Origin of the sequence: Streptomyces sp. WG5, assembly GCF_049974565.1 — a bacterium.
Taxonomy (GTDB): domain Bacteria; phylum Actinomycetota; class Actinomycetes; order Streptomycetales; family Streptomycetaceae; genus Streptomyces.
Genome location: NZ_JBNGGC010000018.1, coordinates 57,059 through 114,198 on the forward strand (window position 1 = coordinate 57,059; position 57,140 = coordinate 114,198).

The 57,140-nt window shown below is 71.3% G+C and carries 46 protein-coding genes, 1 pseudogene and 1 riboswitch (2 of these 48 running past the window's edge); of the genes and pseudogenes, 17 read left to right on the plus strand and 30 right to left on the minus strand.

All coding sequences use genetic code 11. The features are described 5' to 3' along the window. The 7 genes in view from nuoK (ACP4IX_RS20445) to ACP4IX_RS20475 are tightly spaced (at most 2 nt apart) and all read right to left on the minus strand, a layout consistent with a single transcriptional unit that may run on beyond the window. Positions 1-366 carry the 5' portion of an NADH-quinone oxidoreductase subunit NuoK gene (gene nuoK, locus ACP4IX_RS20445; protein ID WP_426522338.1) on the minus strand. It extends 27 nt beyond the left edge of the window, so 366 of the gene's 393 nt are visible here — the first part of the coding sequence; the start codon lies at positions 364-366; its stop codon lies off the left edge, out of view. Then, the gene (locus ACP4IX_RS20450; protein ID WP_426556285.1) at positions 366-1,175 is read right to left on the minus strand and encodes an NADH-quinone oxidoreductase subunit J family protein; all 810 of its coding nucleotides are present in this window, start codon (positions 1,173-1,175) and stop codon (positions 366-368) included. Before ACP4IX_RS20450 ends, nuoK (ACP4IX_RS20445) begins: the two co-directional genes overlap by 1 nt. Then, a complete protein-coding gene (locus ACP4IX_RS20455; RefSeq protein WP_426556286.1) occupies positions 1,172-1,882 on the minus strand; it encodes a 4Fe-4S binding protein in 711 nt (236 codons plus the stop codon). The genes ACP4IX_RS20450 and ACP4IX_RS20455 overlap by 4 nt, the downstream gene beginning before the upstream one ends. Positions 1,883-1,884: 2 nt before the next feature. Beyond that, positions 1,885-2,853: a complex I subunit 1/NuoH family protein gene (locus tag ACP4IX_RS20460; RefSeq protein ID WP_426556287.1), complete on the minus strand. Its 969-nt coding sequence runs from the start codon at positions 2,851-2,853 to the stop codon at positions 1,885-1,887. Beyond that, on the minus strand, positions 2,850-4,484 hold the full coding sequence (locus tag ACP4IX_RS20465; RefSeq protein ID WP_426556288.1) for an NADH-quinone oxidoreductase subunit C: 1,635 nt from the start codon (positions 4,482-4,484) through the stop codon (positions 2,850-2,852). The genes ACP4IX_RS20460 and ACP4IX_RS20465 overlap by 4 nt, the downstream gene beginning before the upstream one ends. Continuing rightward, positions 4,481-5,143, minus strand: a complete 663-nt coding sequence (locus tag ACP4IX_RS20470) for an NADH-quinone oxidoreductase subunit B (protein ID WP_426556289.1) — start codon at positions 5,141-5,143, stop codon at positions 4,481-4,483. The genes ACP4IX_RS20465 and ACP4IX_RS20470 overlap by 4 nt, the downstream gene beginning before the upstream one ends. Beyond that, positions 5,134-5,544 (minus strand): NADH-quinone oxidoreductase subunit A, encoded by a 411-nt coding sequence (locus ACP4IX_RS20475; RefSeq protein WP_426522352.1) that lies wholly within the window; start codon positions 5,542-5,544, stop codon positions 5,134-5,136. The genes ACP4IX_RS20470 and ACP4IX_RS20475 overlap by 10 nt, the downstream gene beginning before the upstream one ends. Before the next feature lie 262 nt (positions 5,545-5,806). Here ACP4IX_RS20475 and ACP4IX_RS20480 point away from each other — a divergent pair, with 262 nt between their 5' ends. From ACP4IX_RS20480 to rarD, 7 genes are all read left to right on the plus strand, one after another. Next, the gene (locus tag ACP4IX_RS20480; protein WP_426522332.1) at positions 5,807-7,036 is read left to right on the plus strand and encodes a sensor histidine kinase; all 1,230 of its coding nucleotides are present in this window, start codon (positions 5,807-5,809) and stop codon (positions 7,034-7,036) included. A gap of 468 nt (positions 7,037-7,504) precedes the next feature. Next, positions 7,505-8,872: a sensor histidine kinase gene (locus ACP4IX_RS20485; protein ID WP_426522331.1), complete on the plus strand. Its 1,368-nt coding sequence runs from the start codon at positions 7,505-7,507 to the stop codon at positions 8,870-8,872. A 431-nt stretch (positions 8,873-9,303) separates the two neighbouring features. Next, positions 9,304-9,963 (plus strand): response regulator transcription factor, encoded by a 660-nt coding sequence (locus tag ACP4IX_RS20490; RefSeq protein WP_426556348.1) that lies wholly within the window; start codon positions 9,304-9,306, stop codon positions 9,961-9,963. Positions 9,964-10,245: 282 nt separating this feature from the next. Next, complete coding sequence (locus ACP4IX_RS20495; RefSeq protein WP_426522330.1) at positions 10,246-12,174, plus strand: 2-oxoacid:acceptor oxidoreductase subunit alpha; 1,929 nt, start codon at positions 10,246-10,248, stop codon at positions 12,172-12,174. Then, complete coding sequence (locus ACP4IX_RS20500; RefSeq protein WP_426522329.1) at positions 12,167-13,246, plus strand: 2-oxoacid:ferredoxin oxidoreductase subunit beta; 1,080 nt, start codon at positions 12,167-12,169, stop codon at positions 13,244-13,246. The genes ACP4IX_RS20495 and ACP4IX_RS20500 overlap by 8 nt, the downstream gene beginning before the upstream one ends. A 207-nt stretch (positions 13,247-13,453) precedes the next feature. Beyond that, complete coding sequence (locus ACP4IX_RS20505) at positions 13,454-14,308, plus strand: SDR family oxidoreductase (RefSeq protein ID WP_426556290.1); 855 nt, start codon at positions 13,454-13,456, stop codon at positions 14,306-14,308. Positions 14,309-14,521: 213 nt separating this feature from the next. Next, positions 14,522-15,568, plus strand: coding sequence for an EamA family transporter RarD (gene rarD, locus ACP4IX_RS20510; RefSeq protein ID WP_426556291.1), 1,047 nt, complete (start codon positions 14,522-14,524; stop codon positions 15,566-15,568). 67 nt (positions 15,569-15,635) lie between these two features. Here the strand turns inward: rarD and ACP4IX_RS20515 are convergent, their stop codons facing one another. Next, positions 15,636-16,217, minus strand: a complete 582-nt coding sequence (locus ACP4IX_RS20515) for a CGNR zinc finger domain-containing protein (RefSeq protein ID WP_426556292.1) — start codon at positions 16,215-16,217, stop codon at positions 15,636-15,638. 108 nt (positions 16,218-16,325) lie between these two features. On the opposite strand from ACP4IX_RS20515, the gene ACP4IX_RS20520 reads away from it, so the two are divergent. Together ACP4IX_RS20520 and ACP4IX_RS20525 are read left to right on the plus strand one after the other, a co-directional pair. After that, positions 16,326-16,802: a VOC family protein gene (locus ACP4IX_RS20520; RefSeq protein WP_426556293.1), complete on the plus strand. Its 477-nt coding sequence runs from the start codon at positions 16,326-16,328 to the stop codon at positions 16,800-16,802. Between the two features lie 23 nt (positions 16,803-16,825). Next, positions 16,826-17,404: pseudogene (locus ACP4IX_RS20525) on the plus strand (M28 family peptidase); the annotation flags it as partial. A 147-nt stretch (positions 17,405-17,551) separates the two neighbouring features. Here ACP4IX_RS20525 and ACP4IX_RS20530 read toward each other — a convergent pair. Continuing rightward, positions 17,552-19,162 (minus strand): tetratricopeptide repeat protein, encoded by a 1,611-nt coding sequence (locus tag ACP4IX_RS20530; protein WP_426556294.1) that lies wholly within the window; start codon positions 19,160-19,162, stop codon positions 17,552-17,554. Positions 19,163-19,475: 313 nt separating this feature from the next. Here ACP4IX_RS20530 and ACP4IX_RS20535 point away from each other — a divergent pair, with 313 nt between their 5' ends. Then, positions 19,476-20,081: a flavodoxin family protein gene (locus ACP4IX_RS20535; protein WP_426522322.1), complete on the plus strand. Its 606-nt coding sequence runs from the start codon at positions 19,476-19,478 to the stop codon at positions 20,079-20,081. Here the strand turns inward: ACP4IX_RS20535 and ACP4IX_RS20540 are convergent. The 4 genes from ACP4IX_RS20540 to ACP4IX_RS20555 form a co-directional block, all read right to left on the minus strand. Further along, positions 20,071-21,009, minus strand: a complete 939-nt coding sequence (locus ACP4IX_RS20540; RefSeq protein ID WP_426556295.1) for an ABC transporter permease — start codon at positions 21,007-21,009, stop codon at positions 20,071-20,073. The genes ACP4IX_RS20535 and ACP4IX_RS20540 overlap by 11 nt on opposite strands. Beyond that, a complete protein-coding gene (locus ACP4IX_RS20545; RefSeq protein WP_426522320.1) occupies positions 20,996-21,982 on the minus strand; it encodes an ABC transporter ATP-binding protein in 987 nt (328 codons plus the stop codon). The genes ACP4IX_RS20540 and ACP4IX_RS20545 overlap by 14 nt, the downstream gene beginning before the upstream one ends. A 107-nt stretch (positions 21,983-22,089) precedes the next feature. Next, positions 22,090-23,316 carry a LolA family protein gene (locus ACP4IX_RS20550; RefSeq protein WP_426556296.1) on the minus strand — a complete coding sequence of 409 codons (1,227 nt, stop codon included), beginning with the start codon at positions 23,314-23,316 and terminating at the stop codon, positions 22,090-22,092. Between the two features lie 310 nt (positions 23,317-23,626). Further along, positions 23,627-24,637, minus strand: coding sequence for a polyprenyl synthetase family protein (locus ACP4IX_RS20555; RefSeq protein ID WP_426522318.1), 1,011 nt, complete (start codon positions 24,635-24,637; stop codon positions 23,627-23,629). Between the two features lie 689 nt (positions 24,638-25,326). Then, positions 25,327-25,494: riboswitch (cyclic di-AMP (ydaO/yuaA leader) on the plus strand. A gap of 5 nt (positions 25,495-25,499) precedes the next feature. Here ACP4IX_RS20555 and ACP4IX_RS20560 point away from each other — a divergent pair. Continuing rightward, positions 25,500-25,997: a transglycosylase SLT domain-containing protein gene (locus ACP4IX_RS20560; RefSeq protein ID WP_426522317.1), complete on the plus strand. Its 498-nt coding sequence runs from the start codon at positions 25,500-25,502 to the stop codon at positions 25,995-25,997. 266 nt (positions 25,998-26,263) lie between these two features. Here the strand turns inward: ACP4IX_RS20560 and ACP4IX_RS20565 are convergent, their stop codons facing one another. Further along, positions 26,264-27,073, minus strand: coding sequence for an HAD family hydrolase (locus ACP4IX_RS20565; protein WP_426522316.1), 810 nt, complete (start codon positions 27,071-27,073; stop codon positions 26,264-26,266). Between the two features lie 280 nt (positions 27,074-27,353). On the opposite strand from ACP4IX_RS20565, the gene ACP4IX_RS20570 reads away from it, so the two are divergent. From ACP4IX_RS20570 to ACP4IX_RS20580, 3 genes are all read left to right on the plus strand, one after another. Continuing rightward, positions 27,354-28,424 (plus strand): GNAT family N-acetyltransferase, encoded by a 1,071-nt coding sequence (locus ACP4IX_RS20570; RefSeq protein ID WP_426556297.1) that lies wholly within the window; start codon positions 27,354-27,356, stop codon positions 28,422-28,424. A gap of 28 nt (positions 28,425-28,452) precedes the next feature. Next, positions 28,453-29,919 carry a glycosyltransferase gene (locus ACP4IX_RS20575; RefSeq protein ID WP_426556298.1) on the plus strand — a complete coding sequence of 489 codons (1,467 nt, stop codon included), beginning with the start codon at positions 28,453-28,455 and terminating at the stop codon, positions 29,917-29,919. A 203-nt stretch (positions 29,920-30,122) separates the two neighbouring features. Continuing rightward, entirely contained in the window at positions 30,123-30,878 is a 756-nt protein-coding gene (locus tag ACP4IX_RS20580; RefSeq protein WP_426556349.1) for a polysaccharide deacetylase family protein, read from the plus strand. A 17-nt stretch (positions 30,879-30,895) separates the two neighbouring features. Here the strand turns inward: ACP4IX_RS20580 and ACP4IX_RS20585 are convergent, their stop codons facing one another. From ACP4IX_RS20585 to ACP4IX_RS20605, 5 genes are all read right to left on the minus strand, one after another. After that, positions 30,896-32,026, minus strand: coding sequence for a glycosyl hydrolase (locus tag ACP4IX_RS20585; RefSeq protein ID WP_426522313.1), 1,131 nt, complete (start codon positions 32,024-32,026; stop codon positions 30,896-30,898). After that, entirely contained in the window at positions 32,023-32,475 is a 453-nt protein-coding gene (locus ACP4IX_RS20590; protein WP_426522312.1) for a hypothetical protein, read from the minus strand. The genes ACP4IX_RS20585 and ACP4IX_RS20590 overlap by 4 nt, the downstream gene beginning before the upstream one ends. A 146-nt stretch (positions 32,476-32,621) precedes the next feature. Continuing rightward, a complete protein-coding gene (locus ACP4IX_RS20595; protein WP_426522311.1) occupies positions 32,622-34,772 on the minus strand; it encodes a glycosyltransferase in 2,151 nt (716 codons plus the stop codon). 162 nt (positions 34,773-34,934) lie between these two features. Next, complete coding sequence (locus ACP4IX_RS20600; protein ID WP_426556299.1) at positions 34,935-37,457, minus strand: lipopolysaccharide biosynthesis protein; 2,523 nt, start codon at positions 37,455-37,457, stop codon at positions 34,935-34,937. Then, a complete protein-coding gene (locus ACP4IX_RS20605) occupies positions 37,450-38,706 on the minus strand; it encodes a DegT/DnrJ/EryC1/StrS family aminotransferase (protein ID WP_426556300.1) in 1,257 nt (418 codons plus the stop codon). The genes ACP4IX_RS20600 and ACP4IX_RS20605 overlap by 8 nt, the downstream gene beginning before the upstream one ends. A 404-nt stretch (positions 38,707-39,110) precedes the next feature. On the opposite strand from ACP4IX_RS20605, the gene fahA reads away from it, so the two are divergent. Together fahA and ACP4IX_RS20615 are read left to right on the plus strand one after the other, a co-directional pair. Further along, positions 39,111-40,343, plus strand: a complete 1,233-nt coding sequence (gene fahA, locus ACP4IX_RS20610; protein ID WP_426522308.1) for a fumarylacetoacetase — start codon at positions 39,111-39,113, stop codon at positions 40,341-40,343. 390 nt (positions 40,344-40,733) lie between these two features. Beyond that, positions 40,734-41,672 carry a M56 family metallopeptidase gene (locus ACP4IX_RS20615; protein WP_426522307.1) on the plus strand — a complete coding sequence of 313 codons (939 nt, stop codon included), beginning with the start codon at positions 40,734-40,736 and terminating at the stop codon, positions 41,670-41,672. Positions 41,673-41,732: 60 nt separating this feature from the next. Here ACP4IX_RS20615 and recQ read toward each other — a convergent pair whose 3' ends face one another. After that, complete coding sequence (gene recQ / locus ACP4IX_RS20620) at positions 41,733-43,745, minus strand: DNA helicase RecQ (RefSeq protein WP_426556350.1); 2,013 nt, start codon at positions 43,743-43,745, stop codon at positions 41,733-41,735. Positions 43,746-44,005: 260 nt separating this feature from the next. Here recQ and ACP4IX_RS20625 point away from each other — a divergent pair, with 260 nt between their 5' ends. Continuing rightward, positions 44,006-44,605 (plus strand): Uma2 family endonuclease, encoded by a 600-nt coding sequence (locus tag ACP4IX_RS20625; protein ID WP_426556301.1) that lies wholly within the window; start codon positions 44,006-44,008, stop codon positions 44,603-44,605. 74 nt (positions 44,606-44,679) lie between these two features. Here the strand turns inward: ACP4IX_RS20625 and nuoN are convergent, their stop codons facing one another. The 10 genes in view from nuoN to nuoE are tightly spaced (at most 15 nt apart) and all read right to left on the minus strand, a layout consistent with a single transcriptional unit that may run on beyond the window. Then, the gene (gene nuoN, locus ACP4IX_RS20630) at positions 44,680-46,332 is read right to left on the minus strand and encodes an NADH-quinone oxidoreductase subunit NuoN (protein WP_426556302.1); all 1,653 of its coding nucleotides are present in this window, start codon (positions 46,330-46,332) and stop codon (positions 44,680-44,682) included. Next, positions 46,329-47,900: an NADH-quinone oxidoreductase subunit M gene (locus tag ACP4IX_RS20635; protein WP_426522305.1), complete on the minus strand. Its 1,572-nt coding sequence runs from the start codon at positions 47,898-47,900 to the stop codon at positions 46,329-46,331. The genes nuoN and ACP4IX_RS20635 overlap by 4 nt, the downstream gene beginning before the upstream one ends. A gap of 5 nt (positions 47,901-47,905) precedes the next feature. Then, positions 47,906-49,879 (minus strand): NADH-quinone oxidoreductase subunit L, encoded by a 1,974-nt coding sequence (gene nuoL / locus ACP4IX_RS20640; protein ID WP_426556303.1) that lies wholly within the window; start codon positions 49,877-49,879, stop codon positions 47,906-47,908. Positions 49,880-49,894: 15 nt separating this feature from the next. Further along, complete coding sequence (gene nuoK / locus ACP4IX_RS20645; protein WP_003974374.1) at positions 49,895-50,194, minus strand: NADH-quinone oxidoreductase subunit NuoK; 300 nt, start codon at positions 50,192-50,194, stop codon at positions 49,895-49,897. Then, positions 50,191-51,048 carry an NADH-quinone oxidoreductase subunit J gene (locus ACP4IX_RS20650; protein ID WP_426556304.1) on the minus strand — a complete coding sequence of 286 codons (858 nt, stop codon included), beginning with the start codon at positions 51,046-51,048 and terminating at the stop codon, positions 50,191-50,193. Before ACP4IX_RS20650 ends, nuoK (ACP4IX_RS20645) begins: the two co-directional genes overlap by 4 nt. Then, positions 51,045-51,686: an NADH-quinone oxidoreductase subunit NuoI gene (gene nuoI / locus ACP4IX_RS20655; protein WP_426522302.1), complete on the minus strand. Its 642-nt coding sequence runs from the start codon at positions 51,684-51,686 to the stop codon at positions 51,045-51,047. Before nuoI ends, ACP4IX_RS20650 begins: the two co-directional genes overlap by 4 nt. Then, entirely contained in the window at positions 51,679-53,055 is a 1,377-nt protein-coding gene (nuoH, locus tag ACP4IX_RS20660; protein WP_426556305.1) for an NADH-quinone oxidoreductase subunit NuoH, read from the minus strand. Before nuoH ends, nuoI begins: the two co-directional genes overlap by 8 nt. After that, on the minus strand, positions 53,052-55,556 hold the full coding sequence (locus tag ACP4IX_RS20665; protein WP_426556306.1) for an NADH-quinone oxidoreductase subunit G: 2,505 nt from the start codon (positions 55,554-55,556) through the stop codon (positions 53,052-53,054). Before ACP4IX_RS20665 ends, nuoH begins: the two co-directional genes overlap by 4 nt. After that, complete coding sequence (gene nuoF, locus ACP4IX_RS20670) at positions 55,553-56,902, minus strand: NADH-quinone oxidoreductase subunit NuoF (protein WP_426522299.1); 1,350 nt, start codon at positions 56,900-56,902, stop codon at positions 55,553-55,555. The genes ACP4IX_RS20665 and nuoF overlap by 4 nt, the downstream gene beginning before the upstream one ends. Continuing rightward, positions 56,899-57,140 carry the final stretch of an NADH-quinone oxidoreductase subunit NuoE gene (gene nuoE, locus ACP4IX_RS20675; RefSeq protein WP_426556307.1) on the minus strand. Its footprint extends 631 nt past the window's final position, so only the last 242 of its 873 coding nucleotides appear in the window; the start codon falls outside the window, past its right edge; the stop codon is at positions 56,899-56,901. The genes nuoF and nuoE overlap by 4 nt, the downstream gene beginning before the upstream one ends.

Here is a 57,140-nt window from a genome sequence, read left to right on the forward strand (position 1 = left end):
AGCCGGCCCGGTCGCGGATGCGCCGGTGCCGGGGTCCTCGCTGTCGGGGCCCTCGGCGGTGTCGCGGAGCTTGTCGATGTCCGAGGTGCCGCGGTTGCGGTGGACGGCGAGCACGATCGCCAGACCGATGCCGATCTCGGCGGCCGCGATGGCGATGGTGAACAGGGTCAGAGCCTGGCCGGAGTGGAGGGTCTCCTCGGCTGCCTTGCTGAGCCAGACGTCGAAGGCGACCAGGTTGAGGTTGACGGCGTTGAGCATCAGCTCGACCGACATCAGTACCAGGATCGCGTTGCGACGGGCGAGGACGCCGTACAGGCCCGTGCAGAACAGGAGGGCGGAGAGAACGGCGGGATAGGCGAGGTGCATCAGCGGACACCGCCCTTGCCGGAACCGTCCGGGTCTGCCGGCCGGTCGGACTCGGTCGTACGGCTGGTGCCGGCTGCGCGGCTGGTGCCGGCTGCACGGCTGGTACCGGTTACGCGGCCGGTACCGGCTGCGCGGTTGGTACCGGCTGCGCGGTTGGTACCGGCTGCACGAGCGTTGTCGGCCGCACGGGCGTTGTCGGCCGCACGGGCAGTGTCGGCCGCCGTGCGGTCCGCCTTCGCCTTGCGGGACAGGACGATCGCGCCGACCAGGGCCGCGAGGAGGAGGACGGAGAGGGCCTCGAAGGGGAGGACCCAGTTCTGGAAGAGGCTCGCCCCGGTCACGGCGGTGGAACCGGCGGCCTGGCCGTCCAGGTCGATCCAGGTGGTGCGGAAGGCGTCGACGACGACCCACACCAGGGCCGCGGCGGCGGCAACGGCCACCGTGAGGGCGGCCCAGCGGTTGCCGGAGTCGGCTTCCGGGGACCGGCCGATGGGGGCCCTGGTAAGCATCAGGCCGAACAGGATGAGGACGACGACTGCACCGACGTAGATGAGGACCTGTACCCATGCGATGAACTCGGCGGTGAGCAGGAGGTACTCGACGGCGAGGCCACCGAGGGCCACCACCAGCCACAGGGCGGCGTGGACGAGCTGCCGGGTGGTGACGGTGACGACGGCGGCGCCGAAGGTGACCAGGCCGACGAGGAGGAAGGCGATCTCGACGCCGGTCGGGGAGAGGAAGCCACGGGATTCCGCGGCCGTGGCCGTGAGGTCCGCGGCAAGGTGGCCGACGGTCGCTGCGAGGGTCATTCCCGGCCCTCCCGGTCCGGCTGGTCCGAGGGGGGCTTCGGCTGGTCCGACAGCGGCCTCGGCTGGTCCGACGTGGGCTTCGGCTGGTCCGTCTGCTGCTTGGAGTCCCCCATCGCACGGGTGGGCTGCTCGGCGGCGCGGGCCTGCTCGTCGGCGTGCGGTTCGGCCGGCCGGGCCGCTTCCTGCTGGGCGGCCAGTTTGTCAGCGGCCTTCCGGGCGGCGGCGAGTTCCTTGGGTTCCTCCGCGCCGGGGTCGAGGGCGGGCGGGGCCGGGACCGTCCACATCCACTCGCGGAGCTTGTCGCGCTCGTGGGTGAGGTCTCGGATGTCGGTCTCGGAGTACTCGAACTCCGGGGACCAGAACAGGGCGTCGAACGGACAGACCTCGATGCAGATACCGCAGTACATGCACAGAGAGAAGTCGATGGCGAAGCGGTCGAGGACGTTGCGGCTGCGGTCGCGTCCGCCGGGGGCCGCCGCCGGGACCGTCTCCTTGTGGGAGTCGATGTAGATGCACCAGTCCGGGCACTCGCGGGCACACAGCATGCAGACCGTGCAGTTCTCCTCGAACAGGCCGATCACACCGCGGGTACGGGGCGGGAGATCGGGCTGGGTCTCCGGGTACTGCTCGGTGACGGTCTTCCTGGTCATCGTGCGGAGGGTGACGGCCAGGCCCTTGGCCAGACCCGAGCCGGGGATGGGGGGCATGGTTACTGGATCACCACCTTGACGATGCCGGTGAGGGCGATCTGGGCGAGGGAGAGGGGAACGAGGAGGGTCCAGGACAGCTTCTGGAGCTGGTCCTCACGCAGGCGCGGGTAGGTCACTCGCAGCCAGATCACGACGAAGGCCAGGACGGCCGTCTTCAGCAGGGTCCAGACCCAGCCGAGGCCGTCGGCTCCCCAGGGGCCGTGCCAGCCGCCCAGGAAGAGGACGGTGGTCAGGCCGCACAGGACGACGATCCCGGCGTACTCGGCGAGGAGGAACAGGGCGAAGCGCAGACCGGTGTACTCGGTGTAGGCACCGAAGATGATCTCGGAGTCGGCGACGGGCATGTCGAACGGGGGCCGTTGCAGTTCGGCCAGCCCGGCGACGAAGAAGACGATCGCGCCAACGATCTGCCAGGGCAGCCACCACCACTCGAAGGCGTCGAGGATGCCGACGAGCGAGACCGTGCCGGCCGCCATCGCCACGGAGGCGGCGGTGAGCAGCATCGGGAGTTCGTACGCGAGGAGCTGGGCGGCGGTGCGCAGGCCGCCGAGGAGGGAGAACTTGTTCGCGGAGGACCAGCCGGCCATGAGCGAGCCGAGAACGCCCACACCCATGACGGCGAGGACGAAGAAGATGCCGGCGTCGAGGACCTGACCGACGGCGCCCTCTCCGGGGCCGATGGGGATGGCCAGGAGAACCAGGAGGTACGGCAGGAGGGCCACGGCGGGGGCCAGCTGGAAGATACGGCGGTCCGCGTCGGCGGGGACCACGTCCTCCTTCTGCGCGAACTTCACCCCGTCCGCGACGAGCTGGGCCCAGCCGTGGAAGCCACCGGCGTGCATCGGGCCCAGGCGGCCCTGCATGTGGGCCATCACCTTGTGCTCGGTCTGGCCGACGATCAGGGGGAAGGTGAGGAAGACGACGAAAACGATCAGGAGGCGCAGGGTGACGTCGAGCGCGTCGTTCACTGCTGGCCTCCTGAGGAGTTCGGGCGGTTCTGGTTCTGGGGCGGGTTGGAGGCGGCCGGGGCATCGGTGTCGTCGGGTGCCTGGGGCTCACCGTTGGGGCCAGGCTCGCCCGACGGCGCCGGCTCGTCCGAAGCCGCGGGCTCATCCGGAGAGGCAGGTTCGCCCGAAGCGTCGGGAGTGCCGGGGGTGCCGGGCTCGGGCCGGGTTTCGGTTGCTTCGCGCGCCTCGGTCCTCGGAGCCGCCTCGGGGCTTGGAGCCGCCTCGGGGCTTGGAGCCGCCGCCTCCGGCCTCGGAACCGGCTTGAGGCTCGGGGCTGCCTCGGCGCCCTGCCCGGCTTCCTGTTCCTGGCCCTGCTCGGGTCCCGGTTCCTGCCCCCGCTCTGCCTCGTCAAAGGCAGGGCGGGCGTGGTGCCACGGGGCGTCTGGGCTGCGGGGTGCGGAGGGGGTCCCCTGCGGGGCCGGTTCCCCGCTGGTCGGGGTCGTGGCTGCGTCGTCCCCGACGGGGATGGGGCCGGAGGCCGTCTCGTCCGCCGCCCCGGTGCCGGAGGCGGAGCGCCGGCTCGCTGAACCCTCCGACGCGCTCCGGGTACGCCGGGAAGCCGCGGCGCCGCCCGATCCGGCCCGCTGCGACGCCGCGCCGTCACCGGCGCTGCGTGCACGTCCAGTCCGCGGGGCAGCCGACCCACCGACGTCCAGCCCAGCCGGGCCCCGTTCTACCGAGCCCTGCCCAGCCGAGCCCTGCCCCGCCGCAGACTCCGCGGCGGGCTCGCCCGTCGGAGCGCCCGCCCGCTGGGAGGCGGAGCCCTCGCTCGCGCTCCGCGCACGCCGGACCGGCCGGGCAGCCGAGGGCTCGGCAGCGGGGGGCGTCTGACTGACGGAGCCCTCCGCCGCCGTGCGGGAACGGCGAGGAGCAGCCGGAGTGTCGGCACCGGATGCCGTCTGGCTGGCGGAGCCTTCGGAGGCCGTGCGGGTCCGACGGGGCGGGCGGTCACCTGCCGCGCGGGCCGGACGCTCCCCCGCCGCACGCCCCGCCCCGCGTGCCGGGCGGCCCGGCGCGGGAGGCAGCTGGCCCTTCAGCGGGCCCCACTCGTTGGGATCGGGGACGCCCGGCGGCAGCATCTGGCGGCGCCTGGGACCGCCGTGATCGGACTCGCCCGGCTCCTTGGCCCCGGGCCAGGCCTTGGCCACGCGGGCGGCGAGAACGAAGTCCTTCCGCAGGGGATGGCCTTCGAACCCCTCCGGCAGGAGCAGGTGGTCCAGCGCGGGGTGGTCCTCGAAGACGACGCCGAACATCTCGTGGGTCTCGCGCTCGTGCCAGGCCGCGCCCGCGTACACAGCGACGGCGGTGGGCAGCACCGGGGACTCGTGCGGAACCGTCGTACGCACCAGCAGTCGGCGCACCGGTCCGAGAGCCACGACATGCGCCGCGACGCGGAACCCCGTGCCCGGTTCGTCGACCGCGCTCAGCCAGTCGAAGTACGTGCAGCTCAGCCGGTCACGGGCGGTCTCCAGGGCGGAGATCCAGGACGCCGGCGGCACGTCCACGGTGAGGACGTCGTAGGTCTCCTCGGCCGTGGCCTCCGTACCGAAGAGTTCCTCGGCGTCGGCGGGCAGCCAGCCGACCGCGGTCATCGCGCCTCCCCCGGGTCCGAGGCCCGGTCCACGGCGGAGTCCGGGGCGGGGGCGGCTTCGGGGGCGGCGGGGGCGGTGTCAGGACTCGGCGGTCGCACGAGGCCGCTCCGCAGTGCGGCCGCCGACGGCCGCGGCGGGCTGCCGTACCGCTCCCCCAGCGACTCCCGCGCGATCTTCTCCTGGAGCTTCAGGATGCCCTGGAGCAACGCCTCGGGGCGCGGTGGGCAGCCGGGAACATAGACGTCGACCGGGATGATCTGGTCCACGCCCTTCGTCACGGAGTAGGAGTCCCAGTAGGGGCCGCCGCAGTTGGAGCAGGCACCGAAGGAGATGACGTACTTCGGTTCGGGCATCTGTTCGTACAGGCGCTTGACGGCCGGCGCCATCTTGTCGGTCACCGTGCCCGAGACCACCATCAGGTCGGCCTGGCGGGGGCCCGGCGCGAACGGGATGACGCCGAGCCGGATGAAGTCGTGGCGGGCCATCGACGCGGCGATGAACTCGATCGCGCAGCAGGCGAGGCCGAAGTTGAAGACCCAGAGGGAGTACCGGCGGCCCCAGTTCAGGACCACCTTCATGGGCTCCGGAGCGAGGCGGGCGAGCGCACCCAGCCTCTTGGGCTCGGGGAGGAGCACGGGTTCGGAGGGATTCACGTCCATGACAGGACGCCCTTCTTGTATGCGTACAACAGCCCTACGGCCAGGAAGCCGAGGAAGATGAACATCTCCACGAGGGTCGTCGCGCCGTAACCGGGGTCGGCGAAGACCGTCGCCCAGGGGAACAGAAAGATCGAGTCGACCGCGAAGATGACGTACAGAAAAGCGTAGACGTAATAGCGGACCTGGGTGTGGGCCCAGCCCTCGCCGACGGGGTCGACACCGCACTCGTACGTCAGCAGCTTCTCGGGCGTCGGGACCACCGGCCGCAGCAGGCGCCCGGCTCCGAAGGCGACGGCGACGAAGAGCACGCCCACGACGGCGAGCAGTCCGACGACCGCATAGGACTGGAAATAGTCGGCGGCCAGCCCGACGGTCGCATCATCGACGGTCGCATCACCCACAGTCGCGTCAGCGACGGTGGTGTCAGCGACGGTCACATGGCCGGCGTTCACATCGCCGACGGTCGGTTCCGGCACCTGCGTCCCTCGCTCCCTGTCCCGAACGCTGCTGTTCGACGATCTGTACGCACGGGAGTCTAGGGCCTGATAAAGAGACGGTAAGCAGCCCGTCGCACCTTGGGACGTGAGGGGTGGGGTTTTCCTCAGTGCGTTCCGGCGGTCCACCTCATGGCGCGACGCCGCTCCGCACGGCACGCTGACTCGTATGACCGAACGTCTCTCGACACCGCCCCCTGCCGGCAACACCGGGGCAGCGCCCGGTGACCGCCTGCCGCCGGCGCGTTTCGCCTACGACTGGCACACCTGGAAGGAGATCTCCCACCTGCTGGCGAATCTCCCGGTGTCGCTGCTCGGATTCACTTACGTCGTGGCGATGCTGGCGGTCGGCGTCGGGTTGACGGTCACGGTGATCGGGTTCCCGCTGCTGGCTGCCGGGCTGCTGGGCGCACGGCAGTTGGGCAAGCTGGAGCGGGCGCGGGCGCGGGCACTGCTCGGGGTGCGGGTGGACGAACCGAGCCGGTTGCCGTGGCGGAAGGGGGACGGGCTCTTCGCACAGTTGTGGATGTCGTTGAAGGACCCGGTGGGCTGGCGCACCGTCCTGTACGACGTCATACGGCTCCCCTGGGGCATCCTCACTTTCGTCATCACGTTGACGTCGCTGTTCGTGCTGTGGCCGGTACTGCCGTTCATCGCTCGGGGCCTGGCCAACGCCGACCGGGCGATGGTGCGCGGACTGCTGTCCCCGTCCGACGAGCTGGAACGGCGGATCGCCGAGCTGGAGTCGGACCGGGGGGTCGTGGTGGACACGGCGGCGGCCGACCTGCGCCGCATCGAACGCGACCTGCACGACGGAGCACAGGCCCGCCTGGTCAACTTGGCCATGGGACTGGGCCTGGCCAAGGAGAAGCTCCTGGAGGACCCCGACGCGGCGGCGGCCATGGTCGACGAGGCGCACGGCGAGGTGAAGCTGGCCCTGCAGGAGTTGCGGGACCTGGCCCGGGGCATCCACCCCGCCGTCCTGACCGACCGCGGCCTGGACGCGGCGCTCTCCTCGGTCGCCTCCCGCTGCACCGTACCGGTCAAGGTGACCGTCGACCTGGCGGAGCGCCCCGCGGCGGCCATCGAGGGCATCGCCTACTTCACCGTCTCCGAACTGCTGCAGAACATCAGCAAGCACAGCGGGGCGCATTCCGCGTCCGTGGAGGTGTGGCGGTCGTCCGACCGACTGCTCATACAGGTGGGGGACGACGGCCGCGGAGGCGCACGCCTCGACGGCGGTACGGGGATGAAGGGCCTCGCCGAACGGCTGACAGCCGTTGACGGCCTCTTCGTCGTCGACTCGCCCGAGGGCGGCCCGACAGCAGTCACGGCCGAACTGCCGTGGCGCGACCGCGAGGAGGCCCGGGACACCTCCCGCGCCTCCACCACGAGGTAACGGACCACGAGACAGCTGAGCGTGCCGCCCACCCCGACACCCGGCGCGGGGGCGGCTCGGGCACCGTCGGGACCGACGGGACAGCTCGGACACCACCGAGCGATGGCGAGACGTCAGCGGCACACCACGGGCACGCCGGCACACCCCGCTCCATCCCCAGCCCCAATCCCAACCCCAGCCCCAACTCCAACTCCAACCCCAGCTGTATCCCCGCCCCATCCGTATCTTCGGGCCCCATCCGCATTTCCCCAGCCCCGTCCCTGTCCCCACCCAACCCATCGGCATCCCCACCCCCGTGCCCAGACCCTCTTTTCGCCGCCCCTCGGGGGTGGGGAAGACCCCAGCCCCGAGGGGGTGGGGAAAACCCCCCTCTTGAGACGCCGACGAGCTCCATGGCCCGTGAGCGGGCGGTCGAGGAGGGTGGAGTTACGACAGCACAGCCGTAGGACGAGGAGAAGGACGGCACCGATGGCCACGGAATACGGACAGAGTTACGGGTTCGGGAGCGGGCCCGACTCCCTTGGAGGCACCGGTGCGAGGCGCCACCGGCTGCCGGCAGGGCTGCGGGCACCGTTCGAGGCACGCAGTTGGCGGGAATTCGGCTACGTGCTGCTGAGCCTGCCGATCGGCATCCTGCTCTTCACGTACGCCGTCACGATGATTTCGCTGGGGGCGGGCCTGCTGGTGACGTTCCTGGGCGTCCCGGTGCTGGCGGCGGCCCTCGCCGGATGCCGTGCCCTCGGCGCGATGGAACGGGCGCGGGCCCGCGCCCTGCTGGGTCTCGAGGTGTCCGACCCGGAGCCGCTGCGAATGAAGAAGCAGGGCGCGATGGGCTGGATGGGAGCCGTACTCAAGAGCGGCACCTCCTGGCGGAGCGTGCTGTACGCGATGTTGCAGTTCCCGTGGTCGGTGTTCTCGTTCGTCGTCGCCGTCAACGTCTGGGCTTTCGGCTGGGCGATGCTGACATACCCGCTGTGGTTCTGGGTGTTCCCGATGTACGTCGGTCAGGACGGGCTCCAGCTGTACGGCGACCAGACGCACCGGATCTACTTGGACAACCCCTTCGAGATCACCATGACCGCGATGGTCGGCCTGCTGTTCACGCTGGCGACGCCGTGGATCGTCCGGGCACTGACGACGGTGGACCGGTTGATGGTGCACGGGCTGCTCGGGCCGTCGTGGCTGGCGACGCGGGTGGTGGAGCTGGAATCGGGCCGGGGGGTCGTGGTGGACACGGCGGCGGCCGACCTGCGCCGCATCGAACGCGACCTGCACGACGGAGCACAGGCCCGCCTGGTCAACCTGGCCATGGATCTGGGTCTGGCCAAGGAGAAGCTGAGGGAGGACCCGCAGGCGGCGGCGGTCATGGTGGACGAGGCGCACGGCGAGGTGAAGACGGCGCTCCAGGAACTGCGGGACCTGGCCCGCGGCATCCACCCCGCCGTCCTGACCGACCGCGGCCTGGACGCGGCGCTCTCCTCGGTCGCCTCCCGCTGCACCGTGCCGGTGCGGGTTGAGGTCGACCTGGAGGAGCGGCCGGCGTCGGCGATCGAGGGCATCGCGTACTTCACGGTGTCGGAGCTGCTGCAGAACATCAGCAAGCACGCGCGGGCCACGTCGGCCGCCGTGGAGGTCTGGCGGGTGGAGAACCGGCTGATGCTCCAGGTCGTGGACAACGGCGTGGGCGGAGCGGCCGTGGGAGCCGGGTCGGGGCTGGCCGGACTGGCGGAACGGCTCGACGCGGTGGACGGCATCCTCGTCGTGGACTCGCCGGCCGGCGGACCGACGCGGGTGACGGCGGAGCTGCCGTGGCGGAACGATCCGGTGGCCGGGTGAGCCGCCACGGCACGCACCGCTGACACCCCCACGGCCGCCCCGCACGCTCCACGCCACGCCACGACCGCCAGGTCGCGACCGCCAGGTCACGACCGCCACGTCGCGCTGTCACGTCGTGGCACGCCATGGCGGCGTGGCACGTCGTCTCGTCGTGTCGCGCCGTGTCGCGCCGTGTCGCGCCGTGTCGCGCCGTGTCGCGCCGTAGGCCGGTAGTGCCGGCCCCTCTCCCCGAAACCCCGACGGCGTGATCGGAAACCGGCCATCGAGCAGCCGGACCCGGACTGACGCATCGCTCTTCCCGTTGCCCGAACCCATCCGGCCCCCGATGGTGGAATGCTGGACCTGTCGCACAGACGGTTCGTGGACGCGGCGCGGGCCGCGCGAGCCACGCGACGACAGGCTGTGGGGGGCCGAAGATCGTGGAGGACAGAGTGCGGGTGGTCATCGCCGAGGATTCAGTGCTGCTCAGAGAGGGGCTGACCCGGTTGCTGACCGACCGCGGGCACAACGTCGTCGCGGGTGTCGGTGACGGTGAGGCACTGATCAAGACCATCACCGAGCTGAACTCGCAGGGCGAGCTTCCGGACGTCGTGGTGGCGGACGTACGGATGCCGCCGACACACACCGACGAGGGTGTGCGCGCCTCGGTGCAGCTGCGCAAGGCACACCCCGGTCTCGGGGTACTGGTGCTGTCGCAGTACGTGGAGGAACGCTACGCCACGGAACTGCTGGCCGGTTCGAGTCGCGGCGTCGGCTACCTGCTCAAGGACCGGGTGGCCGAGGTGCGGGAGTTCGTGGACGCGGTGGTGCGCGTGGCGCAGGGCGGTACGGCCCTGGATCCGGAGGTGGTCGCGCAGTTGCTCGGGCGCAGCCGCAAGCAGGACGTCCTCGCGGGGCTGACCCCGCGGGAGCGGGAGGTTCTGGGCCTCATGGCCGAGGGCCGGACCAACTCGGCGATCGCCCGGCAGCTCGTGGTGAGCGACGGGGCCGTCGAGAAGCACGTCAGCAACATCTTCATGAAGCTGGGTCTGTCCCCGAGCGACGGTGATCACCGTCGGGTGCTGGCCGTACTCACGTATCTCAATTCCTGACATCAGCAGCCCACATCTCGGAAAGCAGCCGTCGGTCCCGGCGGACCGGCTGCCTGTCCGAGCGCACGAGGAGCCGAAGTACGAGCAGGGTGCGTCTGCACGGAAGTCACGAGGGTCGGAGGGCTGGGAAACCATGGAATGCCAGGGCGGCGGGCCATCGGGAAGTCGTGTCCATCATGCGAATGTCCACCGGAAGTCAACCTCTGCGGACGTAGGGTTGATGCTGGGACGGTCGGTGGGAGACCGGTCCCCTGACAGCCGCCTCGAGGGAGGTCCAGTTCAGTGACCAGCCAGGTCAGCAGCCCAGCGGAGCAGGCCGACGGAACCGTCGTGGGAGAGCAGCGCAAACCGGTCGGGGCGAAGGCAGTCCGCCGGCTGGACCGGGTGATCATCCGGTTCGCGGGGGACTCGGGCGACGGGATGCAGCTCACCGGCGACCGTTTCACCTCGGAGACCGCGTCGTTCGGCAACGACCTGTCGACGCTGCCGAACTTCCCCGCCGAGATCCGGGCACCCGCCGGCACCCTGCCGGGTGTCTCATCGTTCCAGTTGCACTTCGCCGACCACGACATCCTCACCCCGGGTGACGCGCCCAACGTGCTGGTCGCCATGAACCCGGCCGCGCTGAAGGCGAACATCGCCGACCTGCCGCGAGGTGCGGAGATCATCGTCAACACGGACGAGTTCACCAAGCGGGCGATGCAGAAGGTCGGTTACGACTCGTCGCCGCTGGAGGACGGTTCGCTCGACGGCTACCACCTGCATCCGGTGCCGCTGACCACTCTGACCGTCGAGGCCCTCAAGGAGTTCGACCTCACCCGCAAGGAGGCCGAGCGCAGCAAGAACATGTTCGCGCTCGGGCTGCTGAGCTGGATGTACCACCGGCCCACCGAGGGCACGGAGAAGTTCCTGAAGGCCAAGTTCGCGAAGAAGCCCGACATCGCCGCGGCGAACATCGCCGCGTACCGGGCGGGCTGGAACTTCGGTGAGACCACGGAGGACTTCGCGGTCTCCTACGAGGTGGCTCCGGCGTCCACGGCTTTCCCGCCGGGCGTGTACCGCAACATCTCCGGGAACCTGGCCCTGGCCTACGGCCTGATCGCCGCCTCCCACCAGGCCGACCTGCCCCTCTTCCTCGGCTCCTACCCCATCACCCCGGCGTCGGACATCCTGCACGAGCTGAGCCGGCACAAGAACTTCGGCGTGCGGACCTTCCAGGCCGAGGACGAGATCGCCGGTATCGGTGCCGCGCTGGGGGCCGCCTTCGGCGGATCACTCGCCGTCACCACCACCAGCGGCCCCGGTGTGGCACTGAAGTCCGAAACGATCGGGCTCGCGGTCTCGCTGGAGCTGCCGCTGCTGGTCGTGGACATCCAGCGCGGCGGCCCCTCGACCGGCCTGCCCACCAAGACCGAGCAGGCCGACCTGCTGCAGGCGATGTACGGGCGCAACGGTGAGGCGCCGGTCCCCGTCGTCGCCCCGCGCACCCCGGCCGACTGCTTCGACGCCGCGCTGGAGGCCGCGCGGATCGCGCTGACCTACCGCACCCCGGTCTTCCTCCTCTCGGACGGCTACCTGGCCAACGGCAGCGAGCCGTGGCGGATCCCGGAGCCGGACGAGCTGCCGGACCTCGCGGTGCAGTTCGCCCAGGGCCCGAACCACACCCTGGACGACGGCACGGAGGTGTTCTGGCCGTACAAGCGCGACCCGCACACCCTCGCCCGCCCCTGGGCCGTGCCGGGCACCCCCGGGCTGGAGCACCGGATCGGCGGCATCGAGAAGCAGGACGGCACCGGGAACATCTCGTACGACCCGGCCAACCACGACTTCATGGTCCGCACCCGCCAGGCCAAGATCGACGGCATCGACGTCCCGGACCTCGTGGTCGACGACCCGGACGGGGCGAGGACCCTGGTCCTGGGCTGGGGTTCGACGTACGGGCCCATCACCGCCGCCGTGCGCCGGCTGCGCGGCGCGGGGGAGGCGATCGCGCAGGCGCACCTGCGTCATCTCAACCCCTTCCCGCACAACCTCGGCGCGGTGTTGAAGGCGTACGACAAGGTCGTGATCCCCGAGATGAACCTCGGCCAGCTCGCCACCCTCGTCCGGGCCGAGTACCTGGTCGACGCCACGTCGTACAACCAGGTCAACGGCATGCCGTTCAAGGCGGAGCAGCTCGCCACGGTCCTGAAGGAGGCCATCCATGGCTGAGACGTCCACGGAAGGTACGGGCACGATCGAGGCGCTTTCCCTCGTCCCCAGGGCAGAGGGCAAGCAGTCCATGAAGGACTTCAAGTCCGATCAGGAAGTCCGCTGGTGCCCCGGCTGCGGCGACTACGCCATCCTCGCCGCCGTACAGGGCTTCATGCCCCAGCTCGGCCTGGCGAAGGAGAACATCGTCTTCGTCTCCGGCATCGGCTGCTCCTCACGGTTCCCGTACTACATGAACACGTACGGGATGCACTCCATCCACGGCCGGGCCCCCGCCATCGCCACCGGACTGGCGACATCCCGCCGCGACCTGTCCGTCTGGGTCGTCACCGGAGACGGCGACGCCCTCTCCATCGGCGGGAACCACCTGATCCACGCCCTGCGCCGCAACGTCAACCTCAAGATCCTGCTGTTCAACAACCGGATCTACGGCCTGACCAAGGGCCAGTACTCCCCCACCTCCGAAGTCGGCAAGATCACCAAGTCGACCCCGATGGGCTCCCTGGACGCGCCCTTCAACCCGGTCTCCCTGGCCATCGGCGCGGAAGCCTCCTTCGTCGCCCGCACCGTCGACTCCGACCGCAAACACCTCACCGAGGTCCTGCGCCAGGCCGCGGAGCACCCCGGCACCGCCCTGATCGAGATCTACCAGAACTGCAACATCTTCAACGACGGTGCCTTCGAAGCCCTCAAGGACAAGCAGCAGGCCGAGGAAGCCGTGATCCGCCTGGAACACGGGCAGCCCATCCGCTTCGGCACCGGCGGGGGGAAGGGCGTCGTCCGCGACCCGGCCACCGGCGACCTGAAGGTCGTCACCGTCACCGCCGACAACGAAGCCGACGTCCTGGTCCACGACGCCCACGCCGTCTCCCCCACCACCGCCTTCGCCCTTTCCCGCCTCGCGGACCCCGACACCCTGCACCACACCCCCATCGGCGTGCTGCGTTCCGTCGACCGGCCCGTGTACGACGCCCAGATGTCCGACCAGCTCGACCAGGCCATCGAGCGGGACGGCAAGGGTGACCTCGCCGCCCTGCTGGCGGGCGGCGACACCTGGACAGTCGTCGGCTGAGACCGGCGGCGGTTCCCCCAGGGAAGAGGCCCGGACGTTTCCGTCCGGGCCTCTTCCCATGCCATCGGCGCTCCATCGCGCGGCTCCACGTCCCCACGGACTTACGCACACGTAAGTAACTTACTTTGAAGTGGGCGCTTTCCAAAAGAAAGCGCCGCTTTTAAGGTGGGTGTCATCGACCCCCCACACACAAGGAGTACGGAAGCCATGAGCATCGTCGTCACCGGAGCCACCGGACACCTCGGACGCCACGTCGTGCGGCACCTGCTGGAGAAGGTGCCGGCCGACCAGGTCACCGCGGTCGTCCGCGACCGCGAGAAGGCCGCCGAGCTCGCCGACCGTGGAGTACGGCTCGCGGTCGCCGACTACAACGCCCCCGAGACCTTCGACAACCTGTTCACCGCCGGCGACCGGGTGCTGCTGATCTCCGGCAACGAGTTCGACAAGGGCCGCGTCCAGCAGCACACGGTCGTGATCGACGCGGCCAGGAAGGCCGGTGTCGCCCTGCTCGCCTACACCAGCGCCCCCGGCAGCCTCACCGCCGCGCTCGCCGACGACCATCGCGCGACGGAGAAGGCGCTGGTCGACTCGGGCGTGCCGTACGTGCTGCTGCGCAACGGCTGGTACCACGAGAACTACACCGAGCAGCTCGCCCCCGTCCTGGAGCACGGCACCGTCGTGCAGGCAGCCGGTGAGGGCCGGCTCTCCTCCGCCTCCCGCGCCGACTACGCGGCCGCCGCCGTCGCCGTACTGACCGGGGACGGCCATGAGAACAGGTCGTACGAGCTGGGCGGCGACGAGGCCTGGAGCTTCGCCGAGTACGCGGCCGAGCTGAGCCGGCAGACCGGCAAGGAGATCGTCTACAGCCCCGTATCCACCGAGGCGTACACCGGCATCCTCACCGGTGCCGGGCTGCCGGGGCCACTGGCCTCCGTCCTCGCGGGCGTGGACGCCGCCATCGAGAGGGGCGAGCTGGTCGTCTCCACCGGTGACCTGTCCCGGCTGACCGGACGCCCGACCACGCCGCTCGCCGAGGCCGTCGCCGCCGCGTTGAAGGACTGACCTGCACGCAGAGCCAGACCTCCACGCAACCACGCGGGGCCGGCTCTGCCGCGGCCCCCACCCCGCACCACCGCAACACCCGGGCCCGAACCCCCGCATCCGCCCGCCTGTCATGACCGTATGCCGATACGGGCATGACAGGCGGGCGGGTGCGGCGTTACCTTCTCCTTGCATGCGTCTTCCCGGCATGCCGTACGCGAGAAGGAGGTGCCCGTGGCCGGGTCTTCGAGGAGTGAGCAGCGCATAGGCCTGGTGAACGGCTTCGCGGCATACGGGATGTGGGGGCTCGTTCCACTGTTCTGGCCGCTGCTCAAGCCTGCCGGAGCCGGGGAGATCCTCGCCCACCGGATGGCGTGGTCCCTGGCCTTCGTCGCCGTCGCCCTGCTCGTCGTACGACGCTGGGCCTGGGCCGGCGAGCTGCTGCGACAGCCGCGCAGGCTCGGTCTGGTCACCGTGGCCGCCGCCGTCATCACCGTCAACTGGGGCGTCTACATCTGGGCTGTGAACAGCGGCCATGTCGTCGAGGCCTCGCTCGGGTACTTCATCAACCCGCTGGTCACCATCGCGATGGGCGTGCTGCTCCTGAAGGAGCGGCTGCGGCCCGCGCAGTGGGCGGCTGTCGGGACCGGCTTCGCGGCCGTGCTCGTCCTCGCCGTCGCCTACGGCCAGCCCCCGTGGATCTCCCTCTGCCTGGCCTTCTCCTTCGCCACGTACGGCCTCGTGAAGAAGAAGGTCAACCTCGGCGGCGTCGAGTCGCTGGCCGCCGAGACGGCCATCCAGTTCCTGCCCGCGCTCGGCTACCTGCTGTGGCTCGGCGCCCAGGGCGACTCCACCTTCACCACCGAGGGCGCGGGGCACGCGGCGCTGCTCGCCGCGACCGGCCTGGTCACCGCCGTCCCCCTGGTCTGCTTCGGCGCTGCGGCGATCCGCGTGCCGCTGTCGACGCTGGGACTGCTGCAGTACCTCGCCCCGGTCTTCCAGTTCCTGCTCGGCGTCCTCTATTTCGGCGAGGCCATGCCGCCCGAGCGCTGGGCCGGCTTCGGGCTGGTGTGGCTGGCGCTCACCCTGCTCACCTGGGACGCCCTGCGCACCGCCCACCGGACCGCCCGGACGCTCAGGGCACAGCTCGACCGAACGGGCGACGGCGTACCCCCGGTCAAGGAAAGCACCGTACAGGCGCCGCGGGTCGTGGCCTCCGGCGTACCGGCGCCCGGCACCTCGGGGTCCGAACAGCTGGACACCCCGGCGGGGAAGCCGTAACCCTCCGGCCTCCCCGTCCGGTTCCCCGCCCACTCCGCTCTCCGCTCCGTCTTCGCTCCCCGTTTCCTCAGCCCTTCCCGGGCTCCCGCCGCGCGCGGTGCGCCCGGGCCTTCTCCCTGTTGCCGCAGTGCTCCATCGCGCACCAGCGGCGGCGCCCCGGACGCGAGGTGTCGACGAAGAGCAGGTAGCAGTCGTGCGCACCGCACTCGCGGATGCGGTCGGCGTACGGGCCGGTGAACAGCTCGATCGCGTCACGCGCGACCGTCGACAGCAGGCGGGCACCCGTGGCACCCGGGGCCCAGCCACGGGTGCCGTCCGCCTCCATACGGGTGACGAGCGGAGGGCCGGCCGCGGCGGCGTTGACGGCGTCGAGGTGACCGGGCCGGAGCGGACGTCCATGGGCGCGGTCCGCGGTGAGCACGAAGAGGGCGTCCCGCAGGACCCGGGCCCGCTCCACGTCGGTCCCGTCCACCGCCAGGTCCAGTCCGTCCGGCAGTCGGCTGCGGTCGGCCCAGGCCGCCAGGTCTGCGGGCTCGTGCAGCACCTCCCAGCGCGCGAAAGCGCCCGGCCCACCCGTCGTCAGCAGTTCGAGGCAGAGCGCACCCGGGTCGAAACGGTACGGCTTGCCCTCGTGCGACAGCAGCGTCATACCAGGAGCAACGGGACTGCCAGGAGTACCGGAGTCGCCAGGGCCACCCGGGGACGGTTTCGGCGATTCCGCTGACCGCTCACTCATGTAACCAGTATAACTGGTTACATGACATCGACCCCGGGCACGCCTCCCGCTCCACTGCATTTCAAGATCGTCGTCGACGCGGCCGCCCCGCACGCACAGGCGGACTTCTGGGCCGCGGCCCTCCACTACGAGGTGGAGGACAACAGCGCGCTCATCGAGAAGCTGCTGGGCTTCGGGGCCGTACCGGCCGAGCTGACCGTCGAGTCCCACGGACGCCGCGCCTGGCGGGACCTCGCCGCCGTGCGGCACCCGGACGACCCCTACCAGGAGGAGAGCGGCACCGGACTGGGGCGGCGACTGCTGTTCCAGCGCGTACCGGAGGGCAAGACCGGCAAGAACCGGATCCACCTCGACCTGCACCCGGGCGAGGGATCGCGCGAGGAGGAGGTCGCCCGGCTCGAGGCGCTGGGAGCGAGCGTTCTGCGGCAGGTGAAGGAGCCGGGCGGGGAGTGGGTGGTGATGGCGGACCCGGAAGGGAACGAGTTCTGCGTCCACTGAGAAACGATCACGGGCGCGGACGACTGGACAGTGTCTCCTCCGGCCCGGGCATCAACGACAACGGCTCCGGCTCGGCGGCCGTCCTGGAGACCGCGCTCACCGTGGCCCGGTCCGGTCACCAGCCCGCCAAGCACCTGCGTTTCGCCTGGTGGGGAGCGGAGGAACTGGGACTGGTCGGGTCGCGCCACTACGTCAACAGCCTCGGTTCCGCGGGCCGCGCGAAGATCAGCGGCTATCTGAACTTCGACATGATCGGCTCCCCCAACCCCGGCTACTTCGTCTACGACGACGATCCCACGATCGAGAAGACCTTCAAGGACTACTTCACCGGCCTCGGCATCTCCACGGAGATCGAGACCGAGGGCGACGGCCGCTCCGACCACGCACCCTTCAAGAGTGCGGGGGTGCCCGTCGGCGGCCTCTTCAGCGGCGCCGGCTACCGCAAGACGTCCGCGCAGGCGGCCACATGGGGCGGCACAGCGGGCCTGCCGTTCGACCGCTGCTACCACTCGTCCTGCGACACCACCGCCAACATCGACGACACGGCACTGAACCGCAACAGCGATGCCATCGCGTACGCGATGTGGGAACTGTCCCAATAGGGCATACGTCCCGCGGCGGTCCATCCGGCCCGGGGCTGCCGAACGGCCGGTCGACGAACCAGTCAGCCTGCCGGTCGACGAAGCCCCGGCCGGTCGACGAAGCCAATCAGCCGGCCGGTCGGTCTGCGCGGCCGGCGGGCCGGACGGTCAGCCGGTCTGCGTGCGGACGCGTCCGGCGAGGCGGCCCATCCGGGTGCGGGCGGACTCCAGCCGATCTGCGTCCTCGGCGGCCGGGCCCTCTTCGGCGGCGAGTTCGCTCCACAGGCCGACCAGGTCGTGCCCCATCTCCAGCCCTCGCGCCGCGTCCCGTACGGCGCGCCAGGCGGTGGCCGCGCTCTGGACGTTGCCGTAGGCGGCCTCCTGGTCGCCTGCGCGGCGGTGCGTCCGGGCCAGGTCCAGGGAGAGACGGAAGGCTCGGTCCGGGTCGCCCGACAAGTACGCGATGTACGCGCTGAGTTCTCGGAGCCGGAGCACTTCCGGGTGCTCCGGCCCCAGCGCTTCCGACGCCTCCGTCACGGCTTGTTCGGCCAGCTGGGCCGCCACCTCCGTACGCCCCTCCCTGACGGCCTCGTTGATCCGGCCCGTCGGCTCCGCGAGGAGCGCGGGCGTGGTGGCGTCACCGGGCGCGGTGAGCGGCCCGTCCCCGAGCACGGCCTCGGCCACGGCGTCGAAGCCGCGGGCGGGGGTGGGGGTGGGCTTGTGGTCGGGGACGAGGTCGGCAACCGGTTCAGGGACGAGGGCAGGCCTTGGGGCGGTGAGCCGCTCCGGCGCGGCGGCCGTCCGGGGCCGGGCGACGGACTGAGGCCCGGGCAGGGACTGGGGCCCGGGCAGGGACTGGGGCCCGGGCAGGGACTGGAGCCCGGGCAGGGACTGGAGCCCGGGAACGAACTGAGGCCCACGGAGCGACTCACGCCCACTGACCGGCCCGGGCGCACGGACCGGCTCAGGCGCGGGGACCGGCTCAGGCGCGGGGGTCGACTCAGACACACGGACCGGCTCGGACGCAGGGGTCGGCTCAGAAACGGGTGCCGGCTCGGACGCGGGTGCCGGCTCGGACGCGGGTGCCGGCTCGGACGCGGGTGCCGGCTCGGACGCGGGTGCCGGCCGGCGCCCGACGGCAGACCCGGGCTCGGCGACCCGCCCGGTCGCCGTCTGCGGTCCCGCACCTTCGGGAGTGTCGGTCGCGGGGGCACCGTCCATCCGGGGCGGCGGCCCGAACTCTCGCGTCGGCGGTGCCACCGTCCCGGGCGCCGCCGCGCTCCCGGCCGGTTCCGGCAGAGCCCGCAGCGTGAACGTCGGTGCGGATTCGCCCGCCGGCGTCCGCTGCGGCTCGGGCACCGCCGGCGGACGGAACGCAGGGGCGCCGTCCCTCACCGGCTCCACCGGCCGGAGGGCGTACGGGGACTCGTCCCGTCGTACCGCCGGCTCCTCGGGAGCCGTCGGCACCGGTTCCGCGGCGAGGTGGCTGGATCCGTCGGGGTCGACCCGGAGCGGGACTGCATAGCCGATGCGCTCGTCGTGGATCGTGGCGAGGACGGGAAGGCCGGCGGCGACGGCGAGGCGGTGGAGGCGGTTCAGGACCGCGTTCTGGATCTCCTCGCCGGGGGCCGCGACGACCAGCGCCCCGTCGACCGACGCGCTGCGTGCGCCGGGGCCGGCCTCCGGCACGCGGACGTCGATCGGCGTCGCCGCCGCAGGGGCGGGTGAGCGCCCCGCACCCTCGTGGACCCGCTGCTTGTCGCGGCCGAGTCGAGACATCGTTCCCCCACTCATCGGCGGCTTCCGTCGGCGGCCTGTTCGCCTGCCGTCCAGAGCCTGTCATGCCTGTCGTGCCTACCTGTCATACACCTACCGTCGAGTCTCGCCGCTCGCTCGCGATTCTCACGTCACCGGGCTGTCACAGGCTCGTTCCAGGAGGTCACGCCCGTATCGGGAGGTCGACGCGGGCCGGCCGCGCGGGGGATCTCGGGCGGGGTGCTCCGAGCCGGCCCGAAGGAGAGACAGAAGTGCATGCACATGCATATGATGCATGTGCTGGTATCCGCGCACGCCGATGACTCCGGGGGACCTCATGACCCGCCGTTTCCTCTTCCTGCTGGGCAGCAGCCGTCCCGAAGGCAACACCGAACTGCTCGCCCGCCGCGCCGCCGAACAGCTTCCCGCGCACGTCGAGCAGCGCTGGATCGCCCTGGCCGAGCATCCGTTGCCCGAGTTCGAGGATCTGCGGCACGACAGCGACCACGTGCGCCCCACGGACGGCACCGCGGGCCTGCTGCTCGATGCCACCCTCACCGCCACGGACATCGTGATCGCATCGCCGCTGTACTGGTACTCGCTGTCCGCGCCGGTCAAGCGCTACCTCGACCACTGGTCCGGCTGGCTGCGCACCCCCGGCCTCGACTTCAAGGCGACCCTGGCCGGCCGCACCCTGTGGGGCGTGACCGCGCTCGCACACCAGGAGCAGGAGGTCGCCGACCCGCTGATCGGCAGCCTGCACAACTCGGCGGCCTACATGGGGATGCGCTTCGGCGGCGTGCTGCTCGGCAACGGCAGCAGGCCCGGTGACGTCCTGAAGGACACCGAGGCACTGGCCCGCGCGAAGACCTTCTTCGCGCAGGAGGCGCCGCTCGCCCGTTTCCCGTACGAGCGGGCGGCGGACACCGCTCCTACGAGGTGATGTCCTTGGCCGTGAACCGAGCCCAGGCTGCCGAGCCGAACACCGCCGCGTAGAGGGCCTGGAGGCCGAGGTTCTTCACCAGGTCGTCCCAGTAGACCGGCTCGCGCATCAGGTCTGCGAAGGACAGCCAGTGGTGCGAGAAGAAGTACGGGTGGAGCGCGTCGAGCTGCGGGATCTGGTCGAGGATCTGGATGGTGATCAGCAGCCCGACCGTGGTCGCCATCGCCGCGATGCCGCTGCTCGTCAGGGTCGAGACGAACAGACCGAGGGCCGCGACGCCGACGAGTGAGGCGGCCACGACCAGGGCGATCAGCAGCGCGCGCCCCAGGCCCTCCAGGTAGGTGATGCGGGTGCCGGAGATGGTGGTCAGATCACCGACCGGGAACAGCAGCGCCCCGACCGCGAGCGCCGAGACCGCGACCACCAGCGTGGCGGCGACGCAGAAGGCGATCACCGTGGCGTACTTGGCGAGCAGCAGCCGGGTGCGGCCGGCCGGGGCGACCAGGAGGTAGCGGAGCGTGCCCGCGCTCGCCTCGCCCGCGATCGCGTCGCCCGCGACGACGCCGACGGCCATCGGCAGGAAGAACGGGAGGGTAGCGGCGAGCGCGGTGAAGACCAGGAACAGACCGTTGTTGCTGATCTGCGAGATGAACGCCGGTCCCGCGCCACCACCGCCACCACCACCGCCACCGCCGAACGACGCCCCGTCGCTCGTCTCGATCTTCACGGCGATCCCCACCAGGACCGGCACGGCGGCCAGCACGCCCAGCAGGGCGAGGGTGCGCCAGCGCCGGAAGGTGATCAGCACTTCGCTGCGCAGCAGTCCCAAGGACCACAGCGGACTCGGGCCACGCACCGCCCGCGCCACCTCGGTCTGTGACACCTCGGCCTGCGCCACCTCGCTCTGTGACACCTCAGCCCGCGACATCGAAGCCCTCTCCGGTCAGCGCCACGAACGCGTCCTCCAAGGAGGCCCGTTCCACTGCGAGGCCCCGGACCCTGACACCGGCCGTGACCAGCGCGGCGTTCAGGTCGGCGAGGTCACGGTCGGGTGGCTCCGCCGTCACCCGGTCCTCGGCGACGACCACGTCCCCGGCCCCCTGTTCCTTCATCACCCGGGCGGCCTCCCCCGTGTCCGGCGTCGTCACCACGAGCCGGCGGCGCGCCCCGGCCGCCAGGTCGGCGACCGGGCCCTGGGTGAGCAGCCGCCCCCGGGCCATCACGGCGGCGTGCGTGCACACCTGCTCGATCTCGTCCAGCAGGTGGGAGGAGAGGAAGACAGTGGTTCCGTCGGAGGCCAGTTCGCGCACGAGCGCGCGGATCTCGCGCATGCCCTGGGGGTCGAGCCCGTTGGTCGGCTCGTCCAGGACCAGGAGGCGGCGCGGCTGGAGCAGTGCCGCGGCGAGCCCGAGGCGCTGCTTCATGCCGAGCGAATACGCTTTCGCCTTCTTGCCGGCGGCGGCCGCGAGGCCCACCCGGTCCAGCGCCGCCGCGACGCGCTCGCGCCGGGTGCGCGGGTCGGCGGTCGGGTCCGCCGCGTCGTAGCGCACCAGGTTGTCGCGTCCGGAGAGGAAGCCGTACAGGGCCGGGCCCTCGATGAGGGCACCGACCCGGGGCAGTACGGCGCGGGCGGCACCCGGCATGGTCCGGCCCAGCACCCGGGCGGTGCCCGAGGTCGGTTCGATCAGACCCATCAGCATGCGGATGGTGGTGGTCTTGCCGGAGCCGTTGGGGCCGAGGAAGCCGAAGACGCTGCCCGCCGGGACGGTCAGGTCCAGACCGTCGACGGCGAGCTGGCCGCCGCGGTAGCGCTTGGTCAGCGCACGGGTGGCGATGACGGCGTCGTCCGTGCCGCTCTCCTGGCCCGGGCCCACCGGTTCCGTGGCGGACGGTTCGGCCATCGGCTCCCTCACTTCGTGATCGCTCCTACGCGCTGACGCCCCGGGTGCCCGGCACCCCCGATGCCGGGCACCCGATGCCCGGCGCCCGGGGCTCTTGCCGCCGACGCTTACTGGGCCGCGTCGGCCGCCTTGACCAGCGCGTCCTTGGTGACGGCACCCGCGTAGACCTTGCCGTCGTCCGTGATCAGGGCGTTGACCAGGCGGGTCTTGAAGACGGTACCGGAGCCGAAGTCGCCCTTGACCTGGTCGCCGAAGGAGCCGAGGAAGCCACCGAGGTCGCCGCCCGCGGAGGCCGTGGGCAGGCCCTGACCGCCGGTGTCGAAGGTGGCGATCGCGTTCCAGCCCTCGCCGATGACCTCCGGACCGCCCTGCTCCTTCAGGCCGTCCATCTCCTCGCCGAGGTCACCCCCGGCCCGCCCGCGCTCCGGCGCCTCGGCCACCTCGTCAGCCTCGGTGACCTTCGCACCCTTGGGCGGGGTGAAGTCGAACGTCGAGGCGTCCGGCTTCGCGAAGCTGACCTGGGTGAAGCCCACGTCGACGACCGCGGCACCGCCGCTCGCCGGAGTCAGCGTGAACTTCAGCGGCATGCCGGTCTTGGCGTCCACCGCGACGCTGATGGCGCCGACCGTGGAACCGGACTGCTTGGGCTTGATCATCAGTCGGTAGGCGTCCCGGCCGGCCACCTGCGCGGTGCCGTCGACGGTCACGGAGGTGGTGTCGTCGACCGCCTTGAGGGCCTGGTCGGCGAAGTCCTTCGGGGTGGCCGGCACTTCCTCCTCCGACTGCTCGGCGCTGCCGGACATGGTGGAGTGGTAGACCTCGTTGGACTTGCTGTCGTAGCCCCACACGTCCTTGCCGTCGTGGATCAGGCTGTACTCGGCGGCGTTCTCCAGCAGCGACAGTTTCTGCCGGTCGGGGCCGTCGGCGGCGACCCGGAGCGTGTGGGTGCCGGTCACCAGCCCGGTGAGCTTGGCCGACGGGTCGGCCGCGGAGCCCTCCTCGTCGCCCCCCGGACCCGAACCGCCGGACATACCGGACAACAGGCCGCTCTCCAGGCCGCCGAGGTCCGGCAGACCCAGGTCCGTGCTGATCTTGACCGTGCCGGACAGCTGCTGGACGTCCGACGTGGCGATCTTCTCGATGAGCTGCTCCGCCGTGACCTTCGGAAGGTCCGGATCCCCGGAGTCCGCGATCGCCGGGACGAGGCCGATCGTCGCGGCCGCCACTCCCATCACCGCGACCGGAACGACGTACCGTGCGGCCCTGCGCCGCCCTGCCCGCAGACCCTCGTCCGCCCCGGCCGTCGTGTTGTCGTCGGAATCGATCGGTGCCATGTGTGCCCTGCCTCCTCGTCGGCGGCGGCTTTCTCGCGACCTCGCACTCGTCAACCCGTGAGCCGCCATTCTCACCCGAATCGGTGAGGATTGGTGTTTCCGTGGTGTCCATCTGACCAAATCGGCCAGGCGGAATCGTCAGACCGCGGGCTCAACTCCGCCTACTCCTGCGGGATGACACGGAGGGGCCACGACTCCCCCGGCCCGTAGGGGGTGGGCTGTACAGCCGTACGCCGCCCATCGCCGACGTACGCCGCCGTCCGCCCTGCGGCGCGGTCCCCCCGGCGCAGGTCACGGGCGGCCAGGATGTTCAGCCGGCCCGGTGCACCACGGCGTCACACAGCTCCACCAGCGCGGCCTTCGCCTCGCACTCCCTGAGCGGGGCCAGCGCCGCCCGGGCGTCCTTGGCGTACCGCACCGTGTCGCGTCGCGCCTGCTCCAGCGCGGGGTGGGCGCGCAGCAGCCGCAGCGCCTCCGCGTGCCGCGCGTCGTCGCTCAGGTCGGAGCCCAGCAGCTCGCACAGGGCGATGTCGTCGGCCAGCCCCAGTCGGGCCGCCCGCTCGCGCAGCCGCAGCACCGGAAGGGTCGGGATGCCCTCGCGCAGGTCGGTGCCGGGCGTCTTCCCCGATTCCTGGGAGTCGGAGGCGATGTCCAGGACGTCGTCCGCGAGCTGGAAGGCGACGCCGAGCCGTTCGCCGTACTGGGTCAGCACGTCCACGACCGTTTCGTCGGCGCCGGACATCATCGCGCCGAACCGGCAGGAGACCGCCACCAGCGATCCCGTCTTGCCGCCCAGCACGTCCAGGTAGTGGTCGACGGGGTCCCGGCCGTCCTGCGGCCCCGCCGTCTCCAGGATCTGTCCGGTGACGAGCCGCTCGAACGCCAGTGCCTGCACGCGGACCGCCTCGGGCCCGAGGTCGGCGAGGATCTGGGAGGCGCGGGCGAACAGGAAGTCGCCGGTGAGGACCGCGACCGAGTTGCCCCAGCGGGTGTTGGCGCTGGCCACACCACGCCGCACGGCGGCCTCGTCCATCACGTCGTCGTGGTAGAGGGTGGCGAGGTGGGTCAGCTCCACGACGACGGCCGAGGGCACGATCCCGGGGGCATAGGGGTCGCCGAACTGGGCCGAGAGCATGACCAGCAGTGGCCGGAATCGTTTGCCGCCGGCCCGCACGAGATGCTGGGCGGCCTCCGTGATGAACGGAACCTCGCTCTTGGTTGCCTCAAGCAACCCTTCCTCGACAGCAACCAATCCGGCCTGGACATCGGCTTCCAGAGCCTGGTCCCGCACGCTCAGCCCGAACGGCCCGACGACGGTCACGAGGGGTCTCCTGTCTGCTGGTGTCTACTGGCGATTACCTGGTTTGTCGATAGGTCGCTGCCACCACTCGAGCCAGCGTATCCGGTCACCTTTCGATCACCGCTAGCGCCCACCGTTACAGGCCGGTCGGTATCGGATCATGAACAGTATGTTTTTGATCAGGCGATATGAGCAGACATTGATCGACATCGCCAGGGCCAGAACCCGCCACTGAAGATCACATCATCCCTCCCAACGGCTCGCACTCCGGATACGTCACCCACTCGGCTCTCCCTGCCCCCACCCCCGAACGGATGCCCCCGGGACACACGGAAACACCGATCAGGGCGGGGTCGCACACCGGGTGCGCGCGACAGCGGGCCCGCTCGGCCGTCGGTCAACACCCGAAGCTCTCCGCCCTACGGGCAATTGACCCACAGTTGATCCCAATGCCCGATTTGCCACACTTGTCGATGCGGGTGAGTTGACTCACTCCTCCACACCCCCGGGCAACCATGCCGCCGGCTGTGCCCTCCCTTTGTGCCGCAAGGCAATTGGCCCTTGGTGGCCGCAAAGGATCAAGTACCTCAAACCCCCCAGATCAAGGTCAACAGGCGCGTTGGGTGATTCCTGCACTTGTTTCGGACATGTGCTCTCGCATACGTTCCCGGCCTGTCGGGCGGACGCCGAATCCTGCCACCGCCCGGACGCACAGTCATCCGCCAACACACTCGCAGGCAGGAGCGGGGGACCCAGGTAAGTCGCCGCACCGGTCACCACCGGAGCGGCTCGGGGTGAAGCCGTGTCCGTCAGGACCCGGCCGGGCACCTCCCCGCCCGAACCCGACAGCTCACCTCGCAGGCGTAAGGAGAGGGACTCACACATGTCTGCCAACGGTCAGAACCGTCACGCCCGGACCAGCCGCCTCGCCCGCAAGCTCGCCGTGGCCGGCACCGGCGCCGCCGTGCTCGCCCTGCCGCTCCTCGGCGCCACCGGCGCGTCCGCGGCCACCCCGGCCACCCCGGCCGCCGCGACCGCCACCACCGCGGCGACGACCTACCCGGACAACCTCGACGGCTGGATCCGGGAGTCGCTCGACATCATGGCCCAGCACGGCATCCCCGGGTCGTACGAGGGCATCCACCGCAACATCATGCGGGAGTCGTCCGGCAACCCGTTCGCCATCAACAACTGGGACATCAACGCCATCAACGGCACCCCGTCCAAGGGGCTGCTCCAGGTGATCGCGCCCACCTTCGAGGCGTACCACGTGCCCGGCACCTCCTGGGACCCGTACGACCCGGTCGCCAACATCACCGCGGCCTGCAACTACGCGGCCGACCGGTACGGCTCGATGGACAACGTCTTCGGCGCGTACTGACAGGCACTGGCACAGAGGCCCGAGGCCTGAGGCCCGATCCACTGAGCCGCTGAGCCACTGACCACTGAGCCACTGAGCCACTGAGCCACTGGCAAGGAGGCTCCGGCCGAGGACTCCGACAGGAAGTCCTCGGCCAGGGGCCCCAGCCAAGGCCGACTCCAGCCACGAGGCTCCGGCCGAGGCAGCTCCTCGGCCGAGGGGGCTCCGGTCAGAAGGCTCTCCGGTCAGGAGGCCCCGATGAGGTCGATCCGGCCGAGGGGCTCCGCTCAGGACGCTCCGAAGACCCGCTCGAGGACGACGGCCACGCCGTCGTCCTCGTTCGTCGTGGTGACCTCGTCGGCCACCGCCTTGAGTTCGGGGTGGGCGCCGGCCATGGCGACACCGTGTGCCGCCCAGTCGAACATGGGGATGTCGTTGGGCATGTCCCCGAAGGCGATCGTCCGCCGTCGGCTCACCCCCAGCCGCTCGGCGGCCAGTGCCAGGCCGGTCGCCTTGGTGATGCCGCACGGCTGGAGCTCGACCGTTCCCGGCCCCGACATGGTGACCGTGGCGAGGGAGCCCACCACCGCGCGCGCCGTCGCCGCCAACTCGTCGTCGGACAGGTCGGGGTGGCGCAGCAACACCTTGCTGATCGGCGTGGACCACAGTTCGTCGCGCCGCTCGACCCGCACCGCGGGCAGCGTCGGGTGGGGCATCAGGTACCCGGGCTCGATGAGCGTGAGGCCGTCGACGCCGTCCTGGTCGACCGCGGCGTGCACCTGCCCCACCTCGGCCTCGATCTTGCCGAGTGCGGTCTCGGCCAGTTCCCGGTCCAGCGTGACCGACCACAGCATCCGGTTGGCGCCGGCGTCGTACACCTGCGCACCCTGTCCGCACACCGCGAGTCCCGTGCAGCCGAGGCGGTCGAGCAGGGACCGCACCCGGGGCGCCGGCCGCCCCGTCACCACCAGATGCCGCGCACCGGCCCCCGCCGCCCGCGCCAGCGCGGCCAGCGACCGGTCGGAGACGGTGTCGTCGCCGCGGAGCAGCGTGCCGTCGAGGTCGGTGGCGACGAGTGAATATGCGGTGCGGTCCATGATCAGAGAATACGGACACCGCACCTGTCCGACTCACCCGCGATCGCATCCGAGCGAGGACGCGCGAGTACGGCACGAGTCCGCACGAGTACGGCCTACAGGCGCACGAGGACGCACGAACCTGTCCGAAACCTGGCACATCATCGACTAAAGCCGGTTAAAGGCCTGTGCACCGGTTGGCAACAACATGGTCCGCTACCTACCGGCCCGGGGCCCCCGGAGGTACCTTCCTGTTGTCCAGGGGGAACTTGATCGGGGGGTCGGGTTGAACAGCGGACGTGTGCGTGTGCTCAGGCCGGAGGAGCTGGGCGAGGGGGAGCGGGAACACTGGCGGGAGCTGCGCGCCAAGTCGACGGCGCTGCGCAACCCGTTCATGGAACCGGAGTTCACCGACGTCGTGGGCCGGGTACGGCCGCGGGCGCGGGTGGCGGTGGTGTACGACGGCGGGGAGGCGTCCGGTTTCCTGCCGCACGAGCGCGGGCCGCTGGGACAGGGCCGGGCGATCGGGCTCGGGGTGTCGGACTGCCAGGGCGCGGTCCTGCGCCAGGACCTCGCCCTGAACACCCGCGAACTGCTGCGGGCCTGCTCCCTGTCGAGCTTCGCCTTCGACAACCTGGAGGCGAACCAGGAGCTGTTCGTGCCGTACGCCGCCGAGGAGCTCACCACCTACGTCATCGACGTCGAGCGGGGGTACGAGGCGTACGAGGACGTACTGCGCGACCGGTCACCGAAGTTCCTCAAGACCACCCTCGCCAAGGAGCGCAGGCTCGGCCGCCAGGTCGGTGACGTGCGCTTCGTGTTCGACGAGCGTGACCCGGCCGCGTTGCGCACGCTCATGGAGTGGAAGTCGGCGCAGTACCGCAGGACGGGGCGCCGCGACCGGTTCGCACAGGAGTGGATCAGCCGGCTCGTGGCACGGCTGGCGGAGACCCGGGCGCCGGAGTGCACCGGCACGCTGTCCGTGCTCTACGCCGACCGACGGCCGGTCGCCGCCCACTTCGGACTGCGCTCGGCGACGGTGCTGGCCTGCTGGTTCCCGGCGTACGACCCGGACTTCGCGAAGTACTCGCCGGGGCTGATCCTGCATCTGCGGATGGCCGAGGCGGCCGCCGCCGAGGGCATCGGCATGCTCGACATGGGGCGGGGCCCGGCGGAGTACAAGGACTCGCTGAAGACCGGTGAACTGCCCGTGTACGAGGGAGCGGCGACACGTCCGGGAGCGGGCGCCGCGCTGCACTGGCTCGGCCGCGAGCCGGCCCGCCGCGCGCACGGCTTCGTGCGCGACCGGCCCCGGCTGGCGTCGCTGGCGGTCAGGACGTTGAGGGGCGCGGCCCGGCTTCGCCGGTCATGACGGAGGGCATCTACGAGGGGGTGGGCGCATGGCCGGTGTGCGGCGTGCGCGGCAGGGGACACGACGGGAGATAGAGGGGTTCCTCGGCATCGGGCCGGTGCAGGTCGCCGAGCTGGACATCGGAGCCGACGCCTCCGGGGGAGGGGAGGGCGTCGAGGGGGCTGCTCGTACCGAGGAGGCTCCTGGCGTCGAGGGGGCTGCTCAAGCCGAGAGGGCGCCTGGCGTCCGGTCGGCTGCCGGCTCCGCGGCGGCGGAGCTGAGACCGGGGCCGGGCAGCGCGCCGGTCACGTCCGGCGCGGTGTTCGTCCTGGTCAGGAGGGCGGGGCGGCCCATCGGTACAGTGCTCGGGCAGGTTCCCGAGGGCGCGGATCCCGAGGAGGTGCTGGCCGGGCTCGCCCGGAAGCTGCCGGGCGGGGAGCCTCCCGAGCCGTTGCCCCGGCCGCCGTCCGCCAGTGTCGTGGTCGCCACCCGGGAACGGGCGGACCAGCTCGCCCGCGCGCTGGACTCGCTGCTCGCGCAGGACCACCCGGACTTCGAGATCGTCGTCGTCGACAACGCGCCCGTGACCGGGGAGACCCGTGAGCTGGTCGAGCGGAAGTACGGCGAGCGGGTGCGGTACGTGTGCGAACCGGTCCCCGGACTCGCGATCGCGCACAACCGGGGGCTCGCGGCCGTACGGAGCGAGGTGATCGCGTTCACCGACGACGACGTGGTCGCCGACCCGCACTGGCTCACCGAACTGACCGCTCCGTTCGCCGCCGACCCGCGCCTGGGCTGCACCACCGGGCTGATCCTGCCCGCGCGGCTGCGCACCCCCGCCCAGGTGCTGCTGGAGAGCCACGGCGGTTTCGCGAAGGGCTTCACCCCGCGGACGTACGACCCGGCGGACCCGCCCGCCGACGAGCCGCTCTTCCCGTTCACCGCGGGCCGGTTCGGCTCGGGCGCCAACATGGCCTTCCGTACGGCGGTGCTGCGGGCGGTCGGCGGCTTCGACCCGGCGACCGGCGCGGGCACACCCGCGCGGGGAGGCGACGACCTCTACGGATTCGTCCGCGTCCTCGCCGAGGGGCAGCGGCTGCGCTACACCCCGAGCGCGCTGGTCTGGCACCACCACCGGGAGACCTGGCGGGACCTGGAGACCCAGGCGTACGGCTACGGCGCGGGCCTCACCGCGTACCTCACGGCGATCCTGGTGAACCGTCCGTCGCTGCTGCCGGCCTTCCTCGCCCGGGTGCCGGGCGGGCTGGCGCACGCGCGGGGGCTGACCGCCGTACGCGCCACCGCCGACGGTGCCGCCACCGACGGCGACGCAACCGACGGCGACGCAACCGACGGCACGGGACCGGTGGCGGACGTGCCGGGCGGCCACGACTCCCGTACGCATCCCTGGCCTCGGCGCCTGTCCCGGTTGCAGCGTCAGGGCATGCTCTACGGTCCCGTCGGCTATCTGCGGGCCCGCCGCGCCCTGCGCACGGTCGCACTGGAGGCGCGATGAGCGAGGCGGAGGCTCCGGGAGCGACCGGCGCCCGGGAAGGGGCCCGAGAGGTGGCCGGGGAGGAGGCCCCGGCAGCGGGCGGGGCCCGGGAGAAGACCCCGGCAGCAGGCGGGGCCCGGGAGAAGACCCCGGCGACGGGCGGGGCCTGGGAGGGGGCCCCGGCAGCGGGCGGGCACATACCCGTCTTCCTCTACCACGCCGTGATGGACGATCCGCCCTCGTGGATCGCCGAGTTCACCGTCAGCCCGAGGCAGTTCGCCGCCCACCTGGACGCGATCGCCGACAGCGGCATGACGCCGGTCACGATCAGCGCGCTCGCCGACCATCTCGCAGGCCGGGCGCCCCTGCCGAGCCGGCCCGTTCTGCTCACCTTCGACGACGGCTTCGCCGACCTGCCCGGTCCCACGGCCGAGGCGCTGGCCGAGCGCGCGTTGCCCGCCACCGCCTACCTCACCACCGGGGCCATCGCCCCGGGCGGGCGCAGTCTGCTGCCGCCCGCCCCGATGATGACCCTGGACGCGGCGGCGGAGCTGGAACGTTTCGGCATGGAGATCGGCAGCCACACCGTCACCCACGCCCAGCTCGACACGCTCTCCGCCAAGGCCCTGGCGTACGAACTGCGCACGTCCAAGGCGGTGCTGGAGGACACCCTCGGGCACCCGGTCCGTCACCTCGCCTACCCGCACGGCTACAACAGCGCGAAGGTGCGGTCGTTGTCGGCCCGCGCCGGGTACGAGACGGCGACCGCCGTGCGGCACGCGCTCAGCTCGGACCGCGACGAGCGGTACCGCATCGCCCGGCTCATCGTGCGGCGCAGCCACACGGTCGCCGACGTCGAGGCGTGGCTGGCGGGAGGGGGCGCCCGGATCGCCCCCTACCGCGACGGGCCGAAGACGGTCGCGTGGCGGTGGTACCGGCGGGGGCGTGCCCTGGTCCGGGGCCCCGAGTTCGCCGGGTAGCCGGCAGGGCGCTCCCGTCACTCGCGTGGCTGGTTGAGGTGCGGGTCGCCGGCCACCTCGCGCAGGCTGGCCCACGCCCGGTCGCCCGCCACGGCCAGGTTGCAGTGCGGTCCCGGGTCCCGGTAGTTCCACTGGAGGGCGGCCTTGACGCCCTCCAGCTCCTTGAGCACCCCGGGCACCTGCGCGTACCAGTCCGCCTGCCGGTCCGGCCGCTTCGGGTCGGAGGCGCTGCCGAACTCCGAGAGCATCAGGGGCTTGTCGTCGGAGAGGTTGGCGCGGATCCAGTCGTGGGTGGCGTGCTGTGTCTGGGCGAAGCTGAGCCAGTCCGTCTTGTGGCAGAGGTAGTAGTTGTACTGGTTGTAGCCGATCCAGTCGACGTACTCGTCCCCCGGGTACATCTTCCCGAACAGGTCCGCGTGGTCCAGGTAGCCGGTGATGATCCAGGTCCACACGACGTTGTCGACGCCCAGCTCCCGGAACCGGTCGTGGATGTGCCGGTAGGCCCGTACGTAGTCGGCCGGGGAGCCGTTGTCCGGCGTACGGGTGTCCATCTCCAGGTCGAAGGAGAGGAACACCTTCTTCCCCGTGCGCTCCCCGTACTCCTTGATGCGCTGTGCCTGGACGTCGATCACGGAGTCGTCCAGGTCGCCGGCGGCTATCTGCTTCCAGGTGGGCTGCTGCTGCTGCGTGCCGCCCCACCACTTGCTCTCCCAGGAGAGCAGCAGCATGCGGTCCTCGCCGACGCGCTGTTCCTGCTCGGTGAGCAGCTGCCCCTCCAGGCGGGTCTCCGTGACCGCCGACATGTCGTGGTACGTGTACACGATGTCGAGCCTGCGCCCGACGTTCTTCTCGTACGCGTGCACCTTCTCGGCCAGGTCGGACTTGTCGTGCGGCACGAAGGCGCCGAACCACGCGCCGCAGGGCGGTTCGAGGATCTCGGTCGGGCGGCACTTGGCGTCGTCGGCCGGGTCGGCGGGGCCGGAGGCGTCGCGCAGGGCGAGCACCGCGACCAGGACCGCGCACGTGGCCGTGACGGATGTGATCAGCAGACGGCGCCGGCCCGGGTCCCTGGGGGCCTTGGGCCTGCGGTGCTGTCCGGTCGTCGTCGAGTCCGCAGTCGTGCGGCGAGCGGGACGGGCGAACCTCACGAAGTGGAACCCTTCCGTGTCCTCGGCGCCGTCCCCGGCACCGTCGTGGCCGTCGGGGAGGCACGCAGGCGCGGGCAGAACGCGGCGAGCGTGGTCAGCAGGGTGAGCGTCAGCAGGACGCGGTCCCCGCTGAAGGCGTGCGCGGCTATCAGTACGGTGGCGACGAGCAGCGCGGCGCTCACGCTCAGCAGGACGGCCAGCATCAGCCGTTCCAGCAGGTCGGAGTGGCGTTCGAAGTCTGCCTCGCGGCGCTCGACGGGGCCCTCCGCACGGCGGGCCCGCAGCGCGGGGCCCAAGATCCTGACCAGCGCGGCCCCCGGGCCGACGGCCAGGAAGGCGGCGACCGCCGCGCCGCGCAACGGTGAGCCGCCGGGCAGGGCGAGCGCGGCGAGCGCCAGCCAGCCGCCGAACGGCGGCAGCATGCGGACCACCAGGTCCTGCGGAGTCATGGCGTCCGGCACAGTCGTGGCGTCCGGCCGTGTCCTTACGTCGCCCTGCCGTGTCCTTACGTCGTCCTGCGATGCGGCGGCTTCCTGCGGAGTGACGGTTTCCTGCGATGTCCCGGCGTCCTGCGGCGTCCCGGCGTCCTGCGGTGTCATCGTCCGCTTCCCTCCCCTTCTCGGCTCGCCTGTTTCAGGACGTAGAGCATGCCGGCGCTGTTCTCCGCCACGCGCTCGAACCGCGGCGAGTTCGCGACGGACTCCCGCACTCGTCTCAACTGGGCCTCGTCCAGTTGCCCGTTCATCTCCGAGTTGGCCACCTGTCCCTGGGTGAGCAGGAAGTAGGCACGGGCCGGTGCTTCCACCGCGGACATGTCGCGGGCGAGGACGGCGGCCGGGTCCCGGACGATCTCGTCGATGTGGCTCCGGTCGTCGTCGAGGAACCAGTAGTGGTCGACCCTCCAGTACTGCTCGTAGGCGAGCGGATAGTTCCGGTTGGCGGCGACGACCAGGGAGTCGTCCGGCGCCTGGTCGAAGAGCTGCTGGACCATGGCCACCTCCCGGGACGGGAAGTAGTTGATGCGGTCCTTGCCCGAGTAACTCGGCACGAAGGCGAGGGTCCCGGCGAGCAGCACGAGCGGCGGCCCCCAGGCCCCGTACCTCAGCGGGGGCAACGTGGGCAGCGGCAGGCGACGACGCCGGGCGGTGGTGGCCGGCGCACGTCCGGCGGTTTCCCGCGCGGCGGCGTCGGCGGCCAGCGTGCGGACCTTCGGCAGCAGCGCGGCGGCGGCGAAGAAGGCCGCGCCGGGCAGGGTGAACATCAGAACCCGGAAGATCATCTCGCTGCCGTAGCTGCTCGCCACGAACATCGGCAGGGGTGCCGCCGCGACCAGCAGCAGCGGCAGTGCCCGGTGCCGCAGCACCCGCTGGCGCAGTACGCCGGCCAGCGCGAGCAGCAGCACCGAACCCGACAGCAGCCGGGCCGCCCATGAGGTCATCACCGCGCCGGTGCCGGTGGGGGTGGCCCCGTATCCCGTCTCCACGTTGGCGCCGACGTCACCGACCGAGCGGATCATGTCCGGCATGGCGGCGGACAGGAAGGGCAGCGCGGCCGTGAGGCACCAGGCCAGGAAGACGACGACCGTCGTGACCGCCGGAACCCAGTCCCGGTGGCGGCGTGTGAAGGCCAGGGCGACGAGCGTGACGACGAGCATGGCGGGGGTCAGCTGGTGCGACACGACTATGGCGGTGACCAGCACGCTGAGCAGTACGGTCCACACCGCCTGCCCCTGCCGGCCGCGCCGCCCGCCGGAGCGGCCGTAGCGGCGCAGTACGACCGCGATGACGCCCAGGTGCAGGACGAAGGCGACGGACTGCGGGGAGAAGTAGTCCTGGCCCACCCAGTTGGCGACGTAGAACAGCCACACGGCGGTCCAGATCAACCGCCGGTCCTCGGTGAACGTCCGGTAGATCAGCAGCAGCGGGAGCAGCAGCATCAGGCTGGAGGCCAGCGGCCACCAGGCCATGTACATCGCTGCGTTGTCCACGCCCAGCAGTCGCACCAGCGCGGCCTGGGCGGCGAAGAAGCCGGGCCACTGGTCGTAGACGGCCATGTCGCCGAGCTGGTCCGCGGTCTGGAGCCCGCCGGACGTCAGGAGGTGGTCGACGACCGCGTCGTGCTTCCACGCCCACGCGTAGAGCGGGGTCGGGTAGAGGACGGCCTGGGTGGCCCGCTCCATCACCAGCAGGCCCAGGACGTACGCGAACGACCAGGCAGGGCGACGGCGCGGGTTGCGGACCGTGAACCAGAACCCGGTGGTGAGCACGACGAGGCCGGCCCAGAAGGTGGGGTGGACTGCGCTGACCAGGCCGAAGTCGTCCAGGGCGGACACGTCGGTGTGACGCGTCGCGTAACCCCACAGGGCGAGCGCGACGAGCAGGGGCACGGCCGGCCACGCGGCGGCCGCGCGGGCCGGCCAGGCGGCTGGGGTGAGGTCGGACAGATCCGTCACGGGCGGCTCGGGGGCGGAGCCCGGGGACTCCGCGGTAGAGGGGTGGTGGTCGCTGGTGGTGGCGCCCCGGCCCGGCCGGGCGGACGCCTCCTCCGAGGTCCTGGGGGCCGACTCCTGCGAGGTGCGGGCAGACGACTCCTGCGAGGTGCGCGAGGGCACGACCGTCTCTCGTGTGCAGCCGCGCCCGTGCTCGTGGTCGTCGTGCTCGGGCTCGTCGTGCTCGGGCCCGTGCTCGTGCTCGTCGTGCTCGGGGTCGTCGCGGTCGGGTCCGTGGTCCCGTTCGTACCCGCGCACGGGGGTCGCCCCGGTGCCCGGCGCGTCCGAGGGTGCCGGTGCGTCCCGGTTCGACGCGTCCGGGGTCTCCTGCCCGGGCGCGGGCTCTGGTGCGGATCTCTCCCGTGGAGTTACTGGCGGACGCACGACGGTTCCCCCCTGGCGATTCGGCTCTGTGCTTGATCAGTCCCTGGACGTGTCGTTCGGTCTGGTGCGGTGTGGGGGCTGTGCCATGTCCGTCATGCCCCGCAGCGAGGCCGGGCGGCGCAGGGACAGGAACAGGACGACGAGGACGAGCAGCAGGAGGAGAGGCGGCACGACCGGTGCCAGCTCCTGACGCCAGACCCAGCTCCCCACCGCGGCGAGATACAGAACCCCCCAGCGCCCCTGCCACGGCAGCCGGGTCCCCGCCTTCGCGAGCAGCAGCCACAGCGGCACGAGGCACAGCAGCTGCAGGACGAGCGGCGTCCAGCGCAGCAGTGGGCCGGGCCCGTCGAGCCCCACCGCTTCTGCCAGGAATCCGGCCGTCTCGGTGTACAACGCCCCGCCTAACGCCTCCGGTTCCCGGCCGAGGGCGACGGGCGCCGCGTGGAGGGCGAGGACGGCGGCACCCAGCGCGGTGCCGGGCAGCCACGGGTCGGGCGAGGCGCACAAGGTCACGGATGCCACGAACACCACAAGCAGCAGGGCCCCCGCGATCAGCGCCGGCAGCGGCAGCCCCCGCATCAGCTCCTGTCCCGTGAGTTCCGCCCCGGTCGCGGACGCGCCGTCCAGCCATGGAAGTTCACGCATCGCCACCAGGAACACCACGGTGGCGACGCCGAGCAGCAGCCACAGGGCGGGCCGCAGACGCCACTCGGGGATCGCCCCGATTCCGTCGTCGCCCCCGACGAACCTGCCGACATCACCGTCGGGGCCGCCATCGGCGTCGAGGACATGGTCCCTGTCGTGGCCGTGGTCCCCATCACGGTCAGCAGCCATGGAGCGGCCGGAGTCGGGACCGGAGTCGGCGTCAGCGCCGTGGCCGAGGTCCGAGTCCACGTCCGTAACGTCGTCCACTCCGGATTCCCGGTCCAAGCCGGATACCGGCCCGGGCTCGGCGTCAGGGTGCCGCGGCGGCCGGACGATCACCGCGAGGGTGTCCGCCTCCAGGGCTTCCCGTTCGTACCCCGGCCGCCCTATGAACAGGGCGACCGTGTCGTCCCGCGACGCCTCTTCGGACTGCCCCTGCTCGTACGCCGCCCGCCGCGCCCAGCTCGTGCCGTACCCCGCGGTGGCGTTCAGCCGCGCCCAGTGGGTGCCGTAGGAGGTGCCGGGGCCGGGTTTGCGCCCACCCCGCAGCCGGGCGCCGCCGGAGGAACCCGAGTCCCCGGGACTCCCGGAATCATCGGCTCCGTCGATGCCGCGCAGGGCGGCGCGCAGGCCGGGCACGCAGCCGACGGCGACCACCGTCATGCTCCCCAGCACCGCCCAGCCGGCGCCCGCGATCCCGGCGGGGGTGAACAGCATCACCGCGCTGCCCAGCACGAGGAGGCACATGGTGCCCTGCACGGCGGCGAGCACACCGGTACGTCCCTGCACTCGGAGCACGCCGATGTACAGCTCGACCACGATCCTCGGCAGTGCCCCGAGGGCCAGCAGCCGCAGCACCGTGGAGCCGTGCTCGGCGTAGTCCTCGTCGAAGGGCGCGAGGATCTGCGGGGCGAAGACGACCAGGACGAGCACGACGGGCACCAGCAGCAGCGTCATGCGGCGCAGCGCTCCGCGGACACCGTCGGCGAGGCGGCGCGGGTCGTGCGAGGCGTGCGCGGTGAGGGAGGAGGCCATGTTGATGGCCATGAACTCCATCGTGCCGCCGACGGTGTAGGCCACGTAGAAGTAGCCGTTCTCCGCGGCGCTGAAGTTGACCGCGACCATCACCGGCAGCAGGTTGATCATCGCCAGGCTGAACACCGCGCCCAGTGAGTCCCCGGCGAGGAACCGGCCCATCTCGCGGACCTTGGGCGGCTCCACGTCATGGTCGGCGGCGGCCTGGCGCGGGATGAGTCTGCGGAAGATCAGCCAGCCGAGGGGCAGGGTGGAGAAGGCGATGGCCACGGCCCAGGACACGAAGATGCCGAGCACCGGCAGCGTGGTGGCGAAGACGGCGAGCAGGATCAGCTTCCCGACCGAGAACACCGCGTTCCCGGCGGGCACCCACTCCGCCTTGCGCAGCCCGGTCAGCACGCCGTCCTGGAGGGTGAGCAGCGCCCAGGCCACGCACGCCGCGACGAACAGCGCCCCCGCCTCGGCGGTGCCCAGCGGCGCGTACGAGGCGCCCCACAGGTCGAGGGTGAGCAGGAAGACGACGGCGGCCACGGCGACGACCACCGAACTGGCCGCGTAGACACGCCACACCAGCCATCCGGTCGCACGGCCGGCCCGCGGCACGAAACGGACCACGGCGCCGATCATCGTGGTCGCCGTGATGCTGGCGAGCAGCCGCATGGCGGCGATGGCGGCGGAGCCCTGCCCGACGGCCTCCTCGGAGTAGTAGCGGGCGGCCACGAGCCAGAAGCCGAGGCCCAGCACGGCGGAGACACCGGTGCTGAGCATCAGGAAGTAGGCGTTCTTGAAGAGCGAGTCGCCGCCGCGCCCGCTCTCCGGCAGCCTCTCGCCGCCGCCCGAGGGCGCCGCGGTGGTCTCGTGCACCTGGGTCTCAGCCACCGGACGGAACCAGCCCCTCCGGTGCCTCGGCCGGCCGTATTCCGGACTCCTCCAGCGCCGCGACGGCCGCACGGGCCCGCAGCGGATCCACCGGCAGCGCGTGCCGCGCGAACCAGCGCGCCCCCTCGGGGGAAGGCGACGGGTCGGTGAAGGCGGCGCCCGCGTAGTCGTCCAGCGGCGGGTCGTAGAGGTATCCGACGACGATGCCGCGCCGGGCCAGCGCCCGGGCCGCCGCGTCCCGGTCCGCCACGAGCAGCGGCACGCGGAACAACGGCTGCGCCGTGTCCGGTGACCGGCTCCTCGCGCCTTCCCACGCCTCCGGCCGCGCCCAGCGCGTCGACAACAGCAGCTCCGTGCCCGCACGGCAGCCGGCGAGTACGCCGTCCAGCCTGTCGAGCCCGTGTCCGATGCGCCGGAGCCGGAACCGGCCGCCCCGCAGCCGGTAGTCGTGCATGTCGACGCGGACCCAGGAGTCATGGGCGTCCAGGTCGGGGGCCGAGGCGACCGCGCGCGCCAGCTCGTCAGGGCGCAGCGGCATCCGGATCCCCTCCCGCTCCGTCAGCCCCAGCATCCGCATCGTGGCCCAGGCGGCCGACCGAAGCCGCAGTCCGCGTACGGCGGCCTCCGCGTACGGCCGTACGGCATAGGCGACTTCCGCCGTCGCGCGGCGGGGAAGCAGCAGGTCGTCACAGGCCTTCTCCAGCGCCTCCCGCAGGCCCGGATCGGCGACCGCGAGGATGCCACCGGCCTTCGCGCCGACGTGCTTCGATAGGCTGAAGACGGAGGCGTCGCCCCAGGCGCCGACCGGCCGTCCCCCCACCTCGCTGCCGATGGCGTGCGCCGCGTCCTCGAACAGCGGGATGCCGAGCGCGTCGCAGCGGGCCCGCAGTCCGGGCGCCGGGTCGGGGTTCCCGTACAGGTTCGTCGTCAGCACGGCGGACAGCGAGCCCCACGTCTCCTCGGGCACGGCATCGATGTCGATGGACGCGTCCGACGGATTCAGCGGCGCCTGCACCGGCCGCAGTCCGGCGGCGAGCACGACGAAGAAGATGACGTCGTCGTTGACCGGCGACATCAGAACCCGGCCGCCCGGCGGGCACCAGTGACGCAGTGCCGCGTACAGCCCGAAACGGCACGACGGTACGTACACGCATTCCCGGCCGAGTCGGCTGCGCATGGTCTCTTCCAGCCGCTTCCTCGGCTGCGAACCAGACCGCACCGATCCCGGACCGGCCTCCCCTGTGGCCATCCGCCCCCCTGGTGTGCCATCGAAAGCCCCCTCCCCGAGGCTTTCCGGCACCCGCCCAGAGTCACCCCGTTCGCACCGCTCCGTCAAGATTGCGTACCGGCCTGTGGACAACTTCCCGCACCCGAGCGGAAGCGGAGAGCCACATCCCCGGCCGTGCACGCGGGCGTACGCGGGCGGTGCGGGAGCCGCACCACCGGTCACTCTGCCCGCCTTCCGCACCGGCACCCGGGCCACTGGGCGCGCGTCAGCCCACCGGACACGCCCTCCCCCGCCACGCACCGCCGCCTCCCGGCACACTGCCCAAGACCGGTATGCCACCCGTAACGTGTGGCCCGGCCACGAACCACGTGGCGCACACGGCGCGCACGGCGCACATGGCGAGCACGAAAGCGAGGCAGCACCCGATGCCCCCCTTCGATGTCCCCGAGGGCGACCCCTTCGGCCCGCACAACCTTCCGTACGGCGTGTTCTCGATCCCCGGCACGCAGGAGCGGACGGTGGGCGTCCGGCTCGGCGACCACGTCCTCGACGCCGGCGCGGCGGCCCACGCGCTCGGCTCGCCGTACGCCTCCCTGCTCGCACGGCCCACCCTGAACCCGTTGCTGGCGGCCGGCCGCACCGCCTGGTCCGACGTACGGCGCGCCCTGACGGCCTGGGTGACCGTCCCCTCCCACCGCGAGACCCTGGAACCCCTCTTCCACCCCCTCTCGTCGGTGACCCTCCATCTGCCCTTCGAGGTCGCGGACTACGTCGACTTCTACGCCTCCGAGAACCACGCCCGGAACGTCGGCCAGATCTTCCGCCCCGACGCCGCCGACTCCCTCACCCCGAACTGGAAGCACCTCCCGATCGGCTACCACGGCCGCTCCGGCACCGTCGTCGTGTCGGGAACGGACGTCGTACGGCCGTCCGGGCAGCGCAAGGCCCCGGCCGACGCCGCACCCGTCTTCGGCCCGTCCGTCCGCCTGGACATCGAGGCGGAGGTCGGCTTCGTGGTGGGCGTGCCGTCCGAACCGGGGAGCCCGGTGGCGCTCGGTGACTTCCGCGAGCACGTCTTCGGGCTCTGCCTGCTCAACGACTGGTCCGCGCGGGACGTCCAGGCCTGGGAGTACGTCCCCCTCGGTCCGTTCCTCGGCAAGTCCTTCGCCACGTCCGTGTCGGCCTGGATCACGCCGCTGGACGCCCTGGAGGAGGCGCGGGTGGCCCCGCCGGAGCGCACGCACGAACTGCTGCCCTACCTGGACGACACGACCGGGGAGCGGGACGAGCCCGGAGGCTACGACCTGCGGATCTCCGTCGCCGTCAACGGCCACGTCGTGTCCGAGCCGCCGTTCTCCACCATGTACTGGACGGCCGCCCAGCAGCTGGCCCACATGACCGTCAACGGCGCCTGCCTGCGCACGGGCGACCTCTACGGATCCGGCACGGTGAGCGGGCCGGCGGAGCGGGAGCGCGGGTCCCTGCTCGAACTGACCTGGAACGGACGCGACCCCCTCGAACTCCCCGACGGCAAACGGACGTTCCTGGAGGACGGGGACGTGGTGACCCTGTCCGCCTGGGCCCCGGGTCCGGGCGGCACCCGGGTGGGCCTGGGCGAGGTGACCGGACGGGTGACCGGACCACGGACCGGGCGGTAGCTCACAGGGCTCCGCCGGGCCACCGACCGGACGACAGCTCACAGAACTCCCCCCGGCCACCGACCGGACGACAACTCACAGAACTCCCCCCGGCCACCGACCGGACGACAACTCACAGGGCTCCACCGGGCCACGGACCGGTGGGAAGCGCATCTGGACTGCCGCCCGGCCGGATCAGTTGACCGCTGGGGCCTGACTCACACCGCCCGGCACCGTCATACTGGCGTCGGGCGGTGTGCGCGGCCTCTCCGCACCCGTGCGACGACCACCGGGACACCGAGGTGTCCCACGACACACCGACGCCTCGGCGCCGCCCACCAGAACCGCACCACAGCCAGAACCGCACCACAGCCAGAGCCGCCCTTCTGACCAGGATCCGGAGCCCGTGGCATGACCGTCTGCCTGCTCCTGCTGTTCGTCGTCGCCGTGACCGCCGCGGTGCCGGTGCCGCGCGCACTGACCCGGTCCGCGTGGCCCGAACGGGACCCGGTGGTCGCGCTGTGGGTGTGGCAGTGCCTGGTCGCCACCGTCCTGCTGTGCTGTCTGACGGCACTCGTCCTCGGCGCCGCCGCCGTCTTCGGCACCGTCCGCGCCCAGCTCTTCGCGCCGGCGCCGCCGGCGGTGACCGCTGCCTACAACCTCTCCGCCGGCTCGCCCTGGGCGGCCGCCCTCACCCTGCTGCTGGCAGGCGGCGCCGCCTGGACGACCGCCATGCTCGCCCGCGAGCTCGTCGAGGCGCGCCGCCGACGCGCCCAGTCACGTGCCCACCTGCGCGAACGTGCTCCCGACCTGCCCGCCGGACTCCCCGCCGCCCGCGGCCCCCTGCTGGTCCTGGAGGACGAGTACCCGGACGCCTGGTGGATGCCCGGCAACCCGCCCCAGCTGATCGTCACCACCGGCGCCCTGCAGCGCCTCACCGACCACCAGCTCGACGCCGTCCTCACCCACGAGCGCGGCCACGCCCGGGCCCGCCACGACTGGCTGCTCCACCTGTCCACCGCCCTCGCCACCGGCTTCCCGCGGGTCCCCCTCTTCGCTCACTTCTGCGACCAGACCCACCGCCTGGTCGAACTCTCCGCCGACGACACCGCCTCCCGCCGCTGCGGTCACCTGACCACCGCGCTGGCCCTGATCGAGCTGAACCAGCACCGCGGTGTCCTGTCCTGCTCCTCCAGCCACCGCCTCCTCGGCGAACGCGTCGACCGCCTCCTCGAACCCCCGCCCCGCCTGCTCCCCCGGCACCGGGCCCTGACCACCGCGACAGCCGCCCTGGTCCCCCTGCTTCCTCTGCTGATCACCTTTGCCCCGGGCCTGACGGCGTTGGCCTAGGCAGCCGCGCCACGCGGGACGCCCGACGGGCGCGGCTCGCCCTGGCCTTCAGCAGACCCCCTATATCCACTCGTCGGGCTCGGGCTCCGGCTCCGGCTCCGCCTCGGGCCAGGCGTCCGTGTCGTCCGTGCCGGGGCGGGGGGCGGCCGGCGGACGCCCCGGGGCAGGCGCCGCCGCCGGTCCCTCCAGTCCCGCCAGCACCTCCAGTACGCCCTCCCCGTACGTCGCCAGCTTCTTCTCACCGACCCCGCTGATGCCTCCGAGCTGCCCGATCGATGTGGGCCAGGCGGTGGCGATCTCCCGGAGCGTGGCGTCGTGGAAGATGACGTACGCCGGAACGCCGTGCTCGCGGGCCTGCTCCGCACGCCAGGCCCGCAGCGCCTCGAAGGCGGGGAGCAGTGCGTCGGGCAGTTCGGCCACGGCGGCCTTGGACTTGCGGTCCCCGCGTCCACCGCTCGCCGACCGGGCCGCGGCCGGCTTCTTGGGCTCCTTCCGCAGCGGCACCTCCCGCTCCCGCCGCAGTACCGCCCCGCTGTTCTCGGTCAGCACCAACGTGCCGTACTCGCCCTCGACCGCGAGCAGCCCCTGGGCCAGCATCTGCCGGGCGACGCCACGCCACTCGCCCTCGGTCAGCTCCTCGCCGATGCCGAACACGGAGAGCTGGTCGTGGTCGAACTGGATCACCTTGGCGGTGCGCTTGCCCAGCAGGATGTCGATGATCTGTCCCGCGCCGAACTTCTGCCCGCGCTCCCGCTTCAGCCGCACCACCGTCGACAGCACCTTCTGTGCCGGGACCGTGCCGTCCCAGGTCTCCGGCGGGGTGAGACAGGTGTCGCAGTTGCCGCAGCCGGCCGGGTCCGGGTCCTGCCCGAAGTAGGCGAGGAGCTGGCCGCGGCGGCACTGGGCGGTCTCGCACAGGGCGAGCATCGCGTCCAGGTGGGACTGGGCCCGGCGGCGGAACACCTCGTCACCCTCACCGGACTGGATCAGCTTGCGCTGCTGTATGACGTCGTTGAGGCCGTACGCCATCCAGGCCGTCGACGGCAGCCCGTCACGCCCGGCGCGCCCGGTCTCCTGGTAGTAACCCTCCACCGACTTGGGCAGGTCCAGGTGGGCGACGAACCGCACGTCCGGCTTGTCGATGCCCATGCCGAAGGCGATGGTCGCCACGACCACCAGGCCGTCCTCCCGCAGGAACCTCGACTGGTGGGCCGCGCGGGTGCCCGCGTCGAGGCCCGCGTGGTACGGCACCGCCTCGACTCCGTTGCGCGACAGGAACTCGGCGGTCTTCTCGACGGAGTTGCGCGACAGGCAGTACACGATGCCCGCGTCCCCGGGGTGCTCCTCGCGCAGGAAGCTCAGCAGCTGCTTCTTCGGGTCGGACTTCGGCACGACCCGGTACTGGATGTTGGGCCGGTCGAAGCTCGCCACGAAGTGCCGCGCCGTCGGCATGTTCAGCCGCTCGGTGATCTCGCGGTGCGTCGCGTGCGTGGCCGTCGCCGTGAGCGCCAGGCGGGGCACGTCCGGCCAGCGCTCACCGAGCAGCGACAGGGCGAGGTAGTCGGGCCGGAAGTCGTGGCCCCACTGGGAGACGCAGTGCGCCTCGTCGATCGCGAAGAGGGAGATCTTGCCCCGGGAGAGCAGGTCGAGGGTGCCCTCCAGACGCAGCCGCTCCGGCGCCAGGTACAGCAGGTCCAGTTCGCCGGCGAGGAACTCGGCCTCCACCACCCGCCGCTCGTCGAAGTCCTGCGTGGAGTTCATGAACCCGGCGCGCACACCGAGCGCCCGCAGCGCGTCCACCTGGTCCTGCATCAGCGCGATCAGCGGCGAGACCACGATGCCCGTGCCGGGCCGGACCAGGGACGGGATCTGGTAGCACAGCGACTTGCCGCCACCGGTCGGCATGAGCACGACGGCGTCGCCGCCCGCGATCACGTGGTCGACGACCGCCTCCTGCTCGCCGCGGAAGGCCTCGTACCCGAAGACCCGGTTCAGCGTGGCCAGCGCCTCGCTGTCCACGTCCCTCGCCTGTACTGCCTCTGCCATCTCGCCGATCACGCCCGTCCCGCCCATCGCCTCGTCCCCCGTACGTCCTGCCTCGCCCGTCCGGGCCTTCTGGTCCCGTCCTGTCCGTCCGGTCCGCCCTGTCCCGACCACTGCCTCAACGATAGGGGGCCGCGCCGACAGCCCCGGAGTTATCCACAGGCCGCACACCGTAGCGATCGTCACCCGCGTCAAGGACACGACAGTCGTTCACACGTTCGCGGGAGACCCGTCCGTTTCCGGCGGATAGTCTGATTGCACCCGCGAGACTCCGTCCCATGGGAGCACTGATGAGCGTCGCACCGAAGGCGTCCACGCCCGACTGGCCGATCCCGCCGGAGGGCGGCTGGACCGCGGACGACCTGGACCGGCTTCCGAACCTGCCTCCGCACACGGAGCTGATCGACGGGAGCCTCGTGTTCGTGAGTCCGCAGACCGCTTTTCATGAACGAGCTGTCGACTTCTTCAAGTGGCAGTTGCAGTCGCTGGCCCCTGCCGAGTTCGAGGTCTTCCGTGAGTTCACGATCGACATCGACGCGCAGAACAGGCCGGAGCCGGACGTCATTCTGTTGCGGGCCGATGCCTGGACTGAGTCGGCTCAGACCCGGTTTCCGTCATCGGCCGTCACGCTGGCGGTCGAGGTGGTCTCCACCGACTCGGTCTCACGAGACCGCGAGACCAAGCCTCTGAAGTACGCCAGGGCGAAGATCCCGCACTATTGGCGCGTCGAGAGCGAGAAGGGGCTTGCGGTGGTGCACGCCTTCGAGCTTGAGCCCGCAGTCAAGGCCTACACCAGCGTCGGCATCTTCCGCGAGCGCATGAAGGTGAGCGCGCCCTTCCCGATGGACCTGGACCTGACCGCCATCAAGGCCCGCCCCAGCGCCGAGTAGCCCCCGCACACACGGCAGCGGCCCGGCCTCCCCGAGAGGAGCCGGGCCGCTGCCACAGAGGCGCGAGCGCCGCGTCAGCGCACGAACACCCCCGCCTGCCCCGCCAGGTCCAGGAAGTACTGCGGCGCCACGCCCAGTACCACCGTGACCGCCACACCCACACCGATCGCCGTCATCGTCAGCGGCGACGGCACCGCGACGGTCGGGCCCTCCGGCCGCGGCTCACTGAAGAACATCAGGACGATCACGCGGATGTAGAAGAACGCCGCGATCGCCGACGAGAGCACACCGATCACGACCAGCGGGGCCGCGCCGCCCTCCGCCGCCGCCTTGAACACGGCGAACTTGCCCGAGAACCCGGAGGTCAGCGGGATGCCCGCGAAGGCCAGCAGGAACACCGCGAACACGGCCGCCACCAGCGGCGACCTGCGCCCGAGCCCGGCCCACTTCGACAGGTGCGTCGCCTCGCCGCCCGCGTCGCGCACCAGCGTGACGACCGCGAAGGCGCCGATCGTGACGAAGGAGTACGCGGCCAGGTAGAAGAGGACGGACGAGACGCCGTCCGGCGTGGTCGCGATGACACCGGCGAGGATGAAGCCCGCGTGCGCGATCGACGAGTACGCCAGCAGCCGCTTGATGTCGGTCTGCGTGATCGCGACGATCGCGCCGGCCAGCATGGTGACGATCGCCACGCCCCACATCACCGGCCGCCAGTCCCAGCGCAGGCCGGGCAGGACGACGTAGAGGATGCGGAGCAGCGCGCCGAAGGCCGCCACCTTGGTCGCCGCCGCCATGAAGCCGGTCACCGGTGTCGGCGCGCCCTGGTACACGTCCGGCGTCCACATGTGGAACGGCACCGCGCCCACCTTGAACAGCAGGCCCATGACGATCAGCGCGGACCCGACGAGCAGCAGCGCGTCGTTGCCCATGGTGTCGGCGAGCGCCGGGGTGACGTTCTGCACGGTGCCGTCGACGACCTGCGCGATCGTGCCGTACGACATGGAGCCCGCGTAGCCGTAGAGCAGGGCGATGCCGAACAGGGTGAACGCGGAGGCGAACGCGCCGAGCAGGAAGTACTTGACCGCCGCCTCCTGCGACATCAGCCGCTTGCGGCGGGCCAGCGCGCACAGCAGGTACAGCGGGAGGGAGAAGACCTCCAGGGCCACGAACAGCGTCAGCAGGTCGTTGGCCGCCGGAAAGACCAGCATGCCGGCGACGGCGAAGAGCAGCAGCGGGAACACCTCGGTGGTGGTGAACCCCGCCTTCACCGCCTTCTGCTCGCTCTCGCTGCCCGGCACGGACGCGGCCTGCGCGGCGAAGGAGTCGACGCGGTTGCCGTGCGCCTCCGGGTCGAGGCGCCGCTCGGCGAAGGTGAACAGTCCGACCAGACTCGCCAGCAGGATCGTGCCCTGCAGGAACAGGGCCGGTCCGTCGACGGCGATGGCGCCCATCGCCGCGATGCCCGCCTTGGTCGTGCCGTATCCGCCCGCCGCGAGCGCGACGACCGCGGCGAAGGCGGCGACGAGCGCGACGGCGGACACGAAGGTCTGCACGTAGTAGCGGGACCTGCGCGGCACGAAGGCCTCGATCACGATCCCGATGATCGCCGCGCCGATGACGATGAGGACGGGCGACAGCTGCCCGTACTCGATCTTCGGCGCGTCGATCTTCGCGATCGGATCGGCAGCCGCCGTTGTCCACAGGCTGTGGACGGCTGTTGCGCTCACTTGGCCGCCTCCACCTCAGGCTCGGGGTCCTTCTTCTGTACGTCGGACATGGTCTGCTCCACCGCGGGGTTGACGATGTCCGTGAGGGGCTTCGGGTAGACGCCCAGGAAGATCAGCAGCGCCACCAGCGGCGCCACGACCACCAGCTCACGCACCCGCAGGTCGGGCATCGCCGACACCTCCGGCTTCACCGGGCCCGTCATCGTCCGCTGGTAGAGGACGAGGGTGTAGAGCGCGGCGAGAACGATGCCGAAGGTGGCGATGATGCCGATCACCGGATAGCGCGTGAACGTCCCGACCAGGACCAGGAACTCACTGACGAAGGGCGCGAGACCCGGTAGCGACAGGGTCGCCAGGCCGCCGATCAGGAAGGTGCCGGCGAGCACCGGGGCGACCTTCTGCACTCCGCCGTAGTCGGCGATGAGCCGCGAGCCGCGCCGCGAGATCAGGAAACCGGCGATCAGCATCAGGACGGCGGTCGAGATCCCGTGGTTGACCATGTACAGGGTCGCGCCGGACTGGCCCTGGCTGGTCATCGCGAAGATGCCCATGATGATGAAACCGAAGTGGGAGATCGACGCGTAGGCGATCAGCCGCTTGATGTCGCGCTGGCCGACCGCGAGCAGCGCCCCGTAGATGATGCTGATGACCGCCAGGACGAGAACGACGGGCGTCGCCCACTTGCTCGCCTCCGGGAACAGCTGGAGGCAGAAGCGGAGCATCGCGAAGGTCCCGACCTTGTCGACGACCGCCGTGATGAGCACGGCGGTCGGGGCGGTCGACTCCTGCATGGCGTTGGGCAGCCAGGTGTGCAGCGGCCACAGCGGCGCCTTCACCGCGAAGGCGAAGAAGAAGCCGAGGAACAGCCACCGCTCCGTGCTGGTCGCCATGTCCAGTTCGCCGCTCGCCCGGGCCTCGGCGATCTCGGTGAGCGAGAAGTTCCCGGCGACCACGTACAGCCCGATCACCGCGGCCAGCATGATCAGACCGCCGGCCAGGTTGTAAAGGAGGAACTTCACGGCGGCGTACGACCGCTGCGTCGCCGCCGTCTTCTCACCGTGCTCGTGGGCCCGGTCCCCGAAGCCGCCGATGAGGAAGTACATCGGGATCAGCATGGCTTCGAAGAAGATGTAGAAGAGGAAGACGTCGGTGGCCTCGAAGGAGATGATGACCATCGCCTCGACGGCCAGGATCAGGGCGAAGAAGCCCTGCGTCGGCCGCCACCGGCTGCTGCCGGTCTCCAGGGGATCGGCGTCGTGCCACCCCGCGAGGATGATGAACGGGATCAGCAGGGCGGTCAGCGCGATCAGCGCCACCGCGATGCCGTCCACGCCCAGCTCGTACCGGACGCCGAACTCCGCGATCCAGGAGTGGGACTCGGTGAGCTGGTAGCGGTCGCCGTCGGGGTCGAAACGGATGAGGACCGCGATCGCCAGCGCGAGCGTGGCCAGCGAGACCAGCAGCGCCAGCCACTTGGCAGCGGTGCGTTTCGCGGCCGGCACCGCGGCCGTGGCGATCGCCCCGACGGCCGGAAGGGCCGCCGTGACTGTGAGCAGGGGAAAGGACATCGGTATCAGACCGCCCTCATCAGCAGGGTCGCGGCGACGAGGACCGCCGCACCGCCGAACATCGAGACCGCGTAACTGCGCGCGAACCCGTTCTGCAGCTTGCGCATCCGCCCGGACAGACCGCCGACCGAGGCCGCCGTCCCGTTGACGACCCCGTCGACCAGGCTGTGGTCGACGTAGACCAGGGAGCGCGTGAGGTGCTCGCCGCCGCGCACCAGGACGACGTGGTTGAAGTCGTCCTGGAGCAGGTCGCGCCGGGCGGCCCGGGTGAGCAGCGACCCGCGCGGGGCGACGGCCGGGACCGGACGGCGGCCGTACTGCGCCCAGGCGACCGCCACGCCGATCACCATCACGGCGACCGTGGAGATGGTGACCGTCAGGGCGCTGATCGGGGCGTGGCCGTGGTCGTGTCCGGTGATGGGCTCCAGCCAGTGCACGAAGCGGTCGCCGATGCTGAAGAACGCGCCGCCGAACACCGAACCGACGGCCAGCACGATCATCGGGATCGTCATGATCTTCGGCGACTCGTGCGGGTGGGGCGGCGTGTACGCGCCGCGTGTCTCGGCCGCGGGCTCCACGTCGGACTTCGCGGGCGACGGCGTCGGGACGTTGCGCCAGCGCTCCTCGCCGAAGAACGTCATCAGCATCACGCGCGTCATGTAGTACGCCGTGAGGGCCGCGCCCAGCAGGGCGCAGGCGCCGAGGATCCAGCCCTCGGTGCCGCCCTTGGCGAACGCCGACTCGATGATCTTGTCCTTGGAGAAGAAGCCGGACAGCCCCGGGAAGCCGATGATGGCGAGATAGCCGAGGCCGAAGGTGACGAACGTGACCGGCATGTATCTCCGCAGCCCGCCGTAGCGGCGCATGTCGACCTCGTCGTTCATGCCGTGCATGACCGAGCCCGCGCCGAGGAACAGCCCGGCCTTGAAGAAGCCGTGCGTCACCAGGTGCATGATCGCGAAGACGTAGCCGATGGGACCGAGGCCGGCGGCCAGCACCATGTAGCCGATCTGCGACATGGTCGAGCCGGCCAGTGCCTTCTTGATGTCGTCCTTGGCGCAACCGACGATCGCACCGAACAGCAGCGTGACCGCGCCGACGATGGTGACCACCAGCTGCGCGTCGGGCGCGCCGTTGAAGATGGCGCCGGAACGGACGATCAGGTACACGCCCGCCGTCACCATGGTCGCGGCGTGGATGAGGGCCGAGACCGGGGTCGGGCCCTCCATCGCGTCCCCGAGCCAGGACTGCAGCGGCACCTGGGCGGACTTGCCGCAGGCGGCGAGCAGCAGCATCAGCGCGATCGCGGTGAGCTTGCCCTCGTCGGCTCCGCCTGCGAGTCCGGCCTCCCCGTGGCCGCCGAGCACCGGCCCGAAGGCGAAGGTGCCGAACCACAGGAACATCAGCATGATCGCGATGGACAGGCCCATGTCGCCGACGCGGTTGACCAGGAAGGCCTTCTTCGCCGCGGTGGCGGCGCTGGGCTTGTGCTGCCAGAAGCCGATCAGCAGGTAGGAGGCGAGGCCGACGCCCTCCCAGCCGACGTACAGCAGCAGGTAGTTGTCGGCGAGGACCAGCAGCAGCATCGCCGCGAGGAACAGGTTCAGGTAGCCGAAGAAGCGGCGGCGGCGTTCGTCGTGCTCCATGTACGCGACCGAGTACAGGTGGATGAGCGAGCCGACGCCGGTGATCAGCAGGACGAACGTCATCGACAACTGGTCGAGCCGGAAGGCGACGTCGGCCTGGAAGCCCTCCACCGGGATCCAGCTGAACAGGTGCTGGGTCAGGGTGCGGTCCTCGGCGCCGCTGCCGAGCATGTCGGTGAAGAGGACGACACCGATCACGAAGGAGGCCGCCGCGAGCAGCGTGCCGATCCAGTGGCCGACGGCGTCCAGCCGGCGCCCGCCGCACAGCAGGACCACCGCTCCGAGCAGGGGCGCCGCCACCAGCAGCGCAATCAGATTCTCTGCGTTAGTCACGGTTCTAGCGACCCCTCACAGCTTCATCAGGCTGGCGTCGTCGACCGAGGCCGAGTGGCGGGAACGGAACAGGGACACGATGATCGCGAGCCCGACCACGACCTCCGCGGCGGCGACGACCATCGTGAAGAAGGCGATGATCTGGCCGTCGAGGTTGCCGTGCATCCGGGAGAAGGCGACGAACGCGAGGTTGCAGGCGTTGAGCATGAGCTCGATGCACATGAAGACCACGATCGCGTTGCGCCTGATCAGTACGCCGGTGGCACCGATCGTGAACAGCAGGGCCGCGAGGTAGAGGTAGTTGACGGGGTTCACTTCGGCGCCTCCTCGGACCGCTTGGAGTTGCCGGACTCGACCGCCCTGCGCTCGAGGCGCTCCTCGGACCGCTGCTCCAGCGCCTTCAGATCACCCAGCGCCTCCATCGACACGTCGCGGATCTGGCCCCGTTCGCGCAGTGTCCTGCTGACGGTGAGCTCGGACGGGGTGCCGTCGGGCAGCAGGCCCGCGATGTCGACCGCGTTGTGCCGGGCATACACGCCGGGCGCCGGCAGCGGCGGCAGGTGCTTGCCCTCGCGGACGCGCCGCTCGGCCAGTTCGCGCTGGGTCGCCGCCCGTTCGGTGCGCTCGCGGTGGGTGAGCACCATGGCGCCGACCGCGGCCGTGATGAGCAGGGCGCCGGTGATCTCGAAGGCGAAGACGTACTTGGTGAAGATGAGGGACGCGATGCCCTCCACGTTGCCGTTCGCGTTCGCCTGGGCGAGGCCGCTGAACTCCGTGACGGACGCGTTGCCGATGCCGGCGATCAGCAGGATGCCGAAGCCGAGCCCGGACAGCAGCGCCAGCCAGCGCTGGCCCTTGATGGTCTCCTTCAGGGAGTCCGCCGCGGTGACACCGACGAGCATCACCACGAACAGGAACAGCATCATGATCGCGCCGGTGTAGACGATGATCTGCACCACGCCGAGGAAGTAGGCGCCGTTGGCGAGGTAGAACACCGCCAGGATGATCATGGTCCCGGCGAGGCAGAGCGCACTGTGCACGGCCCTCTTCATGAAGACGGTGCACAGGGCGCCGATCACCGCGACCGTGCCGAGGATCCAGAACTGGACGGCCTCTCCGGTCGAGGTGCCGGCAGCGAGAGTCGCTGCGGCGGCGAGCTGCCCGGTCATCGGCGGATCACCTCCTCCGACGCCGGTTCGGTCCCGCCGAAGGTCGAGTCGGCCTCCTGGACGACCTCTCCCTCGGAGTGGGCGACCTGCTGGACCGTCCCGGGGGCGGCCTCGGTGACCAGGCCCCGGTAGTAGTCCTGCTCGTCCATGCCCGGGTAGATGGCGTGGGGCGAGTCGACCATGCCCTCCTCCAGGCCGGCCAGCAGCTGCTCCTTGGTGAAGATGAGGTTGGCGCGGCTGGAGTCGGCCAGCTCGAACTCGTTGGTCATCGTCAGCGCGCGCGTGGGGCACGCCTCGATGCACAGGCCGCACAGGATGCAGCGGGCGTAGTTGATCTGGTAGACGCGGCCGTACCGCTCACCGGGCGAGTAGCGCTCCTCGTCGGTGTTGTCCGCACCCTCCACGTAGATGGCGTCGGCGGGACACGCCCAGGCACACAGCTCGCAGCCGACGCACTTCTCCAGGCCGTCCGGATGGCGGTTGAGCTGGTGCCGCCCGTGGAAACGCGGAGCGGTGGTCTTCTGCTGCTCCGGGTACTGCTCGGTCAGCCGCTTCTTGAACATGGCCTTGAAGGTCACGCCGAAGCCGGCCACGGGGTTCAGGAAACCGGGGTCGGTCTCCTTGGGTTCCTCAGCCATCGGACGCCTCCTTTCCATCCGTAGATCCGCCCGGAGATTCGTCACTCCGAGTATCGGGTCCGCCACTGACGATCAGTTCCCGCTCGCGGCGCGGACGGCGTCGCGGCACCGGTGGCAGCTCCTGGCCGGGCATCGGCGGTACGGGGAATCCGCCGGCCATCGGGTCGAAGGCGGCCGGCTCCTCCACGGGTCCCTCGGCCTGCTTGCCCTTCTCGCGGTACATGTCGACGACGAAGGACAGCACCAGCAGGGCCAGGACACCGCCGGCGACGTAAAGGGCGATGTCGGTGAAGTCGTAGCCCTCGTTCCTGAGGGCCCGCACGGTCGCGACCAGCATCAGCCAGACCAGGGAGACCGGGATGAGGACCTTCCAGCCGAGCTTCATCAGCTGGTCGTAGCGGACCCGGGGGAGCGTGCCGCGCAGCCAGATGAAGAAGAACAGCAGCAACTGGACCTTGACCACGAACCAGAGCAGCGGCCACCAGCCGTGGTTGGCGCCCTCCCAGAAGGTGCTGACCGGCCACGGGGCCCGCCAGCCGCCGAGGAACAGCGTGGTGGCGACCGCCGAGACCGTCACCATGTTCACGTACTCGGCGAGCATGAACATCGCGAACTTGATCGAGGAGTACTCGGTGTTGAAGCCGCCCACCAGGTCGCCCTCGGACTCCGGCATGTCGAAGGGGGCGCGGTTGGTCTCGCCGATCATGGTGACGACGTAGAGGATGAAGGAGACCGGCAGCAGCACGATGTACCAGCGGTCACCCTGCTGGGAGACGATCTCCGAGGTCGACATCGACCCCGAGTAGAGGAACACCGAGGCGAACGCGGCGCCCATCGCGATCTCGTAGGAGATCATCTGCGCACAGGAGCGCAGTCCGCCGAGCAGCGGGTACGTGGAGCCGGAACTCCAGCCCGCGAGCACGATGCCGTAGATGCCGACCGAGGCGACCGCCAGGATGAACAGCAGCGCGATCGGCAGGTCGGTGAGCTGCATGGCGGTGCGGTGGCCGAAGATCGAGACCTCGTTGCCGGCCGGTCCGAACGGGATCACCGCGATCGCCATGAAGGCGGGGATGGCCGCGACGATCGGCGCGAGGACGTACACCGCCTTGTCGGCGCGCTTGACGACGACGTCTTCCTTGAGCATCAGCTTGATGCCGTCGGCGAGCGACTGGAGCAGGCCCCAGGGGCCGTGCCGGTTCGGGCCGATGCGCAACTGCATCCAGGCGACGACCTTGCGCTCCCACACGATGGAGAACAGCACGGTCACCATCAGGAAGGCGAAGCAGAACACCGCCTTGATGACGACCAGCCACCAGGGGTCGGTGCCGAACATCGAGAGGTCTTCAGCGGCGAGGTACGGGCTCATGCCTCCACCTCCTTGGGGGCCCCAGCGGCGGGCGTCGCCGGACCGATGCGGACGAGGTTTCCGGGCAGCGCCCCGGCGCCGGAGGCGACGCCGGTGCCGGCCGAGTTCAGCGGGAGCCAGACCACCCGGTCGGGCATCTCGGTGACCTGCAGCGGGAGTTCGACGACTCCGGCGGGGCCGGTCACGGCCAGGAGGTCGCCGTCCTTGACGCCCGCCTCGGCGGCCGTGGCGGCCGACACGCGCGCGCGTGCGGCGTGCCGGGTACCGGCGAGCGCCTCGTCGCCCCGCTGGAGGAGGCCCTGGTCCAGCAGCAGCCGGTGCCCGGCCAGTACGGCCTCCCCGGCGGCCGGCCGCGGCAGCGCGCTCGCGGTCTGCAGCGGTTCACCGGCGCACGGCCCGTCCCAGGTGCCGAGCCGGTCGATCTCCGCGCGCGTGGTGCGCAGATCCGGCAGACCCAGGTGTACGTCCATGGCGTCGGCGAGCATCTGGAGCACACGGGCGTCGGCGGGCGCGAGGCGGCGGGTCATCTGGTCGGGCTTGAGCGCGGCCTCGAAGAACCGCGCCCGGCCCTCCCAGTTCAGGAAGGTCCCGGCCTTCTCGGCGACCGCGGCGACGGGCAGGACGACGTCGGCGAGCTCGGTGACCTCGCTGGGCCGCAGCTCCAGCGACACCACGAAGCCGGCCTCGGCGAGTGCCGCACGCGCGCGTGCCGGGTCGGGCAGGTCGGCGACCTCCACGCCCGCCACCAGCAGGGCCTGCAGCTCTCCCCGGGCCGCGGCCTCCACGATCTCGCCGGTGTCACGGCCGTAACGGTGCGGGAGGTCGGCCAGGCCCCAGACCGCGGCGACCTCCTCGCGCGCGCGGGCGTCGGTCGCCGGACGGCCGCCCGGCAGCAGCGACGGCAGCGCACCCGCCTCGATCGCGCCTCGCTCCCCGGCCCGGCGCGGGATCCACACCAGCCGGGCACCGGTCGCGGTGGCGGTCCGTACGGCGGAGGTGAGGCCGCCGGCCACGGCCGCCAGCCGCTCCCCGACGACGATCACGGCACCCTCGGCGCGCAGGGCCTCGGCGGCCCGTGCCCCGTCGTTCTCCAGGCCGACGCCGCTCGCGAGGGCGTCCAGCCACTCGGTCTCGGTGCCGGGAGCGGCCGGGAGCAGGGTGCCGCCGGCCTTCTCCAGTCCCCGTGTGGTGTGCGTGGCCAGCGAGAAGACCTTCTGCCCGTGCTTGCGCCAGGCCTTGCGCAGCCGCAGGAAGACGCCGGGCGCCTCCTCCTCGGCCTCGAACCCGACCAGCAGGACGGCGGGCGCCTTCTCCAGCGCGGTGTACGTGACGCCCGTACCGTCGAGGTCGCGTCCGCGGCCGGCGATCCGGGAGGCCAGGAAGTCGGCCTCCTCGGCGCTGTGCACGCGCGCGCGGAAGTCGATGTCGTTGGTGTCGAGTGCCACGCGCGCGAACTTGCTGTACGCGTAGGCGTCCTCCACGGTGAGCCGGCCGCCGGTCAGCACACCGGTCCGGCCCCGCGAGGCGAGCAGCCCCTGCGCGGCGATCTGCAGGGCCTCCGGCCAGGAGGCCGGCTCCAGGTCGCCCTCGGCGTTGCGCACCAGCGGCGTCGTCAGCCGGTCCCGCTGCTGCGCGTACCGGAAGGCGAAGCGCCCCTTGTCGCAGATCCACTCCTCGTTGACCTCGGGATCGTCGGCCGCGAGGCGCCGCATGACCTTGCCGCGCCGGTGGTCGGTGCGGGTCGCGCAGCCGCCGGAGCAGTGCTCGCACACGGACGGCGAGGAGATCAGGTCGAAGGGGCGGGAGCGGAACCGGTACGCCGCCGAGGTGAGCGCGCCGACCGGGCAGATCTGGATGGTGTTGCCGGAGAAGTACGACTCGAAGGGGTCGCCCTCTCCGGTGCCGACCTGCTGGAGCGCGCCGCGCTCGATCAGCTCGATCATCGGGTCGCCCGCGACCTGGTTGGAGAACCGGGTGCAGCGCGCGCACAGCACGCACCGCTCGCGGTCGAGCAGCACCTGCGTGGAGATCGGCACGGGCTTCTCGTAGGTCCGCTTCCTGCCCTCGAAGCGGGAGTCGGCCTGGCCGTGCGACATCGCCTGGTTCTGCAGCGGGCACTCGCCGCCCTTGTCGCAGACCGGGCAGTCCAGCGGGTGGTTGATGAGCAGCAGCTCCATCACACCGTGCTGGGCCTTCTCGGCGACGGGCGAGGTCAGGTGGGTCTTCACCACCATCCCGTCGGTGCAGGTGATGGTGCAGGAGGCCATGGGCTTGCGCTGGCCCTCGACCTCGACGATGCACTGGCGGCAGGCGCCGGCCGGGTCGAGGAGGGGGTGGTCGCAGAACCGGGGGATCTCGATGCCGAGCTGCTCGGCGGCCCGGATGACCAGGGTGCCCTTGGGCACGCTGATCTCGACGCCGTCGATCGTCAGCGATACGAGGTCCTCCGGCGGGACCGCCGCCTCTCCCCCACCCGAGGGAGCATGGGTGGTCACGGTCATGCCTTCACCTCCGTGCGGTCGGCCCAGGCCGTCGACTTGGCCGGGTCGAAGGGACAGCCGCGTCCCGTGATGTGCTGCTCGTACTCCTCGCGGAAGTACTTGAGCGAGGAGAAGATCGGCGAGGCGGCACCGTCGCCGAGGGCGCAGAAGGACTTGCCGTTGATGTTGTCGGCGATGTCGTTCAGCTTGTCGAGGTCGCTCATCGAGCCCTTGCCGGCCTCGATGTCGCGCAGCAGCTGGACGAGCCAGTACGTTCCCTCGCGGCACGGTGTGCACTTGCCGCAGGACTCGTGGGCGTAGAACTCGGTCCAGCGGGTGACGGCGCGCACGACGCAGGTCGTCTCGTCGAAGCACTGGAGCGCCTTGGTGCCGAGCATGGAACCGGCGGCGCCCACTCCTTCGTAGTCGAGGGGGACGTCGAGGTGCTCGTCGGTGAACATCGGCGTCGAGGAGCCGCCCGGCGTCCAGAACTTCAGCCGGTGGCCGGGGCGCATGCCGCCGCTCATGTCGAGGAGCTGGCGCAGCGTGATGCCGAGCGGGGCCTCGTACTGGCCGGGGCCCGCGACGTGGCCGCTGAGGGAGTAGAGCGTGAAGCCCGGGGACTTCTCGCTGCCCATCGACCTGAACCAGTCCTTGCCCTTGTTCAGGATCGCGGGAACCGACGCGATCGATTCGACGTTGTTCACCACAGTCGGGCAGGCGTAGAGGCCGGCCACAGCAGGAAAGGGGGGACGGAGCCGCGGTTGACCCCGGCGGCCTTCGAGCGAGTCGAGCAGTGCGGTCTCCTCACCGCAGATGTACGCGCCCGCGCCCGCGTGCACGGTGAGTTCGAGGTCGAGTCCGCTGCCCAGGATGTTCTCGCCGAGGAAGCCGGCCGCGTAGGCCTCGCGCACGGCCTCGTGCAACCGCCGCAGCACGGGGACGACTTCACCACGCAGATAGATGAAGGCATGCGAAGACCTGATGGCGTAGCACGCGATGACGATGCCCTCGATGAGGCTGTGCGGGTTCGCGAAGAGGAGCGGGATGTCCTTGCAGGTCCCCGGCTCCGACTCGTCGGCGTTGACCACCAGATAGTGGGGCTTGCCGTCTCCCTGGGGAATGAACTGCCACTTCATCCCCGTCGGGAACCCCGCGCCGCCGCGTCCGCGCAGACCCGATTCCTTGACGTACGCGATCAGGTCGTCGGGCGACATCGCCAGCGCCTTGCGGAGCCCCTCGTACCCCTCGTGCCTCCGGTAGACGTCCAGAGTCCAGGACTCGTCCTCGTCCCAGAAGGCCGACAGCACGGGTGCGAGCAGCTTCTCCGGACTGGTGCCCTTGATCTCGGCTGCCACGGTCATCACTCCCCCTCCTCGGCGGTAGGCCCTGCCGGGTTGGAAGGGTCGGATGCCGATGTGTCCAGCGGCGCGTCGTGCGAGCTGAGGTGTTCCGTCGGGGACGGGTCGTGCACGGCCCGGTCCTGCGGCGCGTCGTGCGGTCCGCCGTCCCGCGGGTGCACCACGCGCGCGGCGGGCGCCTCGCCCTTGGCCAGCTTGAGCCCGGCCAGGGAGGCGGGACCCGCGCTGCCGCCGGCCGCGACGG

What these genes read in the sequence shown, in the direction of transcription:
- ACP4IX_RS20450 (WP_426556285.1), bottom strand. Translation starts at nt 1,175, where the DNA reads ATGACCCTCGCAGCGACCGTCGGCCACCTTGCCGCGGACCTCACGGCC.
- ACP4IX_RS20455 (WP_426556286.1), bottom strand. Translation starts at nt 1,882, where the DNA reads ATGCCCCCCATCCCCGGCTCGGGTCTGGCCAAGGGCCTGGCCGTCACC.
- ACP4IX_RS20465 (WP_426556288.1), bottom strand. Translation starts at nt 4,484, where the DNA reads ATGACCGCGGTCGGCTGGCTGCCCGCCGACGCCGAGGAACTCTTCGGT.
- ACP4IX_RS20470 (WP_426556289.1), bottom strand. Translation starts at nt 5,143, where the DNA reads ATGGACGTGAATCCCTCCGAACCCGTGCTCCTCCCCGAGCCCAAGAGG.
- ACP4IX_RS20480 (WP_426522332.1), top strand. Translation starts at nt 5,807, where the DNA reads ATGACCGAACGTCTCTCGACACCGCCCCCTGCCGGCAACACCGGGGCA.
- ACP4IX_RS20485 (WP_426522331.1), top strand. Translation starts at nt 7,505, where the DNA reads ATGGCCACGGAATACGGACAGAGTTACGGGTTCGGGAGCGGGCCCGAC.
- ACP4IX_RS20500 (WP_426522329.1), top strand. Translation starts at nt 12,167, where the DNA reads ATGGCTGAGACGTCCACGGAAGGTACGGGCACGATCGAGGCGCTTTCC.
- ACP4IX_RS20505 (WP_426556290.1), top strand. Translation starts at nt 13,454, where the DNA reads ATGAGCATCGTCGTCACCGGAGCCACCGGACACCTCGGACGCCACGTC.
- ACP4IX_RS20515 (WP_426556292.1), bottom strand. Translation starts at nt 16,217, where the DNA reads ATGACGCTGCTGTCGCACGAGGGCAAGCCGTACCGTTTCGACCCGGGT.
- ACP4IX_RS20520 (WP_426556293.1), top strand. Translation starts at nt 16,326, where the DNA reads ATGACATCGACCCCGGGCACGCCTCCCGCTCCACTGCATTTCAAGATC.
- ACP4IX_RS20530 (WP_426556294.1), bottom strand. Translation starts at nt 19,162, where the DNA reads ATGTCTCGACTCGGCCGCGACAAGCAGCGGGTCCACGAGGGTGCGGGG.
- ACP4IX_RS20535 (WP_426522322.1), top strand. Translation starts at nt 19,476, where the DNA reads ATGACCCGCCGTTTCCTCTTCCTGCTGGGCAGCAGCCGTCCCGAAGGC.
- ACP4IX_RS20540 (WP_426556295.1), bottom strand. Translation starts at nt 21,009, where the DNA reads ATGTCGCGGGCTGAGGTGTCACAGAGCGAGGTGGCGCAGGCCGAGGTG.
- ACP4IX_RS20545 (WP_426522320.1), bottom strand. Translation starts at nt 21,982, where the DNA reads ATGGCCGAACCGTCCGCCACGGAACCGGTGGGCCCGGGCCAGGAGAGC.
- ACP4IX_RS20550 (WP_426556296.1), bottom strand. Translation starts at nt 23,316, where the DNA reads ATGGCACCGATCGATTCCGACGACAACACGACGGCCGGGGCGGACGAG.
- ACP4IX_RS20560 (WP_426522317.1), top strand. Translation starts at nt 25,500, where the DNA reads ATGTCTGCCAACGGTCAGAACCGTCACGCCCGGACCAGCCGCCTCGCC.
- ACP4IX_RS20565 (WP_426522316.1), bottom strand. Translation starts at nt 27,073, where the DNA reads ATGGACCGCACCGCATATTCACTCGTCGCCACCGACCTCGACGGCACG.
- ACP4IX_RS20575 (WP_426556298.1), top strand. Translation starts at nt 28,453, where the DNA reads ATGGCCGGTGTGCGGCGTGCGCGGCAGGGGACACGACGGGAGATAGAG.
- ACP4IX_RS20580 (WP_426556349.1), top strand. Translation starts at nt 30,123, where the DNA reads ATGGACGATCCGCCCTCGTGGATCGCCGAGTTCACCGTCAGCCCGAGG.
- ACP4IX_RS20590 (WP_426522312.1), bottom strand. Translation starts at nt 32,475, where the DNA reads ATGACTCCGCAGGACCTGGTGGTCCGCATGCTGCCGCCGTTCGGCGGC.
- ACP4IX_RS20605 (WP_426556300.1), bottom strand. Translation starts at nt 38,706, where the DNA reads ATGGCCACAGGGGAGGCCGGTCCGGGATCGGTGCGGTCTGGTTCGCAG.
- fahA (WP_426522308.1), top strand. Translation starts at nt 39,111, where the DNA reads ATGCCCCCCTTCGATGTCCCCGAGGGCGACCCCTTCGGCCCGCACAAC.
- ACP4IX_RS20615 (WP_426522307.1), top strand. Translation starts at nt 40,734, where the DNA reads ATGACCGTCTGCCTGCTCCTGCTGTTCGTCGTCGCCGTGACCGCCGCG.
- recQ (WP_426556350.1), bottom strand. Translation starts at nt 43,745, where the DNA reads ATGGGCGGGACGGGCGTGATCGGCGAGATGGCAGAGGCAGTACAGGCG.
- ACP4IX_RS20625 (WP_426556301.1), top strand. Translation starts at nt 44,006, where the DNA reads ATGAGCGTCGCACCGAAGGCGTCCACGCCCGACTGGCCGATCCCGCCG.
- ACP4IX_RS20635 (WP_426522305.1), bottom strand. Translation starts at nt 47,900, where the DNA reads ATGTCCTTTCCCCTGCTCACAGTCACGGCGGCCCTTCCGGCCGTCGGG.
- ACP4IX_RS20650 (WP_426556304.1), bottom strand. Translation starts at nt 51,048, where the DNA reads ATGACCGGGCAGCTCGCCGCCGCAGCGACTCTCGCTGCCGGCACCTCG.
- nuoI (WP_426522302.1), bottom strand. Translation starts at nt 51,686, where the DNA reads ATGGCTGAGGAACCCAAGGAGACCGACCCCGGTTTCCTGAACCCCGTG.
- nuoH (WP_426556305.1), bottom strand. Translation starts at nt 53,055, where the DNA reads ATGAGCCCGTACCTCGCCGCTGAAGACCTCTCGATGTTCGGCACCGAC.
- ACP4IX_RS20665 (WP_426556306.1), bottom strand. Translation starts at nt 55,556, where the DNA reads ATGACCGTGACCACCCATGCTCCCTCGGGTGGGGGAGAGGCGGCGGTC.